General features: G+C 47.6%; 35 protein-coding genes (1 of these 35 cut by a window edge). 16 read left to right on the top strand and 19 right to left on the bottom strand.

Annotation, left to right across the window (positions count from 1 at the left end):
- Positions 1-236: 236 nt before the first annotated feature.
- From MJZ25_07950 to MJZ25_07940, 3 genes are read right to left on the bottom strand one after another with little or no spacing between them, the layout of a single operon-like run.
- Positions 237-386 (bottom strand): hypothetical protein, encoded by a 150-nt coding sequence (locus MJZ25_07950; GenBank protein ID MCQ2124103.1) that lies wholly within the window; start codon positions 384-386, stop codon positions 237-239.
- Positions 387-400: 14 nt separating this feature from the next.
- On the bottom strand, positions 401-559 hold the full coding sequence (locus MJZ25_07945; GenBank protein MCQ2124102.1) for a hypothetical protein: 159 nt from the start codon (positions 557-559) through the stop codon (positions 401-403).
- The gene (locus MJZ25_07940; GenBank protein MCQ2124101.1) at positions 534-4,895 is read right to left on the bottom strand and encodes a hypothetical protein; all 4,362 of its coding nucleotides are present in this window, start codon (positions 4,893-4,895) and stop codon (positions 534-536) included. The genes MJZ25_07945 and MJZ25_07940 overlap by 26 nt, the downstream gene beginning before the upstream one ends.
- An 898-nt stretch (positions 4,896-5,793) precedes the next feature.
- Here MJZ25_07940 and MJZ25_07935 point away from each other — a divergent pair.
- Together MJZ25_07935 and MJZ25_07930 are read left to right on the top strand one after the other, a co-directional pair.
- Positions 5,794-6,105: a helix-turn-helix domain-containing protein gene (locus tag MJZ25_07935; GenBank protein ID MCQ2124100.1), complete on the top strand. Its 312-nt coding sequence runs from the start codon at positions 5,794-5,796 to the stop codon at positions 6,103-6,105.
- 174 nt (positions 6,106-6,279) lie between these two features.
- Positions 6,280-6,669 (top strand): DUF1016 N-terminal domain-containing protein, encoded by a 390-nt coding sequence (locus tag MJZ25_07930; protein ID MCQ2124099.1) that lies wholly within the window; start codon positions 6,280-6,282, stop codon positions 6,667-6,669.
- 328 nt (positions 6,670-6,997) lie between these two features.
- On the opposite strand, the gene MJZ25_07925 is transcribed toward MJZ25_07930, so the two are convergent.
- Both MJZ25_07925 and MJZ25_07920 read right to left on the bottom strand, forming a co-directional pair.
- The gene (locus MJZ25_07925; protein MCQ2124098.1) at positions 6,998-7,135 is read right to left on the bottom strand and encodes a hypothetical protein; all 138 of its coding nucleotides are present in this window, start codon (positions 7,133-7,135) and stop codon (positions 6,998-7,000) included.
- A complete protein-coding gene (locus MJZ25_07920) occupies positions 7,132-9,546 on the bottom strand; it encodes a leucine-rich repeat protein (protein ID MCQ2124097.1) in 2,415 nt (804 codons plus the stop codon). The genes MJZ25_07925 and MJZ25_07920 overlap by 4 nt, the downstream gene beginning before the upstream one ends.
- A gap of 395 nt (positions 9,547-9,941) precedes the next feature.
- On the opposite strand from MJZ25_07920, the gene MJZ25_07915 reads away from it, so the two are divergent.
- From MJZ25_07915 to MJZ25_07890, 6 genes are all read left to right on the top strand, one after another.
- Entirely contained in the window at positions 9,942-10,511 is a 570-nt protein-coding gene (locus MJZ25_07915; GenBank protein ID MCQ2124096.1) for a 6-carboxytetrahydropterin synthase, read from the top strand.
- 179 nt (positions 10,512-10,690) lie between these two features.
- On the top strand, positions 10,691-11,659 hold the full coding sequence (locus MJZ25_07910; protein MCQ2124095.1) for a dockerin: 969 nt from the start codon (positions 10,691-10,693) through the stop codon (positions 11,657-11,659).
- A gap of 96 nt (positions 11,660-11,755) precedes the next feature.
- Entirely contained in the window at positions 11,756-12,931 is a 1,176-nt protein-coding gene (locus MJZ25_07905) for a dockerin (GenBank protein ID MCQ2124094.1), read from the top strand.
- Between the two features lie 155 nt (positions 12,932-13,086).
- Entirely contained in the window at positions 13,087-14,157 is a 1,071-nt protein-coding gene (locus MJZ25_07900; protein MCQ2124093.1) for a hypothetical protein, read from the top strand.
- Positions 14,158-14,173: 16 nt separating this feature from the next.
- The gene (locus MJZ25_07895) at positions 14,174-14,989 is read left to right on the top strand and encodes a TIGR02147 family protein (protein MCQ2124092.1); all 816 of its coding nucleotides are present in this window, start codon (positions 14,174-14,176) and stop codon (positions 14,987-14,989) included.
- A 12-nt stretch (positions 14,990-15,001) separates the two neighbouring features.
- Positions 15,002-15,799, top strand: a complete 798-nt coding sequence (locus tag MJZ25_07890) for a hypothetical protein (GenBank protein ID MCQ2124091.1) — start codon at positions 15,002-15,004, stop codon at positions 15,797-15,799.
- A gap of 58 nt (positions 15,800-15,857) precedes the next feature.
- Here the strand turns inward: MJZ25_07890 and MJZ25_07885 are convergent, their stop codons facing one another.
- The 6 genes from MJZ25_07885 to MJZ25_07860 form a co-directional block, all read right to left on the bottom strand.
- A complete protein-coding gene (locus MJZ25_07885; GenBank protein MCQ2124090.1) occupies positions 15,858-17,192 on the bottom strand; it encodes an ammonium transporter in 1,335 nt (444 codons plus the stop codon).
- A 14-nt stretch (positions 17,193-17,206) separates the two neighbouring features.
- Entirely contained in the window at positions 17,207-17,548 is a 342-nt protein-coding gene (locus tag MJZ25_07880; GenBank protein ID MCQ2124089.1) for a P-II family nitrogen regulator, read from the bottom strand.
- 414 nt (positions 17,549-17,962) lie between these two features.
- Positions 17,963-18,895: a hypothetical protein gene (locus tag MJZ25_07875; GenBank protein ID MCQ2124088.1), complete on the bottom strand. Its 933-nt coding sequence runs from the start codon at positions 18,893-18,895 to the stop codon at positions 17,963-17,965.
- A gap of 2 nt (positions 18,896-18,897) precedes the next feature.
- Complete coding sequence (locus tag MJZ25_07870) at positions 18,898-23,016, bottom strand: C25 family cysteine peptidase (protein MCQ2124087.1); 4,119 nt, start codon at positions 23,014-23,016, stop codon at positions 18,898-18,900.
- A gap of 22 nt (positions 23,017-23,038) precedes the next feature.
- Positions 23,039-23,923, bottom strand: coding sequence for a hypothetical protein (locus MJZ25_07865; protein MCQ2124086.1), 885 nt, complete (start codon positions 23,921-23,923; stop codon positions 23,039-23,041).
- Positions 23,924-23,965: 42 nt separating this feature from the next.
- A complete protein-coding gene (locus MJZ25_07860; GenBank protein MCQ2124085.1) occupies positions 23,966-24,709 on the bottom strand; it encodes a hypothetical protein in 744 nt (247 codons plus the stop codon).
- Here MJZ25_07860 and MJZ25_07855 point away from each other — a divergent pair.
- Positions 24,704-25,195, top strand: a complete 492-nt coding sequence (locus tag MJZ25_07855; GenBank protein ID MCQ2124084.1) for a peptide chain release factor-like protein — start codon at positions 24,704-24,706, stop codon at positions 25,193-25,195. The two genes, MJZ25_07860 and MJZ25_07855, sit on opposite strands and share 6 nt — an antisense overlap.
- A 118-nt stretch (positions 25,196-25,313) precedes the next feature.
- Positions 25,314-26,564 carry a lamin tail domain-containing protein gene (locus MJZ25_07850; protein ID MCQ2124083.1) on the top strand — a complete coding sequence of 417 codons (1,251 nt, stop codon included), beginning with the start codon at positions 25,314-25,316 and terminating at the stop codon, positions 26,562-26,564.
- A 93-nt stretch (positions 26,565-26,657) separates the two neighbouring features.
- On the opposite strand, the gene MJZ25_07845 is transcribed toward MJZ25_07850, so the two are convergent.
- On the bottom strand, positions 26,658-27,110 hold the full coding sequence (locus MJZ25_07845) for a hypothetical protein (protein MCQ2124082.1): 453 nt from the start codon (positions 27,108-27,110) through the stop codon (positions 26,658-26,660).
- A gap of 107 nt (positions 27,111-27,217) precedes the next feature.
- On the opposite strand from MJZ25_07845, the gene typA reads away from it, so the two are divergent.
- Complete coding sequence (typA, locus tag MJZ25_07840; GenBank protein MCQ2124081.1) at positions 27,218-29,050, top strand: translational GTPase TypA; 1,833 nt, start codon at positions 27,218-27,220, stop codon at positions 29,048-29,050.
- 177 nt (positions 29,051-29,227) lie between these two features.
- On the opposite strand, the gene MJZ25_07835 is transcribed toward typA, so the two are convergent.
- The 5 genes from MJZ25_07835 to MJZ25_07815 all read right to left on the bottom strand — a co-directional run bounded on the left by MJZ25_07835 (position 29,228) and on the right by MJZ25_07815 (position 34,741).
- Positions 29,228-31,117, bottom strand: a complete 1,890-nt coding sequence (locus MJZ25_07835; protein ID MCQ2124080.1) for a hypothetical protein — start codon at positions 31,115-31,117, stop codon at positions 29,228-29,230.
- A gap of 12 nt (positions 31,118-31,129) precedes the next feature.
- Positions 31,130-31,954: a TIGR02147 family protein gene (locus tag MJZ25_07830; protein MCQ2124079.1), complete on the bottom strand. Its 825-nt coding sequence runs from the start codon at positions 31,952-31,954 to the stop codon at positions 31,130-31,132.
- A 209-nt stretch (positions 31,955-32,163) separates the two neighbouring features.
- Positions 32,164-32,826 (bottom strand): fibrobacter succinogenes major paralogous domain-containing protein, encoded by a 663-nt coding sequence (locus MJZ25_07825; protein MCQ2124078.1) that lies wholly within the window; start codon positions 32,824-32,826, stop codon positions 32,164-32,166.
- A 36-nt stretch (positions 32,827-32,862) separates the two neighbouring features.
- Positions 32,863-33,684, bottom strand: a complete 822-nt coding sequence (locus MJZ25_07820; protein MCQ2124077.1) for a hypothetical protein — start codon at positions 33,682-33,684, stop codon at positions 32,863-32,865.
- A gap of 193 nt (positions 33,685-33,877) precedes the next feature.
- Positions 33,878-34,741 (bottom strand): NAD(P)/FAD-dependent oxidoreductase, encoded by an 864-nt coding sequence (locus tag MJZ25_07815; GenBank protein MCQ2124076.1) that lies wholly within the window; start codon positions 34,739-34,741, stop codon positions 33,878-33,880.
- Between the two features lie 74 nt (positions 34,742-34,815).
- On the opposite strand from MJZ25_07815, the gene MJZ25_07810 reads away from it, so the two are divergent.
- The 3 genes from MJZ25_07810 to MJZ25_07800 all read left to right on the top strand — a co-directional run bounded on the left by MJZ25_07810 (position 34,816) and on the right by MJZ25_07800 (position 38,297).
- Positions 34,816-35,928 (top strand): glycosyl hydrolase family 8, encoded by a 1,113-nt coding sequence (locus MJZ25_07810; GenBank protein MCQ2124075.1) that lies wholly within the window; start codon positions 34,816-34,818, stop codon positions 35,926-35,928.
- An 18-nt stretch (positions 35,929-35,946) separates the two neighbouring features.
- A complete protein-coding gene (locus tag MJZ25_07805; protein MCQ2124074.1) occupies positions 35,947-36,879 on the top strand; it encodes a hypothetical protein in 933 nt (310 codons plus the stop codon).
- 185 nt (positions 36,880-37,064) lie between these two features.
- Entirely contained in the window at positions 37,065-38,297 is a 1,233-nt protein-coding gene (locus MJZ25_07800) for a DNA recombination protein RmuC (protein ID MCQ2124073.1), read from the top strand.
- Positions 38,298-38,349: 52 nt separating this feature from the next.
- Here MJZ25_07800 and argJ read toward each other — a convergent pair whose 3' ends face one another.
- The gene (gene argJ / locus MJZ25_07795) at positions 38,350-39,567 is read right to left on the bottom strand and encodes a bifunctional glutamate N-acetyltransferase/amino-acid acetyltransferase ArgJ (GenBank protein ID MCQ2124072.1); all 1,218 of its coding nucleotides are present in this window, start codon (positions 39,565-39,567) and stop codon (positions 38,350-38,352) included.
- A 103-nt stretch (positions 39,568-39,670) separates the two neighbouring features.
- Between argJ and greA the strand changes: the two genes are divergently transcribed.
- Positions 39,671-40,135, top strand: a complete 465-nt coding sequence (gene greA, locus MJZ25_07790; GenBank protein ID MCQ2124071.1) for a transcription elongation factor GreA — start codon at positions 39,671-39,673, stop codon at positions 40,133-40,135.
- Positions 40,136-40,144: 9 nt separating this feature from the next.
- Positions 40,145-41,110, top strand: a complete 966-nt coding sequence (gene holA, locus MJZ25_07785; GenBank protein MCQ2124070.1) for a DNA polymerase III subunit delta — start codon at positions 40,145-40,147, stop codon at positions 41,108-41,110.
- A 180-nt stretch (positions 41,111-41,290) separates the two neighbouring features.
- Here holA and MJZ25_07780 read toward each other — a convergent pair whose 3' ends face one another.
- Positions 41,291-41,499, bottom strand: the end of a protein-coding gene (locus MJZ25_07780) for a type IV pilus secretin PilQ (protein MCQ2124069.1). 1,399 nt of this gene lie beyond the right edge of the window; only the last 209 of its 1,608 coding nucleotides appear in the window; the start codon falls outside the window, past its right edge — the gene reads right to left on this strand; its stop codon occupies positions 41,291-41,293.

The raw sequence follows: 41,499 nt of genomic DNA, 5'->3' as shown, positions 1-41,499 counted from the left end.
AAGAGTCTGCCGGTCCGCCTCGTTGTAAATGCGTTCCCACTCTTCCGCAGACAGCCGCGGAAACACGTCAGCACTTGCCCCCGGACACCCAAGCGCAATACGCAACAGACGGAAAAAATTATCGTATCGGGAAAAATCCATAAATCAATTCTTCGCTCTAAAGTATAAAAAAGTCCCTCCGATTTTGGTCGGAAGGACTTTTCGCTTCATGAGCAAATCAATAGCACAGGAACAGGTTAAACGTTCTTACGATCTACGGGTTCGTAATCGTTGTAGTTGAGTTCCCCGCCAATCTCTTCTTCACAGCCACTTCCACAAAGCAAGTTTGCGCGGGACTTCAGCTTGATTTCCTTCATTTTCGGAGTCTTGTATTCTTTCTTCTGCATATTGTTCTCCATTCTTATCTGATTATAACATTCAATGTTTCCGGCAAATCGTCAGCAGGGTCGTGAGAGCCGCTACCCTGAAGCAGGCTTGTGCGGGCCTTGAGCTTGACGATTTTCATTTCCGGCTTGACATAGCCACACTTCGGCTTACTTGACAATGACTTTCTTTCCATTATTGTAGTAGGTTCCTTTGACGGTGGGCTTTTTGTTGCCGAGGTAACGGCCGTTCAGGTCGAACCAGCGATTGTCTGCGGAGCGGAACTCACCGGTGCGGGTGTTGATGGTTCCGATGACCGTTGTACCCTCTTCGCCCCTGATAACCACATCCATGGATTCAGGGAGTTCATCGATACTTGCGACAGAAGCATAGGCTGGAGCCGCCTTGAATAGGACGGATGGGAGCGAAGGAGGCTGGTAACGCAGGTAGGCTCGCATGGGATAGATGTAGGCTCCTTCCTTGATTTTACCAAACTTGCCAATTTCCATACCGCCGTTACCGGCAGCACCAGCAAAGCCATAAGTAGTTCCAATTTCTTCGACATTGTTGCCGGAATCCCATTGTCTGTAATTATAGGTACCCACGAACTGCCAGCTTTTATTTTCGTCAGGCACTTCATCACAAGTTTCTTCAGAGCAAATCAAGGTAGCTCCATAAGAACTCTTGGGATCGTCTGCATCAAACAATACACCATCTTTTACAACCAGGTCGTCCATATCAGCATCGGCAACCACGATGTAGGGGGTATTTGCCTCAATGGGCTTATTACCTTCATTTTCTTTGTCAACATAGCCGAAGACAACCGTCTTCCAGACGCCATTTTCCTTTTCCACACCCCTGAACGAATAGAAAGACACGCCACTAAAAGCACCCGTAAACGTCGAGAAAGGCAGTACAAGGGTGGAATACTTTCCTGCCGCAAAGTGACGATAGAGGGTTACTTCACCTTTAATCATGCAGTCCTTAATTGCCTTATCGATAGGATCTCTGGACATTCCATCGATAATTGCCGAGGAACTGTCTTTTGCAATAGTAATTGGACCGAAACCGATACGGGTTTTATCGTAGATTGGACTATATGTCATAGCACCAGTCACTTCCTGAATTTCAGGACTCCAGCCAGCAAAGGTGTAGGCATACATTTCATCGTCAGCCTTTTCTGGATTTTCTGGTGGCAAGTCAACGCCTTCAGCCGGAGTGCCATACTCGTATTCACGAGAGATGATTTCGTCACCCTCATCATCTACAAAGGTAATCTTGAACATTTCGTTTTCCACAGTCACGTCAACAGATTGAGGAGCAAAGCCAAACCAGTTATCACTTTCCTCGACCTTATAGTAAACCGTATAACGGCCAGCCCAATCGGCGCAAGGAATACCGGTGTAATAAGCAGTCTGTGACCCGCCTTCCCTTAACACGCTGTAAAGCATCGTTCCAAAGTTCGTAGATCCGGCGGTAACAAGCGCGACACATGTACCAGTGTACTTCGGATTAGCAGAAGTCGGAGGTTCAACTGTAGGCGTAGCCTTCGTGATATTAAAGGATTTTGAAACAGAACCGAACTCCGCATAATCACCCTTGAATGTAACCGTAACAGTTGCAGAAGAGCCAACATTTACATTGTTGGTATATGAATATTCGTAGTCAGTTCCTTCTTCAAAATTAAGAGAACCTAATGAAACCGTTGGCTTTGGTGTAATCGCTTCTCCTGTATATGTCTGATCCTCGACATCAAAAGCAGGGATTCCTGTATATATGATTTTACGTTCTCCATTTTCAATAATGCCGAAATAATCATTTTTACTTACAGACACATCAATATCATCGTGCATATAGATAATATTTTTTCTAACACTTGAAGCATCTACCATATCAGCAGTATCATAAATGGTTATTGTACCAATTTCATTCGTAGAACCTAAATTTGTATATGTATAACCGATACCTATACCATCAGCATCCTCACCGCCTATAGCCTTTACCACGCCGCCCTTGATCGTGATGTTTCCAAGTCTCACTGTTGCTTTATAGGCCTCACCAGTTCCGATGCCAGAACCCCACTTGGAATGTCCAATTGCCGTGATATTTCCACCTTCAATTACAATATCTCCACCTATGGCATCAACCTTCCGTGCTTGACTCAAGCCAATACCAGCAGAAAAATAATTACCCAATGCGGTTAATGAACCATCACCCCTGATTGTCAGAGTTGTTCCTAAACCTCCAACCTGAATACCTGCCATATTAGTAGCACCAGTTACATTATTTTCACCCTCAAGAGTAATTGTTGCAGAACCATCACAAATAATGCCACCATCAATCGTTGCATCTGAAAGAGTAATGTTAGCCATATCTGCAACCATCACTGTATATTGGGTTGAACCGCTAAGCACATCTCCGTCTACAGCAGTGAAATTATTAGTCGCCTCAGACAAATTAATAGAGTTTCCACGATTTATAGATGCAGAAATATTTATGTTAGATGTTTCTACAGTCACACTATATACACCATTTGCTGCGACCAACGTATTTGTACCATCAGAAACATCAGTTGTTGTATAAGGAAACATGAGTCTAAACTCAACTACAGTTCCAGAAATATATTTACCATCACCATCTGCAGGATTGGATGTTCTAACAATTTCCATCTGCTCAGGGAAATCAACAGAATATGTTTCAGCGACCTCATCTACCGCCACATTTACATCACCATCTGGCATAACAAAGGTGTATGTACCACCCTCTACATCCGACAATGACCCTGTTACTCCATTTATCTTTACTGATGAAGCATCCACAGTTAAACCAACGGTCAGTGTAATCAACTCTCCTGCAAGAGCATATTCTGTATCAGCTGTTATATGAGCCTTAATATTATCACCGATTACAATATGATGATTCAATGCTTTGGTTCGAATAATCCGTTGTTCTCCTTCACCAGAATCGTAGAATATCGCATCCTTGGCAGCACCAGTCACTATACTTCCTTCATTCTTAAAATTAACGGTAATATTTTCTTTATTCCCTATACATCCAGAATTATTAGATGTTGCGACGATTTTCTTAATTCCATTTGAAACATTAATAGTTATACTGCCAGTTCCGTATACTCCAGCTCCAATGCCCTTTGCGTAAATAACACCGCCGTTTAGATTAATGACACTAGCTTTTCCTGATTTACCACTGCCAATTCCAGCACCACTTCCCTCAGTATCTGCAGCATCGACAATTCCACCATTTATCGTAATCGTTCCTACCGATCTATACTGAACTGAACCGATACCAGCCCCTTCATTTCCTCGTGCTGTAATTTTTCCACCATTAATCATTATCGAGCCAGCGTCGCCACTACCATATGCACAACCGATTCCTGCATATGGTTCAAACAAATAATTTGGAACTGTAGCATTCAACGCACCCATATTCGCTTCATCTTCTGTTTGTGCATATATGTTAAACGACGCATCTGTTGATACTGTGATTCCTCTATTTGCATTAAGAGTCACTCCATTTGCCAATATCAAATGAACTTCACCGTTTACAATAATACGATCAGATATTGTTACATTTTCAGATACCAGATACCAGCCTGCATTCCATATTGTCGCGTCACTTGTAACTTTTGTTGCAACCTCATTTAGTTGCTCCAAATCCCCAGTGGAATTCAAATACTTAATTTTTTGTGTCTGCACTTCTGCTATTTCTGTTGTCATCTCCGCATCAGCAAAAAACTTACCGCACACCGAGCACTGCCAGTATTCAATATGATTTGCATCAGCTTCATGATGTACGTCTATGTGAGGTATCATCGGCTCTACAACAGCAAACTCATCAAGTTCTGTCGTCCCTGTTTCATCTGTGAAATACTTGCCATCATTACGAAGATAACATTCTCTCAATACACCTTGCTGGGAGCAAGTTGCAGCATGTGGGGTAAGATGAGTATAGGTCAACTCATCATAGCCATACAGTCTAATCTCCGTTAAAGCTATAATTAGATTTTCATTCGCACATTCAAAGCGAAAAAATCTATATTGATTGTTCTCTTCATTGACAACAGGGTATTTATGTTCTGTTCCCGAATAGGTTTGATCAGTGTATTCTGATACTAAAACATAGTCACCATCTACATCAGCCTTAGCGAACAATCTCCACTCTGACGGATGGTAAGAATTTACACTATATGAATTTAGTATGTATCCTTTTAAGAAAATAGGGACATCTGATGTAAATTCAACATATGTATAACCAAAAGAAACTGCTTCATCAGATCTGGCATCCCTCCAACTTGTAGAAGGATCTCCATCCACCATATTCGAATGAAGAGCGGTCGTAACCTTAGGTTTTTCAATTCCCGCAGTTGCTGTAAAGCCTGTGAACAAAGTGTAGTCTTTGCCATCTATCTCGATAGTTGATTGTACTGTTTCTGCAGCAAAGGCATTTGCCGAGAACAACAGCGCCAGCACCATGACCAGCGAGGTCAAATAAGAGTTAATGCCATTACGCATCATGATTTATTTTCTCCTTAAAATCAAAGAGCCGCGACCGCAAAAAGCGGACACGGCAAAACACGACAGCGGGCGCAAAAATGCGCACAACGCAAGAAAGCCCATGGCGAACAACTCGCACGGGAAAATTTTTAATGTATGGGAAGAACCGGAATGACAACCGGTAAGTAAACTTCTGGTTACATGGGGGGGGTAATGGACTTACGGACCTGCGCCACAAAGCCACAGCCCGCAAAGGCTCCCTCAGCGGTCGCCATAAACTTCAGTCCATCACACGCAACAATATTCATCCAGTACAAATATAGTTGCCCGTAAGATTTTTGTAAAGATTGAACGCCCTTCAAGAAGGCCAAAAACCGCTTTTTACAGCGCCTTGATTTTTAATATTTCATTTTTGTATATTGTCAACCGAGTGAGTAATCCCCATTCGTGGGGCAAGTAAAACTCTCTGCTTGACGTCGTTGCCTTAGTTTACACCTGGCAACAGGAACCCTATGGGGAAGCCGGCCCCAGATGACCAACGTAGAGCTCTTGACATTATGTCAAAAATGACATATATTTAATGAGTCCAAAACATAAACCTTTGGCTTGGTTGAGTTCTCAACCAAAATCTCCGCCGTTGTCGCAAAAAGCTAGAATTGAAACAGGATACCTACTTCGCTTGTTACAATCAGGCTTATTTTTGTCAATGCCGCAAAGTCGACCTATGCCGTCAATTGGCGCACGTTGTCATGAATTGCGTATCAACGACGAAAACAAGACGTGGCGGATTTTTTATCGAATCGATGATGATGCGATAATCGTGATTCATTGGGTTGATAAGAAAACAAACAAAACTCCGCAGGATGTAATAGAACTCTGTAAGAAACGGCTTTCCGCTTACGAGGCAAAGTGAGGCTGCATGGAAAAGGCAAAAAAAGAAAGGCTAGAAAAGAACGGATGGAAGGTTGGCGACATCGACGAATTTCTGGACTTGAACGAAGCTGAAATGGCGATTATCGAAATGAAGGTTGCGCTCGCCAAGGCTCTTGTGGCAAAGCGAAAGAAAAGTGGATTGTCTCAAGAAGAAGTCGCAAGAATGTCGGGAACAAGCCAATCGCGCCTGGCAAAAATGGAAAAGGCAAATTCCAGCGTGTCTTTGGAATTGTTAATTCGGGCTCTATTCTCTTTGGGCTCCAGCAAAAAAGAACTTCTAAAGGCTATGGCTGGATGACGCCGAGCGAACTCTAAAAAAAGGGAACGTCGGCTAGTGCCGCGGCTGCAAGTTTTTTTGTAGAGTCAACACAGTCAAACCAACTGTTGCTAAATCATTTTTGAAAAATCTTGTGGGCCCGTCCAAAGATTCCGCAATGCTCAAATTCAGACAGCCATTCGCGTAAATAGTGGCATGCTGGAATTTTACTGGAGCCTTGCCCAGGATCTTGTAAAACAGAAGGCAGAAGAAAAGTGGGGCGCAGGCGTCGTAAACCAGATTTCCCTTGATTTGAAAGCTGAATTTCCTGAGGCGAAGGGCTTTTCTACAAGAAATCTGTGGAATATGAAAAGATGGTTCCTGTTCTATTCTGCAAAAATGCACCAAGTTGGTGCAGTTTTAGAAATGCCCCAAAGTTTCGCAATGATTCCTTGGCGACACCATACGGAAATCATCACCAAGTGCCAAGGTGTTGACGAAGCTTTGTTCTACATCAATAAGACCATTGAAAATAACTGGAGCCGTGCCGTTTTAGTCCATCAAATGGAAACACCCGACCATTGGCCTTTTGATTTGCAAGTCTAAAAAGAAAACGGTGGTAGAATGGTCCTTGGCAAACATGGTGTCGCCTATTGGAGTTGCTGAATATAAACTGCTCCCAAAAGCGGAGGATTTGCAGAAGCAGATTGATGAACTGTAAAGGAACAATCCAGTCCCTCCGATTTTGTTCGGAAGGACTTTCGTTTTATACATCAAGGCGAAATCGTAAAAACAAACTAATCGTCAACGACAACACCCATTCTGTCGGGAAGGCTGCTCTGCAGCAAGTTTGAACGGTGCTTCAGCTTGATCACCTTCACCTGGGGCTTTTTGTACTGTTTCTTCTGTTCTTGCTTTTTCATTTCTACTCCTATTACTGAAATTTGCCGCCATAACCCTTGGGACCGTCATTTTCAAAACCGCTGTTTTGCAGCAGGTTCGCACGGTGTTTCAGCTTGATTACTTTTACCTGGGGTTTGCAATACAGTTTCTTCGGTTCCAGCCTTTTCATTTTACGATAACCTTGCTCCTGTTATTGAAGTAGGAACCCTTAGCGCTGGGCTTGCCGTTGAGTTTACGGCCCTTCATGTCGAACCAGCGTTCTCCCGCGGCGTTGAACTCGCCGGTGCGGGTATTGAGCTTACCAATATACAGAGTTCCGCCCTCATCGTCATCCACGACCACATCCAAGTAATTCGGGGTCTCGATACTGGAAGTCGAACGAGCCATGGGAGCCATACCACGGAAGGACGGTTCCGGAGAAGGTGCCGGAGTTGCGACAGGATTGTAATAGAGGTAGGCTCGCATAGGCGACAGGTTTGCACCAGCGGTAGCTTTCACAAATTCGCCAATATGGACATCGACAACATTCTCGGCGGCAAAACCATAAACATACCCAAGATCCGGATGACCTTCCTTCCAGACCATTTTTCCATAGGTTCCGCGAAGTTCCCAGCCATCACCTTCATCCTGGCCCAGGTCCGTGGGAGAGGCATCCAATGTACGTTCCAAGGTAGCCCCAGTCTTAAAGGAGATGGTCTCGCCAGTAGTTTTCACTAGGTACGGGGTGTTTGCGACCAGTTCGTCACGAACGGAACCTACGTGAACAGTCCAGTCATCCGAAGAAACATACTTAAATCTGTAGAATACAGCGCCCTCCACATTTTCCACATACATGCTAAAAGGCAGCGTAATGGTGGAGATTGTGCCAGCGGCAAAGGTCCTATTCAGCTCAATTGCGTCCACATCGATATTCCAAGGGAGCAGTACGGAGGTTTCGGAGTTTCCGTCGATAATTGCCTTGCTATCGTCATTGTAAGCACAAACTGCACCGTATGTTGTTCCAAGGGCGGCCACCGGGGACATTTCAACATGGCCATCCACATCGGCAAAGCGCTTGTGGCACTCATTGCAGACATAGCCTGCTTCCCAACCTGTTTCAGAGCATGTGGGTACTACAGCATCATCGGTCCAGACCAGCATAGATGCGTCGTGATCAACAATGTGGTCCTTGTAATCCTTCCAGCCATCGGCAGACCTGTAGGCATCGGCTGAACCATGAGGCACGTGAATCAAAAATTCATCAGGAACGTTGAGGAAAGTCAGCCATTCCCCCAATTGAGGGGGCTCTTTTGACTTCATATCCACACGAATCAAAGGAGTTTCTGCAAAAGCGAAATGCCCAATAGTTTCAATACTGCTCGAGATTTCAATACTAGTCAAGCGTTTATTATTATTAAATGCGCCATCGTCTAGTTCTGTAACACCATCGCCCAAAAACATGACACACAGACCGTCCTCGCACATATTTTTCTTAATATCATACATAGATGAAAGCACAGGCAAAGCAGTATCACCGTCGCTGGTTGTGTAGGCAATATAGTGATTGCTGAAAGTTGCTTCTAGGCTATTCTGTTCAGCATCAACCGTGTATTCAAATGTTGCAGGAACATCGACATCACTGTTCCAGCTAAGGAACTTGTATCCGTCTGCAGGCTCCGCGGTAAGGGTAAGTACTGTACCAACAGGGTAGAATTCGTCGGGATCGTAGCCACTTACAGAACCGTCGCCAACCACGGTCACATCAACACGAACCGGCACCTGAATTTCAACACTCCCTGCGGCAGCAAACCAGTTGCCACTTTCTTCAACCTCGTAGTAAACCGTATAATCGCCGCCTTTATCCGCACAAGGAATATTTTCCGAGTAATCGTCACCATCCAAACTGTAAAGCATCGTTCCAAAGTCTGTAGTTCCGGCGGTAACAAGCACGACACATGTACCAGCGTACTTCGGATTAGCAGAAGTCGGAGGTTCAACTGTAGGCGTAGCCATCGTGATATTAAAGGATTTTGAAACAGAACCGAACTCCGCATAATCGCCCTTGAATGTAACCGTTACAGTTGCAGAAGAGCCAACATTTACATTGTTGGTATATGAATACTCGTAGTCAGTACCTTCCGAAATATCAAGCGTTCCAAGAATCACAGCTGGCTTTGGTGTAATTGCTTTTCCTGTATAAATTAGGTCGGCAACACTTTCAATTTCCGCCTTAGTTTCTGTAAAGGAAACATACCAGGCTCCAGAGCCTCGATCTTCAAGATAAATGTCATAGTAGCCCGCCGTTTTTACTTCAAATCCAATTTTATCAGCCCCAAACGATCCCTCTCCTGAGTAAGGCACTTTCAAATCAGATCCAAAGTTTCCCCAACTATCAGTGGTTTCGTCATAGATATAGAAGTCATTGGATTCATCAACATTAAGCCTTAAAGTATTGTTACCTTCCGCAACTATAGCGGACTCACTAAACTCTTGAGAACCATTAACCAGATAAAACTGTTTTTCACTTGCACTTGCAGACACCACACACGCCAAAGTTATGACCAGCGTGGTCAAACAAGAGTTAATGCTATTTCGCATCATGATTTATTTTCTCCTCAAAATCAAAAAGGGCGCGGAATCCGGCCCTCTACAAGCATTATTGATTCAAAACAAATATAGTTGCCCGTAAGATTTTTGTAAAGATTGAGCACCCTTCAAGAAGTCCAAAGATTCCGCAATACTCAAATTCAGACAGCCATTCGCGTAAATAGCGGCATGCTGGAATTCTACTGGAGCCGTACCGTTTTAGTCCATCAAATGGAAACAGGTTTATATCAAAGCCTTGGAAAGTCCGTTAATAACTTTGATTTGACCATCCCTGAAACAGAGCGATCTCCACACCCAAACTGCAAAATTTTCCCCTTGTCCTCCCCTCTCCCCGTTTGATATACTGCAGGTATAACCATCAACGTTCGCTATGCGGACAAGGAGAAATCATGAGAAGCTACACAACGTTCAGCCTGCAGTACGCCCACCGTTTCTACGGTTTCAAGGGAGAGGCCCAGTACCTTCACGGCCACACGGGAATACTCACCATCGAGGTGGAGGATTCCATCAACGCGGGGGTGAACATGGTGTTCCCCTGCAACGAAATCCAGAAGACGGCCTGGGACATTCTGCGGAATTTCGACCACGCACTCATTCTGCGTGAAGACGACCCGCTGCTCCCCGCGATTCTCGATGTCTATGAAAAGCAGGGCATCAGGAACGGCCACCCGCAAAACAAGATGAAGGGGCCTGCGTTCAAGACGGCACTGGCCACGGCTTACCCGGATTGTCGCCTAGTGGTGACGAAGGAGACCATGACGGTGGAAGGCATGATCAAGATTGTCTACGACCTTCTGAAAATGAAGCTGAACATCGCAAAGATTACTTTCACCAGCGGAGTGAACGCCGCCTCCCAGGAATTCCCTGTTGCAGGCACGGTCAAGCGCTGCCCTCTCTGCGGAATCGCCCTGGACGAAAACGGCGTTTGCCCCAAGTGCGGCTACAAGGAAAAAGCGTAATTTGCAATTCGCCCACTCGGTGCAAAACAATGTTCACGGAGACTGCCAATTATCGTTTTGGCAGTCTCTTTTTTTGACGATTTTTTCTTAAACAGTTAAGACAATTTTATTATTCACATTCAATTTAAAATTTCCATTATTTTCTAATTTCCTTATTTTGCATACTAAAGGATTTTATTATGAAGCATAATTTTCTTAAGACTTTGGTTACAGCGGCTGCATGCCTACTCGCCGCTGGTTGCAGCTCCACCAAGCCAGCCCCTTCTTCCGAAAACTTCGACAATTTGTTCATCGGTGCCTGGGTGGGCGGCCCCGAAGAAATTCCCCAGCCAACAGAAGCCAACGTGGAGGCTTTCGAAAAATTACAAGGCCACCATCTGGATGTTATCAACCATTTTGTTCTCTGGCAGTACAATGACTGGGCCTGGACCAAGCCCTACGCCGAAATGGCAAGGAGCCGCGGCTCCATCATGATGATCACCTGGATGCCACAGCCCTACACCGCCCAGGACATTCTGGACGGCAAGACCGACGCCTACCTAGATAACTTCGCCAAGGGCGTCAAGGAATTCGGTGCAGAAATCTGGTTGCGTCCCCTCCACGAATCCAATGGAGACTGGTACACCTGGGGAACCGGCAAGGATCCCGCAAACAACGCCGAAGAAAAGGTGGCCGCAGCATTCCGCCACATCGTGGAACGTTTCCGCGCACAAGGCGCCACTAACGCGAAATGGATCTGGACAACCAACGCAGGCAGCAGCGCGGGCGCCTCTCTCACCGGCTCCTATCCTGGCGACGACTATGTAGATTACACATCCATCGATGGCTACAACTGGGGAACCGCACAGAGCTGGTCCCATTGGCAATCCTTCTCCGAAGTTTTTAAGCCCGCCTACGACGCTCTTTCCGCTTACGACAAGCCCATGTTCCTGGCAGAATTCTCCTGCACCGAACACGGCGGCAGCAAGGCAGAATGGTTCAAGAACATGTTCGAAGTTCTGCCCACGGAATTCCCCCGCATCAAGGGTCTCGTCATCTTTAGCCAAAGCAAGAGCTACGAAGCCGACTGGGGCGTTGACACTTCCGAAGAAGCCTTAAAGGCCTGGAAGGACGGCATCGCCGCCTTCCCCGCCGCTAGCGCGAAATAGCCCAAAACAGTTATAACAATTTTTCTTTCAAGAGTCGTTAAAAAGAGTGTTTTCTTGCCGAGAATTCCTTATTTTTGGGGAATTGGAGGATAACAAGTGAAACATTCTTTTTTTAAATCTCTGGTCGCAGCCTGTGTTTGCGGCCTTGTCATCGGTTGCGGTTCAGACAAGCCTTCTGCTCCCAGCGACAGCCCTATTCCAGGAGAATCCAGTTCTTCTTTCGAATTGCCTGGCAGTTCAGCCATTGCAGGCCTTAGCAGTTCCACAACAGAAACACCCCTTAGCTCCATGGCACAGGACCTCACAAGCTCATCTTCGCAATTAATCAACCCTGCAAGTTCTTCGTCGCAGCTGATCAATTCAGTTAGTTCATCCTCGGAACAGCAAAATCCAATGTCTCAGAATTCCGAGACATTCGATTCCATGTTCTTTGGCGCATGGGTTGGCGGTCCTGAAGAAGTTCCCCAGCCTACGGTCGCCAACGTAGAGGCCTTTGAAAAATTACAAGGCCGCCACCTGGATATCATCCATCATTTTGTCCTGTGGCAGTACAATGACTGGGCATGGACCCAACCCTACGCCGAAATGGCAAGGAGCCGTGGCTCCATCATGATGATCACCTGGATGCCCCAGCCCTACACAGCACAGGACATTCTCGACGGCATCACCGATGATTACCTTGACGATTTCGCCGACGGCGTCAAGAATTTCCAAGACGAAATCTGGCTGCGACCGCTCCACGAATCCAACGGCGATTGGTACACCTGGAGCACCGGCAAGGACCCCGTCAAAAATGCCGAAGACAAGGTGGCCGCAGCCTTCCGCTATATTGTTGAACGCTTCCGTGCCAAGAACGTCACCAACGTAAAGTGGGTCTGGACGACCAACGCTAGCAACAGCGGTGCAAAGTCCACATTGAAGGGTTCCTACCCTGGCAACGACTACGTAGACTACACTTCCATCGACGGCTACAACTGGGGCACCGCACAAAGCTGGTCTAGCTGGCAAAGCTTCTCCCAAGTGTTCAAGGCTGCATACAGAGCCATCGAAGGTTTCAACAAGCCCATGTTCATCGCAGAATTTTCCTGCACCGAACACGGCGGCAGCAAGGCGGAATGGTTCAAGAACATGTTCGAGGTATTGCCCACGGAATTCCCGAAAATCAAGGGTCTGGTAATCTTTAGCCAAAGCAAGAGTCACGAAGCGGATTGGGGCATCGATACTTCCGAAGATGCCCTAAATGCCTGGAAGGAAGGTATCTCCCAGCATTAGCGGTTTGTATCATTTACACAGATTTTGTTTCATTCATAGAAAATTTTAACACATTTTTGTTAAAAATCTTCAAAATCATATCTTTTTTCATCACTTTTGTATCATCAAACAACCTATCTTATAAGAAAAGAATTTTAAATTATAAGAGGTTGGTTATGAACAAAGCATCTAAAATCATCTTGAGCGTTTCCGCCATCGCATGTTCCGCTTTTTTGTTTGCGGGCTGTTCCGAGAACGTGTCCGCAAACGACGTTCCTGTAAATGACGAACCGGCAAAAGATGTTCCCGCAAACGATGATCCTGCAAACGATATTTCGAAGGAGCAAGACGAAAACCTTTCCCAAGACTCCAGCGAAATCGAAACTCCCTGCGACAGCATCCCCGTCAACCCTGTCACCACAGACACGGTTTCGGCAGATACCAATTCCTATACGGAAGAATTGCCCGACGACCCTAACGTGAACTTGAGAATTCTGGAGAACAAGACTTCCTTCAAATACACCGCTACCGACCGCACCGCAGATTTTAGCTTTAAGGGCGACACCTTGGTTATCCGCTGGCGCGATATGCGACCGGCCATGGATTGCGGCCCTGACTGCTATGGAACCGCAGACGGCATCCAATTTGTAGGCGGAAAATCCGACAAGTTGGAAGGCGAATGGACAATGCTCCCCACATACCTTTCTTCTTCCTACGGCACCGAAGAAACAATTACCGTCAACAACATGAGGGGAGCCACCTACACCATCAAGTCCATAAGCGAAGGCGTTTACAACCTGAGCATCAAGGAATCCGATCCCGTTGATATGGCAAATTCCGACGACTTGATGAATTCGACCTTCATGTATGCATTCTACAAATTCGCCTACAAATCCATTAACGAACCCAAAAGCAATTTCCGAACCCCCGCTCCCACTGAACTATTGCAAAAGAGTCCATATAACATCGACAGTTCCATCGAGAGATACGGCATCGAGGTTGCAGAAAAGACCAACACCAGTGAAACCTTCGTCGTTTCCGGTAAGACCGTAACAATCGTCGTGGAAGAAGCAAACGTCTACCCCCTGGGTCACAAGTACTCTTCCTACCCCGATCCCTTCGTAGAAGAAAAACTGTCCTTCGCCGTAACCAGCAATGACAAAACTTGCAGTTTTAAGCTTGGCGAAAATTCAAATTACATCAACAATCGAAACGCCTTCTACAACTGCTTAGAAAACCTTTTCTAATAACCAGACAAAAATTATGAAGCCTGTTTTTGAATACCAAGATTACCGAGTCTGTATGATGGACTATTACAAGGACCGCAAGAAAAAGTCCGCCTTTACCTGGCGCGACTTTTCCAAGGCTGCGGGCTTCGCCTCTCCCTCCTACTTGAAGCTGGTATGCGATGGCAAGAGTTCCTTGAGTCGCGTTGGTATTCCTAAGGTGGCTGCAGCCATGGGTTACACAGGTGCAGAGCACGACTACTTCGTAAATTTGGTGGAATTCGGCAACGCCAAGGACGATAAAAAGAAAAGCGTATTCTTTAACGAAATGACCCAAATCGCTTCGGAGCAGCGAGTCCGCGTATTGAACGCCGAAACCTTCGCCTACTACGATTCTGCAGTCAACTCCATTGTCCGTGAACTGGCTCCACTTATGCCAGGCGCCCTCCCCAACGAAATCACCAAGAAAATCAAGCATACGTTCTCCGCACAGCACGTCCGAGAATCCTTGGCATTCCTGGTCAAGGCAAATCTCCTTCGCGAAACAGGTACCAACACCTACGAACAGACAGACAAGGCCATTACCGGTTCCGGAGAAGCTATCCCCCTGGCAATCCGATCCATGAACAGACAGATGATTGACCTGGCAAGGGAAGCTTTGGACAAAGTGGGCACCGATGAAAGGAACATTTCCGGGGTTACCATGGGCATTGACGCGGAAACCTATAAGCAAATTGTTCAGGAATTGACGGCTTGCCGCAAGAAAATCATAGCTATTGCAAACAAGTGCCAAGACATAGACCGTGTTTATCGATTAAATTTACAGTTGTTCCCACTAACTGAAAAAATTTAGGAGATAGGCGAAATGTTCCCGAGAAAATCAAAACATATTTCTGCGGCCATTCCGGCAGCAATCTGCCTTTGCCTATCCACCTCCTTTTTCGCATGTTCCGAGAATCAAGTCGCAGGCACTGACGAGCAGGAAAACACCATTGCCGTTGGAAATGACGACAACGAATCAAGTTCCAGCCAGGCTTCGCACTCAAGTTCTTCGAAGGACGTTCAGACAACCCCCGACATACCGAGCTCCGGCAACGAAGATATTATTCCGTTGTCCAGCAGCAGCCTTTCAATTAGTCCCAGCAGCGGAACTTCCACGGTCTCAAGCAGTTCTGTTGCTGATGACGATCCTGCTCACGACCCCTCCACTAGCACATTGGTATGGGAAGACTTCGTCGACATGGCTACAACTGGGAACCAGTTAAACGGTAACCTAACCGATGTAGAAGGGCCCATAGGAAGCCCCATCACGCCGGTGGACACAACCATCAGCTTCAAAACGGATAAGGGTGAAATCACTTATACGCTTGAAGAATCAAAGGAAAGCATTTCCTGCGAAAACAATGTCAACGGAACCACAAGCTACAAGGTCACTGTAAGCGGAACCTTCGTCAACAAGGTCTTGAATTCCAGTGACATGGTAACCATAGACACGTTTGAACAAAGCTGCTACTCTGAATCCGGTAGATTCATCACCACGGATTCTGGATCGCGCATCTGTAGCTTGGAGCTTTCCCGCACGGAACAACCCAACGGGAACAATTCCTACACAGACCCCAGCTGGTCAAGCTTAAGCCAATTCATTATCGACGACTGTCAATAAAAAAAAGAACCCCGCCCCATTCGAGGCGAGGTTCTGGTTTTTATTATGGCTTTAAAGATTAGGTGTTGCTAAAGATCTGGAAGCCACCGTAAGATTCCTGACCGTGTTCGGCAAGGTCAAGGCCCTTCAGTTCTTCCTTTTCGCTGACGCGGAGACCCATAGTCTTCTTGATGACGATGAAGATCAAGCATGCAGAGAGGAAGCAGGGGATTGCGTAAGCAACTACGCCGAGAGCCTGAGTTGCAACGTTGAAGCGACCGGTGTAGTCAAAGAGACCGACAGCGAGAGTACCCCAGATACCGTTGACAAGGTGAACAGAGAGAGCACCAACCGGGTCATCCAAGCGGAGCTTTTCGAACATGTACACAGCCAGCACAACGATCACACCACCGATTGCACCAATGATCCAAGCGCTCATGGGGCTAACAGTATCAGCCGGAGCAGTGATGGCTACGAGGCCAGCCAAGCAACCGTTCAAAGCCATGGTAGCATCGGGCTTCTTTGCAATGATCCAGGAAGTTGCGGTTGCGGTGATGATGCCAGCGACAGCAGCGAGGTTTGTGGTCACAAGGATGAGAGAAGTATCGAAGGGGTTGCCAGAGAGAGCGGAACCACCGTTGAATCCCCACCAACCGAACCAGAGGATGAACACACCGATGGTTGCAAGGGGAACGTTGTGAGCCGGAATAGCGTGAGCCTTGCCGTTCACATACTTGCCGATACGGGGTCCGAGAATCAGCACGCCAGCCAATGCACCCCAGCCACCCACAGAGTGAACCAGTTCAGAACCAGCCAGGTCGTGGAAGCCTTCAGCACCGAAAGCAGTGAAGCTAGAGAGCCAGCCGCCGCCCCATACCCAGGAGCCAACGATCGGGTAGACGAAGGCTACGTAGAAGAGGGTGAACACCAGGAAGGAGGAGAGCTTGATACGTTCAGCAACAGCACCGGAAACGATGGTAGCGGCAGTTGCAGCGAACATAGCCTGGAACAGCCAGTCAGTGAAGAGGGTGAAGTGGCCGTTGTAAGCGCTGGTGAAGTTTGCAGCGTTCAGCCAGTCACCGATGCCGAAGCCGCGGAAACCGATGATGCCGTTGAATTCACCCGGGTACATGAGACCGAAACCGATGGCGGCGTAAACGGAAATACCGATAGCCGGAACAGCGACGTTCTTAAAGCAAATGTTGGTTGCGCTCTTTGCGCGGCAGAGACCGGATTCAACGCAGGCAAAGCCAAGGCCCATGATGAACACCAGCATGGCGGAAATCATGATCCAGATGTTTTCGGTCATGAAAATTGCATCGCCAACAGTGGGAGCGGGAGCAGCTTCTTCAGCGGAAGCAAATGCGGCAAGAGCTGCAACAAGAATAGCGGAAGTGGAAAGCATTCTAGACATATTCAGTTACCTCCTTAGCCGATAGCGTCCGGGCCGGTTTCACCAGTGCGGATACGAATACATTGTTCAAGGTTAGTGACGAAAATCTTGCCGTCGCCGATGTTGCCAGAGCGTGCGCCCTTGATGATAGCGTCGATGCAGGGCTGAACGTATTCGTCGTTCACAGCGATACGGATGCAAATCTTCTTCAGCAGGTTAACTTCGGTTTCGACACCACGATAAACCTGAGTGTGACCCTTTTGCTGGCCGCAACCCAGAACGTTGGTAACAGACATTTTAAAGATTTCGGCTTCATAAAGCGACTGCTTTACGCTATTGAGCCTTTCAGGTTGAATGTAAGCTGTAATGAGCTTCATGTTTTCGTCCTTGTTAGGGTTTTACTTTTTTGTTTCCGCACCCCATTCGCAAAGACCGTGCCAACTTAAAAAAAGGCACCGAAAACACAAACCTTGCGCTAGCAAAAACGTCATTTTTAAGCGAATTTCAAGGATTTTTATTTTTCAAAAGAACTCTCGGCACTACTGCGCGCCAGCCATTTCACACTTACACTTTGTGAACAAGAAATTTATCTGCATTTACAATTTGTGTAAATTATTCAGATTTTTCTTATTACAACTTGGAATATATGGTTTTGCGACCCAAGATTTCCAAATAACACATTTTTGTAATTTTCAAAATTTGTAATACACACTAAAACAAAAAAACTCCCTTTCGAGAGTTCTCTTTTTCCGCCAAACGTTTCGACGCCCAGCGTCAATCAATATTCCATTTTACTTCTTGGAAGACTTCTTGTCGCCTTTCTTTTCAGTCTTCTTTTTCTTGTCCTTCATTTCCACTCGGCGAGAACCAGCACGGAGACGCTCCCACGGAGCAAAGGACATGGTGGGATAGACAAATCCAAAGAACCAGATATTAAATACGAAGAAGTAAAGGACCGCACCCCAAATATTGTTCGTAGGATCAACCACCTCAGAAGCCTCCCCTGCAGCATTTGTCGCAATAGCGGCAGTATACATATCAAAAGCCAAGGCTCCAAGAACCACAAAGGAGGACAGAAGCATGGGCATCAGGGTCTGCTTAGCTGCCTTTACCAAGGAACCCGCCTGGGGAACGCCAGCACCAAGATGCTTGCCTGCAGAAACAGACAGTGCCATAGAGCCTGCAAAACCAAGTGCAGAAAGGAGAGCCCAAACACGCCAGCTGGGCTCCAGTGCCTCAGGCAATGCCGCCATTAAACCACTAAAGAAGCACCAACCCAAAACGAAGGGGAACAAGCCGCAAGCAACGCTTAACTTCAAGACGATCATGGACAGCGCCGCCACCAGAGCCAAGCCTCCCATCATCATCAGCGGCATTTCCTCGTTGCCGCCCAGCAGGAACAAAGCCCCAAAAGCAAGACCAAAGGAAACGATGGAAGCAAAGCCACTGCGAATTCCGCCAAAGACAAAGAACAGAACCACCGCAGCGATGCCAGCGACCGCCAAATACTGGGCCGAAGCCCACACAGAGGCCACATCCTCAATTTCAGCAATCCACATTCCCAAAGCTTCAGAAGCGCCCAGGGGCAAGCTCACAATTTCTTGCCATTTGGTAGCGACAAAAGCCGCAGTAGCAACAACAATCGCCACAACAGAAATCAAACGGAAACGGAGCAACAATTCCATTACTGTTTGAACCTTGCCCGGCTTTTCTCTCAAATCCATATTTACCTCGAAATCAACAATTTTTGTTTCTTTGTCCAGGTCTTTTTACCAGAATTTCCGGCAGCAGAAACTTCACTGCGCACAACATAATGATAAAGACCATTTGCCAACAAACGACCATGCATATCACGGCCATTCCAATGAACGCCGGATTCTACATTTTTCAACACCTGTACCAGTTTTCCGTTCTGGTTATAGATGAAAATGTTCACCTTGGACGAATTATTTACGGCCAAATTCTTAAAGTAGAAGTTCGTTCCCTTCTTCCCCATGGGATTGGGCGCATTGAAAACATCAGCGAGGCCGGCAACCATACCTTCGGTAATTTCAAGGTTCACCATTTTAACGCTGGAATTGCCCAGGACATCCTGCGCACGAACCTTAAACAAGTACTTTCCTGCAGGATACTGTTCCGAAGAGAAGTTCATTCTTACCTTGGCACGCTTAGAATTCTGTTCCAGGAACGGACTGGGATGGAACGGATCCAAGACGCCAAGGATCTCAAGTGACAAGCCTTCATCGGCCTGCTCCCTAAAGTCAAGAGCTGTAGAATCAGAAACAACGACCTGCAGGCAAGCGGGGCTCTGCAACTTTACTTCCTGGCCGTTATAGAAATCCGTAGCAAAGCCGTCGTTGTAGCAAGACTGGATTTGAATCGTCGGAGGAACCGTATCCTTCAAAGAATCCGCATAGGAGGAAACCCCAGCAATCACGATTCCATTTTTCCAATCACGGCCAACAACAGGACTGTTCGTAGAATAAGCCCAAGCCCTCATTTCTGCGGCAGTATCACCAAAAGAAAGTTTGCGCGGTGTAATAAATTCCGTTTCAAAGCGACCGTTCTTTACAGGGATTTCTTCGGAGAAAACCAAGTTTCCTTCATAGGAAACATCAATGGTATCATTCACCTCAAGCGGGGGCAACGAATCACGAGAAACCAACTTCGTCACTTGCAGGTCCAGGCGCTTTTCCGTACGACCTTCCGTAATAACCAGATTGACAAAGCCGTCGCGCAGGCCGTCGACAGAGCCTGACAACTTCATTTTATCCAAGGCCTTCAGGGTATCAATTTTCTGATCGAACTTCACGGGCAAAGTTGACTGAGGCAACTTGATTACAGGTTCCCCAATCAGCACGTACTTTTCGTATTCGTATCTAGTGTCAGAGTAAGCGGTCCCGGCAGTAAGCTTCGTTTTAAAGAGAGCATCACCAAGGTACTGGTTGTCTCCACTTAAGGCACCCAGCATAAACGTCAATGCAAAAGACCTGTTCGTATCCTTAAACGTTTCTCGGGTCGCACCAACAGAAGCAATGGAGCCGACACCAGAAGCCACCATGAACTCTTCGGAAAGCGAGCGGGTATTGCCTTCATCAAAACGGCCTACAGTACAAGAGAACGAACCAAGAATGGTGTAGCGTTTCTTGTTGCTCAGTCGAGCGACGTAGCTAGACTTCAGCAAGCCTTCCGATGCCCATTCAATCTTGGAACCATGACCAAAATAGGTCGCAAACAAGGCTCCTTGATTCAGGACATTTATAAAGTCATCTGCGGCTTCCTTTTTCTGGCCAGCAGCATCTTCCGGATAATCCAGGAGATACACTTTCTTCATGTTCCAACGCTGCTTCTTTCTCGCAGCCAGACTATCGATAGCATTGGCAACGAATTCTTGAACTTCAGAATGTTTGGAGTTATCTTGTTTACCGGAATTTTTCGCATCGTCTGCGGTCATCAGCAAAGTTGAACGCCAATCGGAATAATCCATCACGCCAAGCTTCTCGTACTCCTTGACCTTTTCCAGGTAATTGTTGAATTCGTCCATGTCAAGCACAGGCAAACGACCAACAGCAACATCAAGGTCGTAAGTTCCGTAGCCTACAATTTCACCCGAATCCAGGGCAGCGTAGAAGTCTTCCGTTACGGCAGATTCCTTTTCAAAAGGAGGAACCAGATTTCTATTCAATTTGCCATTTGAGCCACGATAGTCGTAATTGCCAGCCCCGGCCAAAAGAACATATTTCAAGTTCGGACATACAGAATAAACGTAGGATATGTAGTTTCGGATTGCCACCGGGGAAAGTCGGCCCGCCGTGTAGCGCCTATAAATGTCCTCAACGGCTACAACCGTCGTGGGAATTGTAGAAACAGCGGATCCTCCAGAACGGAATTCGGCCAAGGCAACAGCACCGTCCAGCAATTCTTCAGGAGCAATAATCAAATACTCCAATTTTGAATTAGGGGAGGTCAAGTCGGAAAGCACATTCTCATGCTTTTTGTCCAAGCCCGAAACGTCCAATGTCGAACGATAAGCCTTCTCACGGTAAGCAAGGTAGCGGACGTCATCGTCTGCAGAAACACTGTCCTTCGCAAAGCCGTCAGTCACAGAGAGAAGTCCCATCGGCTGGTAATTCTTGAACTTCATCACTTGAACACCAGACTCTACTGGAATTTTAATAACTCCAGAAACCGCTCCCGGAAGAAGCCATTCAGCACTATCCACGACAGGATTCCATTGGTACGCTACAGTATAGCCATCAAAGCGGTCATACTGACGATCGTTCTTCTGCATCGTCATGGAATATTCATTTCCAGAGGATTTCAAGTTAGGATTATCAACCCTATAATTTCCAGCAGGCAAAAGAGTCAATGTTGAAGAATCCGCAGAAGCGCCGTTCACATCAAAGGCAAAACGAATTCTACTCATTCGCTCTTCATAGCTCTTGGAAGACAGCCTTTTGTCCGGGGTCTGGTTTACCCCCTCACCCATAGCATACAAGGATCGATGGGGGAAGAATGTTACGCCGACATACTGGCGGCCATCCTTGACCATGCCAGGCAAGTTCACCGTTTCCGAGGTATTCAAAACTGACGAAGGCACTTCCGTGACTTCACCTCTGTCATGCCACAACCAGAACCATTCCTTGCCGGAAGAAGACTCCCAATTCAGAGATCGACCATAATAAGTATCACGAAGAAGAACATCCTTTTCCGCACGAACATAGCGCATCCATTCTACATTCTTTCCGAATGCTGCAGGAGCCTTAAGCTTATCCTTCAGGCGAAGACCTTTTCCACCGACCTTTCGGCCAAACACAAAGTGCTGGTAGTAGGAATAAGGAGAGTAAGAATGGAAATAGTCCATCTTTCCATTAACAAAAGACGGATCCTCCTTATCAAAACGCTTCCAGAAAGCATTGCCATAGCCCACAAAGATCAGAGAGTCGCCATTACCGAAAATACCATCAGGCGAAGAACCGTCAGAGGAGTGGTCCCTAATTTCAATAGGCATTTCAAACAGCTGATTAGGATTGCGCAGAGCCTCGTTAGGTCCCATATCAGCCAACGTATCTGGAGAAGCGCCAAACAGGCAGATTTCATCCACCTTGACGCCTTCAAGTTCACCTTGACGCAGCTTAGAAGCCAAAGCATTACGGATGGTCTTATATTCTACGGCATAAACACCGTCTTCAGAAAAAGTGGCAATATTTTTATCACCAAGAATGAATTCTGCAAGAAGGGAAACATTAGCCATTTGATCCGCAGCGGCTTTACGAAGGCCCTTACGGAGAGTCGTCTGCGAAACACCGAAACGAGAGGCTCCAGCCTGGTTTTCTACGCGAGACAGAGCTCTTTTTCCCGGATTGACGCCATTTGCAGTTCCGTTGAAATCAACTCGAAGTCTAAAGCTCTTGCGAATCGAAGCAGAAGCACCCTGTTGCAAAATGAGCGGGACACGAACTTCGGTTATCCAAAGACCGTCTTTGTAAACCGGAGTCGACGCAGTCACCGGCAAATAATTCAGCGGCACATCCTTGCAATAGGCTTTGCCCAAGGCAACCGTTTTCAAATCTATTACGGAAACTGATGGTGCATTATTTGAAGGCAGAGCAACAAAGTAATTTCTGTAAGGGACCGCGTTGTCATCAAGGTAGAGTGCGCGTTCCGGAAGGTAGCGTCCTTCTTTCTTTGAGCCATTTTCGCAAGCATGGGTGCTAGACTCCAGGACTTCGTCATCAAGAATAAATTTCGTCCTGGAATCTTCAACAATCTTGGCCGCAAAGGACGGCATTGCAAGCAACGCCATCGCAGCAACAAAACGAATATAGGAGCTTAAAATTTTCACCCTTCCAAAATACAAAATTTGACTAAGGGCGAGTTATAACTAGTTCAGAAAAACCGCTTCCATTGGTATTAAACTGGATAGTCTCCCCTTTCTTTGTTTTTGCAGAAAACAATGTAAAGGACTGAGGAGTAATTCCGCTAGAAAGAATGGCTTCCAATTCAGCACGAGGCATCATAAACTTGCCATTCCATTCCTTCAAATACCAATGCCAAGGCTGCCAATTGAAAATAGCTCGAGTAGACTGGACAAAAGCCCTGAGCATCAAGGAATATTCATACTTGAAGTAGTCCTCGAAATCCCTCAACACGGAGCTTTTTTCAACAAAAGTCTTGGAGGAATAGTCGGGAGGAATTCGCAACGGATCTTCCCCGCCTATTGTATATGAAAATCTAATACTCTTGGGCGTTACCAGGACCTTTAAATTTTTCTTGTCCCTGTGAACAAATTCTGTTTCAGAAATTTGTTCGTAATCGCGGAACACCACGTCCGGGGAAAGCACCGGGTTAATTTCAAGAGGAACCGGTGTAGCGTCCAGTTTCTGAAGTTCATAGAATATGATAACTTCGCCACGTCCCTTTTGCAAAAGAACCGCAACCAAAGGTTTTGTGCGTTCAACAATCACCCAGACCATTTCCGGTTTATTGTTCGCCTTCAGCATCGGATCAATGACGTCCATCAACGACGGGTCACGGACGCTGTTCACGTCCCATTCCATCCATGTACCAGAACCGCCCATAGAATCCAGTACTGCGAAAAGACGGCCTCCGTCAAAAGGTGTCTTGGAGTCTACGGCACCAACAATTTTCGCAGAACCTGAAGTGTATGCCGCGGGAGCATTCTTGCTAGACTTCGTCGGAGCCGCAATGCAAATTGCAGCAGCCAGCAACACTGCACACCAAATTTTCATTCTAAAAATCATTTCTCGGGCCTCGAACCTGGAGCCTCAGGCCTAAAATCCAATAGGTTCGCAAAGAGATTCATCCAAACGGCTGTACTGCATATGATATTCATTGTCAATCCAGTACAGAGCAAGTTTCTTGTTGCTCCAGTTTTTCTTGGATGCTGTGGCTTCCATGCCCTTTGTAATCAGCGGAATGGTTTCTGCAAGGTTCAGCTTCCATGCGGTGTCATCCCATTCGAAAAGCATAATGGGAACTTCGGGGCTGCTGGCAAGACCAATGCTTCCACGATCGTTCTTCACCTTCATGGGGCCCAGCTTCAAATTTGTGAATTTTTGAAAAAGTCCTTCCTTGGACATAAGGAGCCAAAGCATGCGGTCTTCAGAAACTTCGAACAAATGTTCACGTTCATAAAGACGATACATAAGAATTGCAAAGACTTCGTAGAACTGGCTATTGTCCAAATCTTCGGAAGTATAGACCTTGGCACGATTTTCCAAAGTATCCAACCAATATTCAGAAGTATCGGTCATCATGGCCAAGAGCTGTTCTGCCGGAGTATCCGTACGGGTGGCGGCAATAAATTCCTGGAACATGTTTTCAAGCATGGCCTGCTTATCCTGTTCCTGTCCCTGATGCTTTGCATCCTTTACAGAAGCGGATTCATCCATGAAGGAAGAACTTTCCTTTTTTGCACCGTCGGCAGAACCGTTAGAAGTTCCTGCACAACCGGCAAAAAATGCCAAGGAGCCGATGACAGCGGCTGCAACTATTTTATTTTTCAGTACATGCATCGCGATACCTACCTTAAAATGACTCTCGACGAACTTTTGCGAGCCTGCACCCTCAAAGGGTACCAGGGCAGCGGTCCCGGTGGCCAGCACCGAAACAAGACAAATACGGGAGTCTTGCTTACACTTCGTGAATTCAATTTAGAAATCAAATCCTGCGAAGGGAGAAGCGCCTTGGAAAATAAGACCCATGCACTGCATAGAATGCAGATGGCCTTGGCTTTACAAGTTCGCGAAGAGCCTGCAAACCCGGAAATGCGCTTTCCCGGAAGCAACGGGCACATTCAACCGTCCAATCCGCAGTTTCCCCTTTTCATAGCCCATGTTTTTGACATCATGTGTTCCAAGGGCGGCGACACCAAGGCCGCAGCAGCAGCTTTTGGCATTTCCCCCAGTGCCCTGGTAAAAATTCTCCGCCAAGACAAAGCCTGCGCCGCCAAACTTCAAGGCAATCGCCAGGAAAATGGCCAAAAGAAATTGCATTTGTAGATTATAGCCACCAAAAAATCGCGCAAAAAGCGACATAATCAATTTTTTTCAAAAAAAAGTGCCCGAAAAAATTTTTCCTGCGTGTTAATGATAGCGCATTTTACAACATGGAGGAAAAATGCAAATACCAAAAGTAAACAAGGCTACGTTGTTCAAAACAGCAACTGCAGCCCTTTGCGCCGCAACCATCTGGAATTGTGGCAACGACAAGTCCATACAAAGTAGCGAAGTCATGGTAGAAGGCAACATCGCAAATGTCGCCTTAAAACTGGATTACGCAACCACGCCCTTGCTGGACAGTCTTGTACTGGACTGCTATGGCGCAGACACTTTGCACTACGTCCATTCCACGGAGGACGCGGCTTTCAGCATGGAACTGTTCCCTAGCGACCACTGGAGTTTCAAGGCGAAAATCTACGCCAACGGAACTCTTATGCAAGTAGGCGAACTTGAGACCAAGCTCGAGGCAGGATCCACCGTCAATCTCAACATCAAGATGCACGCCATCGTTGGGTTCGTCTACATCGACGTTCCCTTGGGCCTGCATAACGAAGCCGGCATTCACAGCGGCGAAATGAAACTCACCTCGAAGAGCGAAAACTACACCATCCCCATGGAATTTTCTGCAAACCGAGGTGTATTCAAAAGCAACAGCCTTAAGCTTGGAGAAACCTACAATATTACCATCGCACTAAAGGATTCCAACAACAAGACAATCTACGAACTGTCCGACACGTTTGACCTCACCGAAGACAGCCCCGTACCCAGCCTCCAGCTGAAATCCTTGCGTGCCCAGGTGGACCTAGCCATTCAGGCGGCGGCAGATAAAAACATCGAGTTGTCTCTTCCGCTGCCAGCCGGTTACCGAAAGCCCAAGGCCGAAGAAATCCTCATCACGGAATACTTCTCCGCACCAAGTACCAACGACACGACCCAGTTCGAATTCGTGGAAATTTACAACGGCAGCCTGGACACATTGATTCTTGACGACTGTAGCCTGGGCATCACCAGTTCATCGTCCACCAAGCACTTCCCCCTGACCGTGAGCGAAATTGCCCCAAGCCAAGTTATCGTTCTCGGCAATCCCAACGGAAAGAATACTCCACCCCTATTCGTCAATACCGACGGATGGGTGGACATGGGCAACAGCAAGGGACAGGTCATATTGAAGTGCGACGGAATCACACTGGATTCCCTTTACTATTCCAGCACACCGGACTCTCTCCACACCAACGTGGTCCCCGCCATGGGTTCCAGCAAGTACGGAAGCAGCGGCCAGCTGAACATAGACCGATGGGAAAGTAGACAAGACTCCAGTGCCTGGTGCTTGGGCACGCCAACCCCAGGAAAACTATCCTTCTGCGATTAAAATGAAGTTTTCTCCGTAAAAAGCAAGAAGTCCCGCAGCGATTGCCGCGGGGCTTCTTAAACTTAACTGTTGCAGACAAGTATGCGCGTTACTCTACGCGTGAATTTGGGTGTTTGCACGTTCCACGTCGAAGAGACGACGGAGGAGTTCTGTGCGAGCCGGATCGCGTTCTTCCTGAAGAGTCAGCGGAGCCATGTTAATGGCAACCAGGATGGAACCCGGATAATTGTTGGCATTCTTGACGAATTCACTGGAAGAAACGCCATCAGTGTAGAAGTCCACAACAAAGGTATCCCAGTCATCGTTTTCAAGCTGTTCCTGGGCTTCGGCTTCGGTCTTTACAGCCTTGAAAGTAGCGCCAACCAGCAAATCGGTAAGCACTTCGAGGCAAGTTTCGCGACGAGTATCGTCTTCTTCCCAAATGAGGATACGGCGATCGCTATAGTCACGAACTACAGGGGCAGAACTTTCAGCTTCATCCGCGAGGAAAGCTTCGGCGGATTCGTCCATTTCTTCATCTTCAAAATCTTCAATATTCTTTGCCATAGTGACCCAAATATAGTAAAACTCCTTCTAAAAACTTGCCATATATATGGCATTTTTCTATCTTTGCGCGCAAAAAAAATACAACATCTCTTATTTAAAGAGGCCCTATGGATCAGTCTAAAATCAGAAACGTAGCCATTATCGCCCACGTTGACCACGGTAAAACCACCCTGGTGGACCAGCTCCTCAAGCAGTGCGGAACTTTCCACGAAGGTGAAGAAGTCAATGAACGCGTGATGGACTCCGACAACCTGGAACGCGAACGCGGCATTACCATCCTTTCCAAGAACACCAACGTGATGTACAAGGGCTACCGCGTGAACATCGTGGATACCCCGGGGCATGCTGACTTCGGTGGTCAGGTGGAACGTGTTCTCGGTACCGTTGACGGTGTTATCCTGGTGGTGGACGCTTTCGAAGGTCCTATGGCCCAGACCCGTTTCGTGACCCAGAAGGCTCTTCAGATGGGCCTTATTCCTATCGTCGTTGTGAACAAGATCGACCGTGACGGTTGTAATCCCCACGGCGCACTGGACAAGGTCTTCGACCTGTTCTGCGAACTCGATGCAACTGAAGAACAGTTGGACTTCGACAAGGTGTTCGGTTCCGGCCGTCGCGGTATCTGCAAGGCAGAAATGGAAGACCCGGATGGCGACTTCTCCATCTTGATGGACAAGATCATCGAACGCATCCCGGCTCCCAAGGGCGATCCGAATGCAGAACCCCTCATGCAGATCACTTCTCTGGAATACTCCGGCTTCCTTGGTCGCTTGGCCGTGGGCCGCGTCCAGAACGGCATTTTCAAGCCGGGTCTGACTGTTGCACAGTCCACTGCCGACGGCAAGTTCAAGAATGTCCGTCTCCAGAAGGTTCTCCGCTACGACGGTCTTTCTCCGCAGCCGGTTGAAGAAGCCGGTCCGGGCGACATCGTTCTTTTGGCAGGTTTCGACAACTTCGACATCGGCGATACCCTGTCCGATCCGAAGAATCCTCAGGAACTTCCCCGTATCCATATCGACCCGCCCACCATCTCCATGATGTTCACCGTGAACACCTCCCCCTTGGCTGGTAAGTACGGCGGCAAGTTCATGACTGGTAACCAGCTCCAGGAACGTCTGGAACGCGCACACATGGCTGACCCGGCCCTCTTGGTGGAAAAGGCTGACGGCGCATCCAACTTCAAGGTGTCCGGCCGTGGTATTCTCCACTTGACCATCCTGGTCGAAAACATGCGTCGTGAACTTTACGAATTCACCATCGGTTCTCCCCAGGTGATTTTCCAGAACGATGAAAATGGCAAGCTCTTGGAACCGGTTGAAGAATTCAAGGTTGAAGTGCCCAGCGAATTCTCTGGCGCTTGCATCCAGGAAATCCAGACCCGTAAGGGCGAAATGACCAACATGACAACCGATGAAAACGATCGCGTCACTTTGGAATTCAACGTTCCGTCCCGCGGCCTTATCGGTATCCGTCCGAAGCTCCTCTCCCTCTCCAAGGGTTATGCAGTTTCCCAGTCCATCTTCAAGGGTTACGAACCGTACAAGGGAGAAATTCCCGCCCGTATCAACGGCGTGCTCATCGCTAAGGAACCGGGTGAAGCTGCAAGCTACGCTCTTTCCAACCTGGAAGATCGCGGCTACCTCATCATCGGACCGGGTGCAGAAGTTTATCCGGGCATGATCGTGGGTGAACACAACCGTGACGTCGATATTACCGTTAACGTTACCAAGGGTAAGCACCTCACCAACATGCGTTCCAAGTCCGCTGATGACATGATTCAGTTGACTCCGTACCGCCGCCTAACTTTGGAAGAATGCGTCACCTTCATTAACGAAGACGAATGCATCGAAGTCACTCCGGAAGTGCTGCGCCTCCGCAAGACCGAGCTGGATCCCATCAAGAGAAAGCAGCTCTCCAAGAAGCCGGTTGAAGAGGACTAAGCCGAGTGATGCGCGAACGAGTTTACTCGTTCGCATATCCGAGGCGCACGTCCGGGACGCCGTAGGCGTCAAGAGGACTAAGCCGAGAGTCGCGTAGCGACCCGCAGTTCACCTATTAAAAAGGCCCGCAGCAATGCGGGTCTTTTTTTTGTTATTCCAAAAAGTTATACGAGCTATTTATTCTTCGTACTTACGCCATTTTTGGCCGTCGCACACGACAGTATCACTAACCGCGCCCGAACCCATCGGATTGCCCCCACTTATAGCTTGCACAGTTTCATTTCCATTACAGCCTCCATGAAAACTATACATTCGGGTATAAGCCGGAGATTCTACGAAAACAACAGAATCCTTCAAGTTTTCATTGCACTTCAACAAAGTTCCCGAAAAAGCATTGTTTACAGTAAAGCATTTCAATTGACCATCGGTACAAACTTTTTCAAATGTTAAACAATTTGTAGTACAATATTCTGACTTACATAAAGGTTCATCAACCATCCAACCATTTCGTGAACAACGAGCATAAGTGATCTTTTCATACTGGGTTCCAACCCCTAAAGTTTTCAAGACATACTCACCGATATTATTCTCGTCGCAGACTTGATTTTCCACAGCCTTTTCCACGGCACTGAATTCGCGAATCACCCCGTCAGCGCACCAATACACGTTGTTCCTGTACACGGTTCCATTCAACAGCGTTGGCTCGGTAAGTTTACGGCAACTATCTCTCAAGTCAACGGTATTGGTATAAATCATAGGAGCCTCATTCCAATGACCTGTAGCGGAGTCACAGACGAAATACTGATTCAGGTAGGTCACGGAACTTGTATCCCACACTGCAGCAATTTTATCCGACGTTGATTGTCCAGGTTTCTTGTGAACAGCACAGGCAGCACCACCATTGGCGATCATTATGGAATCCACATCATCACCAGCAAACCATTTTTCGCCATCAAAAACATAGATCCTCCTAGGATCAACATCACCATGACGGATTTCCCCAGCTTCGGCGTCGTTATCCCAGCCTTCGGTATCTAATTTTCTCTGAGCATCGATCTGATAATCCTTAATTTCCTTATCTGTTGCTTCTCGCCAACCATTTTCGTCACAAGTGAATGTTGAATTCGCATTCGAACTAATAGCGTTCAAATTAGGCTTTGTTTCACCTCGATTCTTTTCGCTGCAATCTCCTAAACCATAATTATACCACCAGTAGCGATGTGCGTACTTTTCAAAATTAGAAGCAGCCCCCAAATTCCAGGACTCAATATGTCGTCTATATTCAGCCATATAGAAATCCGGATTGCTGCTAGAGAAACAGTCTGCAATTTGGGTTTTCACAGAATCGTTGTTCCACAAGCCATCCTTCTCCAGGTCCAACGAAATATCAGACATCAATGCAACCAGATCAGCCTCGGATCGCGATTGCAACATCGCTATTTGGTTACAACCCTGCTGCAGCAAAATTGAAATGCCCAACAAAGCTGCGTCACCTTCTTCCTCGTTGAAAATATTCAGGTCTTCAAAATCGGCTTGAACATTATCCATATAGAAGGCTTTCAGAACTTCCTCTTCCGCCTGTTTCTTTGCTTGCGCAACAGACATTCCATTCTTTACTAGGTAAAGAACTCGGTCAAAAGAGATGTTTGTCAAAAGGTTAATGTTCACTGTTTCTCGTTTACTCAAATCCGATACAGCAAGAAGCGTTATGGGAGCATTTGATTTTTCGCCGGTAATTTCATTTCGGTAGAAGCCATCCGCTTCCAGCAAGACATATTGTGATTTCAGGTTCACATCCGAGAAAGAGAAATCACCCTTGTCGCTGTTAACCTTTCCCATAAAAACGGAACCAGTCTGTGCAAGAGTTCTAGGATTAAGTCCATAAAGATGAACACTAGAGCCTTTCACAAACGGTCCTTTCTGAGATACACCGGAAACGGTCTTGTCTACAATGGCAATACCCTGAGTTTCTTCAGTAACTCCGCCTGCGGTCTTATCGTCGCCGCAGGCCCAGAAAGCAAGTCCACACAAACCCACCAAGCATAGCATGTTATTCAAGTATTTCATAAAAGGTTCCTCCTAATCATTCAAAGATTTTGTCAACGGAAACAGTTGCAAGTTCAATCGATAAACCTGATCTGTTTCATCATCGTCTGTTGCGATCGCAATAACTCTTCTACGGAACTCCGCCATTTCTTCAAGAATCTTTCCGTAGGCTTTTTTCGTAATTCCAAGAGTGAGACCGCTAAAGTTTCGTTCCGTTATGGGCAAATCCATCAAGGCATTCTTTGCCAGTTCAGCCATTTCCAACTGCATTGCATGAACAGCTTCAGGCACCACATCCATCGGACCCGTAGAAATCACGCGGTCAGTCAAATGATAACAGCCTTCGTTATCTTGGCATAGCAATTCGCGATCCTTCAAAAACTTGATTGTTTCTACAACTTCCGCAGCACTGACTCTTGGATAGCACTGATCAGCAATTTCAGAAGGTTTGGCATTAGGCATTGCCGGCACCAATTCGCGAAGTACCGGATTACGCCAAGACGAAAAGTAATTGAAGAATTCATCGCCTGCGATTTTTACCTTATGTTCCTTTCCCAAGGTAATCATTTTTTCGAAAGCGGTCCGTTTTTCTTCGCGACCTTTAGCATCGTTATATTCCACCATCAACAGAAAATATTTCTGTTCATAACCAGCAAGCCCCATGGCCTCAGCAGTCTTTGCAGCTCCCTCTTGAGTGAGACGAGTCTTTCCACCACACACAAGTTTCAAATAAGAACCCGAAGCATAACCCGCAACCTTCGCAAATTCACGCCAAGTAAATCCGGAACGTTCCTTGCGTTCCCGGTAATAATCATTTATATAAACACGGTAATCTTTATATTCGATTATAGGTCTCATCAAGAACCAATATAGCTAAGAATTTTATAAAAAACAACAATTTTATAGAACAAAAAGCATAATTTTTAATAAAATTTCAAAGTTTTTAATAAACATTAATAATTTTGTTTTATATGAAACATAATTCTTGTTTTATAAAAAAAGCCCGCTTTTGAGGCGGGCCTTTTCGTTGCAAAATGATGTACGATTGTCGCAAATCTGGCTGGGAATTACTTTTCTCGAACGCACCTTACGGAGAAACCGAAATCCTTGGGCTTGGACATGTAGCCGAAAGCCATGGATTTGGAAGTCAGATACCACACGCGGGCGCTACCTTCGGCGATGCCTTCGGAGGAATCATCGGCACTCCAGAAGAAGGCGAACTTCATCATGTTGCCATAGGTTTCGTCGTCAAAGCGGTTGCCTGCAGGCATGGCGCTGAATTTCAAAGTATCGTTACCATTGGTGTCGCCGTTCCAGCCATAATCCGTTTTCAGCAGATAGCCCGCATTGAAATCGGCGCCGGCAGCAGTCCAAAGACTTTCAAAATCCTCATGGGTAGGCAGGCGAAATCCCGCGGGGCACGCACTTTTAGCGGCGTCCCAAGTATACAGGCGGCCATAGGCCATGCATTGATCCTCTTCATCCTTGTAACAGGAACTGCCGGCGGTTTCGTAATTGAGGTTGTCGCCCATCCATTCAAGGTCTGCGATTGTAACGGTGCGATACTTCTGCTTGTCGCGGGAATCCACCAGCTGATTAGCCTTGGGAGCCTTCGCAACAGATGCAGTCGCTGGTTTAGCCTTCGCAGATTTCTTGGAGGGTGTTTTAGCTGCCAAAACGGGAGTTGCCAGCAGTACAGACAAAGTGATGTGAACAAGATAACGAATCATAGGGCCTTCAAGTTTTCCCGCAAAGATAGAAATGCACTAGCGTCTCATGGGGCAGTTTACGCAAAGCGCCTCGGGCGCATTCCTATTTCCGAAACGTCTTTCCGGATTAGGGCAGTGCTGTTCAGAACCATCCGGAAGAATCCAAAGTTCATCGTCAAAACCGCAGATTTCTCCATTCGAGCTTTGCACGGAACCTTGCGCAGTTTCGTTTCCTCGCCTTTCAAAGAACAAGTTTCCTTCATGCTTCACGCGAGAACCAAGTGCTGCAAAGCCTTTTACATAATTGCGAATTTCCGATACTCGTTCCAAAGGCAAAGCATAGCGTTCCCGCAGCGCGACCGGCGCAACGCTCAAGAACACTGCAGTATTCCATTTGATGCGTTCGATGCCGATGGCTTCCGCCCAGGCTATGATTTCAGGAATCATCATCAAGTTTTCCTTGTGAAGCGTTACTTGAAGGGATATGGTTGCGGCAGGCTCCGTCAAATTTGCAAAGTTCTTCCGGATTTCAACCAGTCGTTCTATGTTACGTTTCCAATCCCCAAAGCATTCCGAAGCCAAGGAACTAACCTTAATGTCATTGCAAGCCTTCAGCAGCCTACGCATTCCTTCGTCAGTTCCCCAGATTCCTGGAAACGTTCCGTTGGTGGTCAAGTTAAGCGAAATGCCACGTTCCACACAAAGGTTCAATAGCTCTTCAAAGTACGAATAAAGTAAAGGTTCCCCCATGGTACTGGGAATCACTTCGCGCAGTCCCGAACGTGAAGCGTTTTCAGCAGCATTCCTCGAGCTCGAGGCGTTTTCAGCGGCATACTTTTCCACAGCAGCTTTGGCCACATCCCAACTCATTTCACCCATGCCAAAGTCACTCCCCCGCTGATTCAAAAAGCAAAGAGGGCAATGCAAGTTGCATTTATCAGGATTCGTGAGAAGAGTGATTCGACGCATCAATCCAACTAAGCGCTCGGCGGATTTACTTTATTCAAAATTCCAATGGTTGCGGCGACGGTTTATTCATCAGGCGCAATAATCAAACCAGCAGCCGCAACAATTATCGATTCTCTCGCAAATATTTAATTGCAGCGAGACCTGCTCTAGCACCTTCGCCAACAGCCACAGAAACCTGGAGAACGCCACCGGTACAATCGCCTGCAGCATAGAGCCCAGGTACAGTAGACATCAAGTTTTCGTCCAGTACAAGTTTACCCTGATCAAAAGCAGCACCTGCCTTCAGAGCCAGGTCCGTCGAATTCGCGCTGCCAAGAGCCACGAACAGACCGTCGAATTCGCCGACACTTTCGTCATCAAAGGTAACGCCCTTGAAAACACCCTCACCTACCAAGCCCTTCAACTTGCGGGTTTCAACTTTAATGGTTTCAGGGAATTGAGCGCTCAGCGGTTCGCCATTGGTAAGCAAGGTCACGCTAGAAGCCACCTGCAAAAGTTCAGTAGCTTCGTGCAGAGCGTATTCACCAGAACCGAGAACGGCCACGTTCTTCTGACGATAGAAAAAGGCATCACAAACAGCGCAGTAGCTGACGCCATGACCCTCCATTTCTGCCATACCGGCAAGAGGCTGCTTTTTACGGGCAGAACCCGTAGCCATAATGCAAACCTTGCCGCGGTATTCTCCCTTCAGGCCTGTAGCAACAAATTCAGAACCATCAAACATCAGGTCTGTGATTTCATCTTCGGCAATCCGGGCCCCAAGTGCCAGGGCCTGCTTCTTGCCCACTTCCACAAGTTCGGAACCAGTCAGAGGCTTTTCCAAGCCATAGTAATTTTCAATCAAATGGGCCTTCTGGAGGGATCCACTATCCTTTCCCACTAGCTGAACCTCCAGATTTGAGCGCAAACCATACAAGGCGGCAGAAACACCAGCCGGACCATAACCTAAAATCAACATATCTGACATAAAAAACCTCCTTACAAAGATATGAATTTATTTATCTTAGTAGCAAGTTTTTGGGGAATAAAAAAGGGACTTCTATGGAACGATTTAAGCCAAGAGACATGTTTGTTGAAGCGGGTTACGGCCCGAACTTTGCTAACCAGTTGATTCAAAATGCCTATAGCAAGCTTTTTGAAGGCGATCCCATAGATGAAAGAGTCTGCTTCGATGCTTCCGACGACATGTCCTACATCGTAGATATCGGCCACGATGATATCCGTTCCGAGGGCATGAGCTACGGCATGTACATCTGCGCTCTCACCGGTCACGAAAAGCAGTTCGACAAACTCTGGAATTTTACCAAGCGTTATTTACGCAACAACGACGGTCCTCACCAGGGTTATTTTTCCTGGCAGGTATCCACCACTGATTTCAGCATGATGGATCCAGGAGCAGCCCCCGATGGCGAAGAATATTTTGCCATGGCCTTGCTTATTGCCGCCGAAAAATTTGGGCGTCCGGAACTCAAGCAGGAGGCCGTAGAACTGATCAACTGGATGCGGAACAAACCCGACAACGGAGAAGTCCGACCCATTATCGACCCGAAACGCCTCATGGTTCGTTTTTCCCCGGTCACCGGCAACGACTTTACCGACCCCAGTTACCACACCATCGCCTTCTACCGCGCGTTTGCAGAAGCCACCGGCGACGACACATGGCTATCCATTGCAGACAAGAGTATTGAGTACATCCAGAAAGCAGCCCACTTCGAAACAGGTCTTTGCTCCGAATACTCAGAATTTGACGGCACTCCGCGCGCAACCCCCTGGTACCCCGAAAGCAACTGCTTCAGTGGTGACGCATGGCGAGTTGCCATGAACCTTGGCCTGGACTACGCCTTGTTCCGCGGCCACAAGTGCGAAAAGGACATTTGCGAAAGAATCCTTTTCTTCTGCGAAAGCAATCGACCCTACCTTGCAGACTACTCTGTAGACGGCGGCGCATTCCCCCGCCAGGGAAGAGCCGCAACCCCGGGTGTTATTGCAATGAACGCAGCAGCCACCCAGGTTTTGAGCGCAGACGACGCCCTTCTCAAACCCTTTGTCAAAGATCTTGCGGCGCTTTCCGTGCCTTGCAGAATTTGGCGATACTACGACGGCATGTTATACATGATCGGTTTGCTTGCTACCGCAGGCAAAATTTCTTTCTAAAAAAAACGGGAGTTAAGAATGAACAAGTTCACCAAGATGTTGCCCATTGTCGGTTGCATTTTTGCACTATCCACCTTGTCTGCTTGTGGAGACGACATCCGTACGGAAACCTACCCCAGCGGAAAGATCCGTTCCCAAGCAACTTACGTAGACAACAAGAAACAAGGTCCTGAAAAGGAATTCTACGAAAACGGCAATGTCAAGCGTGAAGCCTCTTACGTAAACGACCGTCGCCAGGGAGTTTCCAAGGAATACTACGAAGACGGCACCTTGCAGGCTGAGTACAACTACGAAGACGGCTACATCGAAGGTCTTGTAACCCGTTACCATAAGAACGGCAAGATGGCCTCCAAGGCAAACTACAAGCAGAACAAGCAAATTGAATTCGGCGAATACTACGGCGAAGATGGCAACCCGGCCACAAGCGGCAGCTACAAGGATCCTCGCGATGGCATTTCCTACGAATGGATTCGCATCGGCACCCAGCTCTGGACTGCGGAAAACATGAACTACGCTACCGCTAGCGGTTCTCTCTGCGCACAGTGCAACCACTGGGGACGCCTATACGATTTCGAAAACGCACAGAAGGCTTGTCTTGAAGGATTCCATATGCCATCCAAGGATGAGTGGCAAGTCTTGCTGACCTACGCTAGCGTAGAAACTAAAGCAGGTATTGCCCTCAAGGCTGGCTATGGTTGGGACCCGCTGAAGGGAACCGCAAACTACGGCAACGGCAAGGATGAACTGGGCTTTGGCGCAAAGGCCGGTGGCGGTCATTTCGCCAAGAGTGATGTAGCCCTCAAGGACCGTAAGTTTGAAGGCGCGGGTCAAAAGGCTTATTTCTGGGTTAGCAACGGAGAAGTCCTCACCTTCTTCCACGACAAGGACATTGCCAAGTTCGAGAAGTTCAAGCCCGAACACGCAGCAAGTCTCCGCTGCATCAAGGACTAGATTCTAATTACGAATTGCGAATTACAAATTGCAGGTTACGAATTCCGATTTTTAATTCCTAAGTCGGAAACCTAGTAGTCTTTGATAAAAACTTAAGCTCTCGGAATTTTTCCGGGAGTTTTCTTTTTGTCATTCCAGTGCCATTTTACGATAATAGATTTACAAGTGTAAATGGAGAATCGTTCATGGAAATTTTACCCATCATCATCGGCATAATCCTCGGCGCAATTCTTGGCGTCATCATCGGCATTCTAGCCTCTCGCAATAAGCAAGCCCTTTTGCAGGCGCAACTACAGTCGTCCAAGGAATTGAGAGATTTTGCCCTGAAGGAACAGCAACTTCGCTTTGACGAAACCATCGCCAAGGTTCAGGAGCAATTGAAAATTGCCACAGATGAAATGCTTAAGCAACGCCAACAGGAATTTGCAAAGACCAATGGCCAGAATATGGAGCAAATCGTAAGCCCTCTGAAGGAAACCATCAAAAAGATGGAAGAAGCCATGAAGGTTTCCACCAAAGAGCACTCTGAATTAAGCGGGGCTTTGAAAACCCAAATTGAAAACGCCATCAAAATGAGCGAAAATGCAAAAGCCAGCGCCGAAGAACTAAGCCGTGTGTTTAAGCATAGCTCCAAAATTCAGGGCGACTGGGGCGAAACCGTTCTCAAGGATCTTCTTGATGGACAAGGAGCCCACTACGATTCCCAGGAAACCCTGCGAGATTCACAAGGCAACCTTATCAAAAACGAAAAAGGCCATAGCCTCCGTCCCGATTTCATCCTCCATTTGGACAACAGGCGCGAAGTCATCATCGACTCCAAGGTTTCCATGACAGCCTTTATGGACTTCGTCAATGCAGAAACAGAGGAACAGCGTGCAGCAGCCCTGGCTGCCCACGTTACCAGCCTCAAGAAACATGTAGACGAGCTTTCCCGAAAGGATTATTCCTCCTACATCATGGCACCCAAGGTCAAGATGGATTATGTTATCATGTTCGTACCCCATTCAGCAGCCCTATGGACCGCATTGAACGAAGCACCGTCCCTATGGCGCGACGCCATGGCAAAGCACGTGTACATTGTAGATGAACAGACCTTGTACGCAGCGCTTCGCATGATTGATCTTACCTGGACCCAAATCGCCCAAGCGCAGAACCACGAACAAGTCTTTGAACTGGCAAATGAAATGATTGAACGTGTAGGCCTGTTTATGGAAAAATATCAAGCTATTGGGGCAGCACTGAACAAGGCACAAAGCGCCTATGAAGACGGAGAAAAGAAACTTAGCCCTCGTGGCCAAAGCATCATCACCACCTGTGGTAAATTGGTTCAACTCGGCGCAAAACAAAGCGACAAGCATCTCGTTCCTGGGCTTCTTGACATAGACGAAGCCTTGCTAAAAAGCGATCCTCAAGAATAACGAAAAAGCCTCGGTTTTACCCGAGGCTTTTTTTACAGACGAACGGCAAAAATTACGTTGTGTACTCAGCGTTGATCTTCACATAGTCGTAGCTCAAGTCGCAAGTGAATGCGCTAGCGCTAGCATGACCGATGTTCAGCACCAAGGTAACCTTGTATTCACGCTGACGAACAACCGCATGAAGAGCATCCATCTGTTCCTTGGAAAGCTGCACCGGACGGCCGCCTTCAAGAACCTGGACATCGCCGAAGTAAAGGTCGGTATGTTCAGCAACCATGTTGCAGCCGCTGGAACCAGCAGAGCTCAGGATACGGCCCCAGTTGGGGTCTTCGCCGAACATGGCGCACTTGGCCAAGTTACTGGTACCGATGAAACGAGCCATCTTCAAAGCTTCTTCGTGGGATTCAGCCTTTTCAATGCGGAGTTCGATAAGCTTAGTAGCACCTTCACCGTCGCGAACGATATCCTTAGCGAGGCTCTGCATAATCATGGTGAGAGCTGCGCGGAATTCGCCCTGTTCAGACAAGGTAAGATCTTCGTACTTGATGCCGCTCATGCCGTTGGCAAGGAGGATGCAAGTATCGTTGGTGCTGGTGTCGCCATCAACGGTAATAGCGTTGAAGGAGTCTGCGATGTTTGCACGGAATTCAGCAAAGAAGTCGATAGGCAAACCAAGGTCAGTGGTAATGAAAGCCAGCATGGTAGCCATGTTGGGGTGGATCATGCCACTACCCTTGCAGGCGCCACCGATGGTGACCACACCCTTTTCGGTCTGGATTTCAACAGCGTGGCTCTTCAAAGCCAAGTCAGTAGTAAGAATTGCGCGGCCGAATTCTTCGGAAGCATCAGCGCGAAGCTTTTCCACCAAGCGAGGAATACCAGCTTCGATCTTGTCCATGGGCATCAGGTGACCAATAACGCCGGTGCTGCAAACGAGAGCGCTCTTCGGAGTAAGGCCGAGAGCTTCTTCGGTAAGAGCAGCCATGCGTTCGGCATCCTTGTAACCCTGTTCGCCAGTGCATGCATTTGCGTTACCGCTGTTCACGATAACAGCAGAAGCAAAGTGAGCGTGTTCCAAGGCTGCTTTGTCGTAAAGGACCGGGGCAGCCTTAACCTTATTGGTTGTGAAAACAGCGAAGCAGCGTGCAGCCTTTTCACTCTTCAGAAGAGCCATATCAGCATTGCCGCTGGCCTTGATGCCGGCACAAATACCGGCTGCGGTAAAGCCCTTGGGAGAGCAGACGCCGCCTTTTTCCAACACAGTATACATAGTATCTCCTATTGATTTTTTACACGCTAAATATACAACAAAAAAAGCCTCCTCGCTAGCCTTTACCTGGTTTACTCCCCTAAAAAAATTCTAATTTAAGGCTATGGCAAAAACACCCTGTACTAAAGAAACTTACGACAAGCTGGTTGAACGTTACAATTTCCTCAAGAAGATTGAACGTCCCCGCGTTGTTGACGAAATGGAAGAAGCCCGCAAGCAAGGCGACCTGAGCGAAAACGCAGAATATCATGCCGCCAAGGAAATGCTGGCTCATATCGATCTGGAAATTCCCAAGCTGGAAGACCAGATTTCCAATGCAATCATCGTTGAATTTGATGCAAATTCCGACACCGTCCGCTTTGGCGCTACCGTCATTGCCAAGAACTTGGCCACCAAGCGCGAAGTGACTTACCAGTTGGTTAGCCCCGAAGGTGTTGATCCTATGAATGGCAAGATCAGCTTCAAGAGCCCCATGGGTTCTGCTTTCATGGGCAAAAAGAAGGGCGAAATCGTCGAAGTTGTTACCCCCAAGGGCAAGAACAAGTTCGAAATCGTCGACTTCAAGTAAGCTACAGCTATGATTTTAGCCCTCATCGGCAAGGACCAGTTCACCAAGGACAAGCTGATCGACAAGTTCCTGCTTGACGCTCTTGGTGACCGCAAAGACGACCCGCTTTCCAAGCAGATCGTGTATGCATCTGATACCAATATTCCTTCCGTGGCAGGGCTCATCATGGAAAGCTGTGGAGCGGTCTCCATGTTCGCTCCAGAACAGGCGGTGGTAGTCCGCAAGGCCGATGCCATGAAAGCCGAGGAATCCAAGGCTCTCGCCCGCTGGCTCAAGGACGCCCCCGACTGCAAGCTGTTGCTGGACTTCGAAGAACTTCGCGCCAACTCCGAATTGTACAAGATTCTCGCTAAGGTTGGCAAAGTCGAAAAATACGAGGAACCCAAGCAATACAAAATGCAGGAATGGATCTCAGCCATGGTGCCGACCCATTTCCATAAGGCCATCGATCCCAACGCAAGCCTATATCTGGCCGACGCCTTAGGCACAAACACCCGCCTCGTCAGCGAAGAAATCGAAAAGGTTCTGCTGTACAAGCCCGACTGTGCCAAGATTACATTGGACCTGGTCAAGATGCTTGTGGTTCCCCAGCGCGAAATTCCTCCCTACGAAATCCTTAATTTCTTCGGGATGCGCGACCCAGCTGGCTACACCAAGAAACTTCACGAAATTCTCTACGGTGGTGGTGACGCCATCAGAGTCGCAAATGCTCTCTACAGCCATGCCGTCGATTTGCTGAACTTCATGTCCCTTACCGCCAAGGGTAAATCCCAGGAAGACGCAGCCCAGGAATTGGGCAAGAACGCCTACATTTTCTGCAAGCAAGGCAACGCCGCCGAATGCTGCCGCCGTTGGGGCAAGCCGCTCCTCTGCCGCGTCATCAATCGCTTGGCAGAACTGAACTACGAATTCAAGAGTTCCAGCTGGACTACCGTCAGTCAGGAACTGGCTCTCGCCGCCCTCGTGGTCCGCTAACCCACTCCCGAAAACGTCAGCGCACCCGCAGCCATTCCGGCATTCATCAAACGGAATAAGAAAAACACCGCCAATTCATCCGGCGGTTTTCTTGTATAAAAAAGGCCCCGCATCGCGGAGCCTTTATACTTGATTTAGCACCTTCGAGCCTCGAACCTCGAGCCTCGTGCCTCTAATCTATCAGTCCCATCCGTCGTCGTCATCTTCTTCTTCCGCAGCCGGAGCAGCCGGTGCTTCAGGAGCAGGTTCTTCTGCCACAGGCTCTGCAGCAGGAGCCGGTTCTTCAGCAACGGGTTCTTCAACCACTTCTTCCTGAGCAGGAGCCGGTTCTTCAACAGGCTGTGCTGCAGGCTGTTCCTGTTCGACAGTTTCCTGAGCAGGAGCTTCTT

Origin of the sequence: Fibrobacter sp. (genome assembly GCA_024399065.1) — a bacterium.
Lineage (GTDB): Bacteria > Fibrobacterota > Fibrobacteria > Fibrobacterales > Fibrobacteraceae > Fibrobacter.
This window is presented reverse-complemented; position numbering and strand designations above follow the sequence as displayed.

What these genes read in the sequence shown, in the direction of transcription:
- holA (MCQ2124070.1), top strand. Translation starts at nt 40,145, where the DNA reads ATGATTTTAGCCCTCATCGGCAAGGACCAGTTCACCAAGGACAAGCTG.
- MJZ25_07890 (MCQ2124091.1), top strand. Translation starts at nt 15,002, where the DNA reads ATGTTCCCGAGAAAATCAAAACATATTTCTGCGGCCATTCCGGCAGCA.
- MJZ25_07875 (MCQ2124088.1), bottom strand. Translation starts at nt 18,895, where the DNA reads ATGGATTTGAGAGAAAAGCCGGGCAAGGTTCAAACAGTAATGGAATTG.
- MJZ25_07920 (MCQ2124097.1), bottom strand. Translation starts at nt 9,546, where the DNA reads ATGATGCGAAATAGCATTAACTCTTGTTTGACCACGCTGGTCATAACT.
- MJZ25_07800 (MCQ2124073.1), top strand. Translation starts at nt 37,065, where the DNA reads ATGGAAATTTTACCCATCATCATCGGCATAATCCTCGGCGCAATTCTT.
- MJZ25_07805 (MCQ2124074.1), top strand. Translation starts at nt 35,947, where the DNA reads ATGAACAAGTTCACCAAGATGTTGCCCATTGTCGGTTGCATTTTTGCA.
- greA (MCQ2124071.1), top strand. Translation starts at nt 39,671, where the DNA reads ATGGCAAAAACACCCTGTACTAAAGAAACTTACGACAAGCTGGTTGAA.
- MJZ25_07820 (MCQ2124077.1), bottom strand. Translation starts at nt 33,684, where the DNA reads ATGGGTGAAATGAGTTGGGATGTGGCCAAAGCTGCTGTGGAAAAGTAT.
- MJZ25_07860 (MCQ2124085.1), bottom strand. Translation starts at nt 24,709, where the DNA reads ATGCATGTACTGAAAAATAAAATAGTTGCAGCCGCTGTCATCGGCTCC.
- MJZ25_07825 (MCQ2124078.1), bottom strand. Translation starts at nt 32,826, where the DNA reads ATGATTCGTTATCTTGTTCACATCACTTTGTCTGTACTGCTGGCAACT.
- MJZ25_07830 (MCQ2124079.1), bottom strand. Translation starts at nt 31,954, where the DNA reads ATGAGACCTATAATCGAATATAAAGATTACCGTGTTTATATAAATGAT.
- MJZ25_07845 (MCQ2124082.1), bottom strand. Translation starts at nt 27,110, where the DNA reads ATGGCAAAGAATATTGAAGATTTTGAAGATGAAGAAATGGACGAATCC.
- MJZ25_07945 (MCQ2124102.1), bottom strand. Translation starts at nt 559, where the DNA reads ATGGAAAGAAAGTCATTGTCAAGTAAGCCGAAGTGTGGCTATGTCAAG.
- MJZ25_07815 (MCQ2124076.1), bottom strand. Translation starts at nt 34,741, where the DNA reads ATGTCAGATATGTTGATTTTAGGTTATGGTCCGGCTGGTGTTTCTGCC.
- MJZ25_07910 (MCQ2124095.1), top strand. Translation starts at nt 10,691, where the DNA reads ATGAAGCATAATTTTCTTAAGACTTTGGTTACAGCGGCTGCATGCCTA.
- MJZ25_07935 (MCQ2124100.1), top strand. Translation starts at nt 5,794, where the DNA reads ATGGAAAAGGCAAAAAAAGAAAGGCTAGAAAAGAACGGATGGAAGGTT.
- MJZ25_07885 (MCQ2124090.1), bottom strand. Translation starts at nt 17,192, where the DNA reads ATGTCTAGAATGCTTTCCACTTCCGCTATTCTTGTTGCAGCTCTTGCC.
- MJZ25_07950 (MCQ2124103.1), bottom strand. Translation starts at nt 386, where the DNA reads ATGCAGAAGAAAGAATACAAGACTCCGAAAATGAAGGAAATCAAGCTG.
- MJZ25_07855 (MCQ2124084.1), top strand. Translation starts at nt 24,704, where the DNA reads ATGCATCGCGATACCTACCTTAAAATGACTCTCGACGAACTTTTGCGA.
- MJZ25_07940 (MCQ2124101.1), bottom strand. Translation starts at nt 4,895, where the DNA reads ATGATGCGTAATGGCATTAACTCTTATTTGACCTCGCTGGTCATGGTG.
- MJZ25_07835 (MCQ2124080.1), bottom strand. Translation starts at nt 31,117, where the DNA reads ATGAAATACTTGAATAACATGCTATGCTTGGTGGGTTTGTGTGGACTT.
- MJZ25_07880 (MCQ2124089.1), bottom strand. Translation starts at nt 17,548, where the DNA reads ATGAAGCTCATTACAGCTTACATTCAACCTGAAAGGCTCAATAGCGTA.
- MJZ25_07810 (MCQ2124075.1), top strand. Translation starts at nt 34,816, where the DNA reads ATGGAACGATTTAAGCCAAGAGACATGTTTGTTGAAGCGGGTTACGGC.
- MJZ25_07850 (MCQ2124083.1), top strand. Translation starts at nt 25,314, where the DNA reads ATGCAAATACCAAAAGTAAACAAGGCTACGTTGTTCAAAACAGCAACT.
- MJZ25_07915 (MCQ2124096.1), top strand. Translation starts at nt 9,942, where the DNA reads ATGAGAAGCTACACAACGTTCAGCCTGCAGTACGCCCACCGTTTCTAC.
- typA (MCQ2124081.1), top strand. Translation starts at nt 27,218, where the DNA reads ATGGATCAGTCTAAAATCAGAAACGTAGCCATTATCGCCCACGTTGAC.
- MJZ25_07930 (MCQ2124099.1), top strand. Translation starts at nt 6,280, where the DNA reads ATGCTGGAATTTTACTGGAGCCTTGCCCAGGATCTTGTAAAACAGAAG.
- MJZ25_07900 (MCQ2124093.1), top strand. Translation starts at nt 13,087, where the DNA reads ATGAACAAAGCATCTAAAATCATCTTGAGCGTTTCCGCCATCGCATGT.
- MJZ25_07865 (MCQ2124086.1), bottom strand. Translation starts at nt 23,923, where the DNA reads ATGAAAATTTGGTGTGCAGTGTTGCTGGCTGCTGCAATTTGCATTGCG.
- MJZ25_07895 (MCQ2124092.1), top strand. Translation starts at nt 14,174, where the DNA reads ATGAAGCCTGTTTTTGAATACCAAGATTACCGAGTCTGTATGATGGAC.
- MJZ25_07925 (MCQ2124098.1), bottom strand. Translation starts at nt 7,135, where the DNA reads ATGAAAAGGCTGGAACCGAAGAAACTGTATTGCAAACCCCAGGTAAAA.
- argJ (MCQ2124072.1), bottom strand. Translation starts at nt 39,567, where the DNA reads ATGTATACTGTGTTGGAAAAAGGCGGCGTCTGCTCTCCCAAGGGCTTT.